The following is a 55,446-nucleotide window of genomic DNA, read 5'->3' as shown; positions in this document are numbered from 1 at the left end:
AGCGTCGATGCGGCGATCATGCTGATCGCCAATCTGCACGACCGGCACTCGATTCGCTCGCGGCTGTTGTTGCGCTCGCCGCGTCGCTTGTGGACGTGCGTCAATCATCCGCTGCTGCGCAAGGACAGCATCAAGCTCGCAGACCTGGCGAGCGAGCCCTATCTGATGTTGACCGTCGATGAGGCCGAACGTTCAGCGATGCGCTACTGGCAGCATACGGCCCACGTGCCGAACGTCATCTTCCGCACCCTGTCGGTCGAAGCGGTCCGCAGCATGGTCGCGACCGGGATGGGAATCACCGTCCTGTCGGACATGGTCTACCGTCCCTGGTCGCTCGAAGGGCACCGCATCGATCTCAAGACGCTCGATGACGACGTCCACACCATGGATGTCGGGCTGGCCTGGAAGGACAAGACCAAGCTGTCGCCGGCGGCTCGCGCGTTCTGCGAGTTCGTCGCTCATTCCTATCCCGGATCGGAGCCGGTCCAATTCGACTAGCGGCCGTCGATCGCCTTGTCAGGGCAGCGAAACCACGCGCAGATTGTTGGTCGTTCCCGCCTGCGCGAAGGGAATGCCGGCGACGACGACCAGCAGGTCCCGGCTCGACGCAAACTGCTCGGCACGCGCGAATGCAGTCGCGCGCTCCACCATCTCCTCATAGCTGCCGATATCGTCGGACAGGACGCTGTGGGCCCCCCAGAGCAGGCACAGGCGGCGCGACACTTCGCGGCTTGGGGTGATGGCGAGGATCGGGAGGCTCGGCCGCTTGCGCGCGACGCGCGCGGCGGTGGTGCCGCTCGACGTGTAAGCCACGATGGCCGCGGCGTGAATCACCGAGGCGAGGTCGGCAGCGGCCGTTGCGACGGCATGCGGCGGCGTCTGCTCTTCGCCGGGCTCGGTCGCCTCGACGATCGAGCGATACATCTTGTGCTGCTCCGTGCTGCGGATGATGCGGTCCATCATCTCGACCGCCTCGCGCGGGTAGCGGCCGGTCGCGGATTCCGCCGACAGCATCACGGCGTCCGCGCCGTCATAGATCGCGGTCGCAACGTCGGAGACTTCCGCGCGGGTCGGCGTGGGCGCGGCGACCATGGAGTCCAGCATCTGCGTGGCGACGATCACGGGCTTCACCGCAAGCCGGCAGGCCCGCACCAGCTCCTTCTGGCGCCCCGGCACGTCCTCATGCGGAATCTCGACGCCGAGATCGCCCCGCGCAACCATGATGGCGTCGCACAGCTGGATGATGTCGTCGATCCGGTCGAGCGCAGCCGGCTTCTCGATCTTGGCCATCAGGCCGGCGCGGTCCCCGACCAGGGCTCGCGCCTCGATGATGTCGGAGGGCTTCTGCACGAACGACAGGGCGACCCAATCCACGCCGAGCTTCAGGCCGAACTCCAGATCGAGGCGGTCCTTCGCGGTGAGCGGCGACAGATCGAGCACCGTTCCCGGCAGATTGACGCCCTTGTGGTTCGAGATCGTGCCGCCGATGATGACCCTGGCTTCGATGAAATCGTCACCCAGCCCGGCGACGCGAACCCGGACCCTGCCGTCGTCGATCAGGAGGTCGTGGCCGGGTGCGACGGCCGCGAAGATCTCCCGATGCGGCAGCGGAATCGCGGTTCGGTCGCCCTCCGATCCGGACAGCACGAACCGGATGGTCTCGCCGGCCACCACGGTGAACTTTCCATCGCGCAAGGTGCCGACGCGGATCTTCGGACCCTGGAGATCCATCAGAATGCCGATCGGACGGCCGACGTCCTGTTCCAGCTTGCGGATCGCGGCGTGAATGCTGGCGTGATCGCTCTGGGTTCCGTGGCTGAAGTTCAGACGGAACGTGTCGACGCCTGCCAGCAGCAGCGCCTTGAGCATCTCCGGGGAACTGCTGGCGGGGCCGACGGTTGCGACGATCTTGGCCCGTCGATGACGACGCATGGGTCACCTCATTGCTGGCTTGCCGGACGCAATTAGCACGGCGCGGATATCGTTGACATTGGTAAGCGTTGGCCCGGTGCGCACGAGGTCTCCAAGGCGGTCGAAGAAGGTGTAGCTGTCATGCGCCGCCAGATAGGCCCGCGCGTCGAGGCCCCTCGCGGCCGCGCGCTTGAGCGTGTCAGGACCGATCAAAGCGCCAGCCGCATCTTCCGTTCCATCAATTCCATCGCTGTCTCCGGCTATCGCCCAGATATCGGACGTACCTGATAGCGCTATGACAAGTCCCAGCAAAAACTCGGTATTGCGGCCGCCGCGCCCCGCCGGCCCACGTCCGATCGTCACCGTCGTTTCTCCTCCGGAGAGCAGCAGCGCGGGGGCGGGGGCCGGCTGCGCATGCCCGGCGACCGAGCGGGCGATGCCGGCCATCACGGTTCCGAGTTCCCGTGCCTCGCCTTCGATCGCATCACCGAGAATGATCGGATTGAGACCTGCATCCCGGGCCGCACCGGCTGCAGCCTCGAGCGCGAGGGACGGCGCGGCCAGGATGCGGACATCAGCGTCGATCTCGCCGGGTTTTGGGGTCTCGTCGGCTTGCTCGAGCACGAGCCGCGCGGCCTCCGGCAGGTCGATTGCAAACCGGCGCACGATCTCTCGCGCTTCGGCCTTCGTGCTGCGATCCGGTAGCGAGGGGCCGGAGCCGATCGCCGCGGGATCGTCCCCCGGGATATCCGAGATCACCAGCGTCGTGACGCGGGCGGGGCGGGCGGCCAACGCCAGCCGTCCGCCCTTGATCGCGGACAGATGCTTGCGGACCACGTTCATCTCGGCAATCGTCGCACCGCAGGCAAGCAGGGCCCGGTTGACCGCCTGCTTGTCGGCAAGCGTCATCGGGAATGCAGGCAGCGTCATCAGGGCCGAGCCGCCGCCGGACATCAGGGCGATGACGAGATCATCAGCTGATAGCCCCTCGACGGCACGCAGCATGCGCAAGGCCGCGGCCTTGCTGCTGTCGTCCGGCACCGGGTGAGACGCCTCGAGCACCTCGATGCGGCCCGCGGGAACGGCATGACCGTGACGCGTTACCACTACACCGGAAAGATCGACATCCGGCCAGGCCGCGTCGATGCCGGCCGCCATCGCTGCTGAAGCCTTGCCGGCGCCGACGACGATGCATCTCCCCTTCGGCTTTGCCGGCAAGGCGCGCGCAATGGTCAGCTTTGGATCGCAGCTGGCGACGGCCGCATCGAAGATCTTCCGGAGCGCAGTCCGAGCGCGCAGGTCGGTCCAATCAGTGTTCAATCGCCGCGCTCCGGCCGGATGCAGGCGCGATCGCGGCCTTCGCGGTCGTCTCGCTGCCGAGAATGAACGCGCGCCGCATCGGCTTGATCAGCAACAGGGCGGTCAGGGCCGCGGTGGCGTTGAGCGCAACCGCGACGATGAACACGGCCTGCCAGCCGAACTGCGTGGAGATGATGCTCGCAAGCGGCACGAGCAGCGCCGCCGTGCCCTTCGCGGTGTAGAGCATGCCATTGTTGGTGGTGGCGTATTTGGCGCCGAAGGTGTCGCCCGCGGTGGCCGGGAACAGACTGTAGATTTCGCCGAACACGCCGAAATAGACCGCCGTGGCCAGCACGAAGACGACCGGAATATGGCCGTAGGCGGACAATGTCAGCAACATCAGCGCCGCCGTCGCGAACGCGATGAACATCGTGTGCTCGCGGCCGATATTGTCGGAGACCCAGCCAAAGAACGGACGGCCGAAACCGTCGAACACACGATCCAGCGAGATCGCGAACGTCAGTGCCGCCATCTGGAAGCCCGCCAGGGTGACTGGCGTATCGGCGATCTTGAAGTCGTGGGCGATCGGCCCGATCTGCGCTGCGGTCATCAGCCCGCCGGAAGCCACCATGACGAACACCAGATACATGACCCAGAAGATCGGGGTGCGCAGCACCTGGGGCGGGGTGTAGTCGATCGCGCTCTGGGGGAGATTGTGACGCTTTTTCCTGGGGGCCTCGACGCCATGCGGTGAGCGGACGAACCAAGCCAGCAGCAGAACGATGAGGCCTTGCCCGATTCCGAAGGTCAGGAAGGTGCTCTGATAGCCGCTCGTGGCAATCATGTTAGCGATCGGCACGACGGTGAGCGCCGCGCCGGCGCCGAATCCCGCTGCGGTCGCGCCTGCTGCGAGGCCGCGCCGGTCCGGAAACCATTTCAGCGCGTTGCCGACGCAGGTGCCGTAAACCGCCCCGGCGCCGATGCCGGCGACGATAGCCGCGGCATAAAGCGTGACGAGGGAGGCGGCGTAGGAGTTCAGCACCCAGGCCAGTCCGATCATCAGCCCGCCGAACATGATGACGATGCGGGGGCCGTATTTGTCCACGAACCAGGCTTCCACCGGCACCAGCCAGGTCTCGGTCATCACGAAGATCGTGAAGGCGAGCTGGATCGCCGGACGGCCCCAGTGAAATTGCGCGTCGATCGGATCGACGAACAGCGTCCAGCCATATTGCAGGTTGGCGATCATCGCCATGCAGACGATGCCGATCGCGAGCTGAAACCAGCGGAAGCCGCCGGGCAATGATTCCCGTTTCGTGCTGGAGGTCATGTGTGCTCCCAAAGCAGTATTTGCCGTTTGGTCCGGCCGCGTCAGGCTCTCGTCTTGCGGCCGGCTACTGACGAAATTCGTTGGTCAGCTCGCCGATTCCGTCGATCGCGACAGTGACCGTGTTGACGGGCTCTTTCATCACTCCGACGCCGATCGACGTCCCGCAGCAGATCAGGTCGCCCGGCAACAGCGTCATGTCGTGTGAGATCTTGCTGACCAGCGCCTGCGCGCTGAAGATCATGTCCGCGATCGGGTAGTTCTGGCGCTCCACGCCGTTCAGGATGGTGCGCACCACAAGGCTCGCGGGATCGAGGCCCGAGGCGATCACGGGACCGAACGGGCCATACCCGTCAAAACCCTTGGCCCGCGCCCATTGCGGGAAGGTCGGATCGCGATTGAGAATGTCCGCAGCGGTGACGTCGTTGGTGCAGGTGTAGCCGAAGATGAACGCGTCGGCCTGTTCGGGCGCGACCGCCGTGCAGCTCTTGCCGATGACAATGCCGAGCTCGCCTTCGTAGGTCGTCTTGCCATCGTAGCCCAATGGGCGCGTGATGACGGCGCCGGGCGCGGTCACGCTGGTCTGCGCCTTTAACAGATATAGCGGTTCGGGCGGCTCTGGCGATTTCAGCTTCGCCGCCAGCGCGTGAAAATTGTTCCAGAGCGCGATGATCTTGCTCGGCTCGGTCGGGGCGAGCAGCTCGACATCGTCGAGTGCCAGCGTCTGTCCGGTCGGTCGCGTGTCGCCGAACATCTCGCCTGCATGCACGGCGATGCCGGACGAGGTGAGTTGCCCGAAGCCGATGTCGGCGTGGTGGCGGAAGCGGACCCAGCGTGTCACATTGGCCATCGCGATCACGCCACCGCCAGCGATTGTGCTTCGGCGGCGCCGGCCGCCCCGTCATAGAGGCCCGCCAGCCTGGTGCGCTGCGCGACCAGCGCCAGCACCGCGTCGAGCGCCGGCGTCGCGATGCCGGTCATCCGGCCCATCTCCTGCACGACGGTGATCAACGGATCGATCTCGACGGGACGTCCCCGCTCGAGGTCCTGCAGCATCGAGGTCTTGTGGGCGCCGACCTTGCGTGCGCCTTCGATACGGCGTTCGACATCGACGCGAAACTTGACGCCGAGGCTTTCCGCGATCGCCTGGGCTTCGAGCATGATCGCCCTCGACAGCGCGCGCGTGCCGGGATTGCTGCAGATCACGTCGAGGGTCGCGTGGGTGAGGGCGCTGATCGGATTGAAACAGACATTGCCCCACAGCTTGAGCCAGATCTCGTCGCGGATGCGGTCGAGCACCGGCGCCTTCATGCCCGCTGCGGCGAACAGCTCGGAAAGCCTCTGGACATCAGGTGTGATCTCGCCGGAGGGTTCGCCGAGCGGAAAGTTGTTGCCGTAGACGTGGCGGATCACGCCGGGCGCTTCGATCTCGGTGGCTGGATACACCACGCAGCCGATGGCGCGCGCGGGGTCGAGCTCGTTCCATTGCCGGCCGCCGGGATCGATGCTCTCGAGCGTCGATCCTTCGTGCCGTCCGCCGTGCTTGTAGAAGTACCAGTAGGGGATACCGTTGACGGCGGTGACGATGCGGGTCCGCTCGCCCAGCAGCGGCCGCATCGGCTCGATGACGCCGGTGATCGAATGCGCCTTGAGGCAGATGATGACGTAATCCTGCTCGCCGAGTTCGGCCGGGTTATCGGTACAGCGCGGATGCACCACGCGCTCCTCATCGCCGATCAAAAGCTTCAGGCCGTTCTGCCGCATCGCGGCGAGGTGCGCGCCCCGCGCGACCAGGCTGACATCGGCGCCAGCGCGCATAAATTCGACACCGAGATAGCCGCCGATGGCACCGGCGCCGTAGATGCAGATCTTCATGAAATCCTCGCGAGCAGGGTGGAGCACGGTACGGGCCGCAGCGGCTCGAACCGGGTTGCGTGGCAATGGCCTTGAGAAAGTCCGTCAGGCCGCGCAGGCGGCCTCCTCGAAAGCAAAGGCGATGTCCCGCATGCTCACGACGCCGACCAGCCGGCCGTTGTCGATGACGGGGATATGGCGGATCCCGTGCCGAGCCATCAGATGCTCGACATCGGTGAGCGTGTCCTGTGAATTGCAGGAAACCAGCGGCCGCGGTGCAATGAACTGGGCAACCTTCATGGCAAGACCACCAGTGCCGCGCTCGGCGATCACAGCGACGACGTCGCGCTCGCTGAACATTCCGACCACAGCGGCTTCCTTGCTGCGCGAGCCGGCCCTGACTACGAGCGCACCGACATGGCTCGCGTACATCAGGTTCGCCGCAATGCTCACGGTTTCGTTCGAGCCGATCGTCACCACGTGCGCACTGTTGGTGCGAAGGATGTCCCCGACGTACATGGCAGCGTCCTCCCGGTTGCGTGATTGGGTCATTGTGAAGCAATCGTGGTATACATTATTCCAGAAGTCAAACAAAAGAATCGAGCCATTTCACGAGATAAATGGCAAAAATACTGACCTATCGGCGATCTCTATTGTCTTGACTTGCGGTTGAATTGGTATGCCAAATGCCAATACTGACGCTCGCGGTCGCGAGCGATTTCGTTCTGAACCACAACCGGTTAGGGGCAGGTCGCGATGAAAAGAGAGCCGATCCGGCGCAAGCCGTCCGACCCCGATTTTCGCGCGCAGCCGGATCAGGACGCACGAGACGGCGGCGTTCAGTCCGTCGATCGCGCGATGCAAATCCTGGAAACACTTGCAGAGGATGATGAAGGCTATCGGTTGACCGATCTGGCGATCCGCACCGGCCTGTCGCCGTCCACCGTTCATCGGTTGCTGACCACGCTCGAGAATCGCAGGTTCGTGCAATTCGACCGCGACGAATCCAAATGGCACATCGGCGCGCAAAGTTTCGTGGTCGGTTCGACCTTCATGCGCCGCCGGAATTTTGCCGCGCAGGCGCTGCCCTATCTGCGCAAGCTGCGCGACCAGACCAGGGAAACCGCCAACCTTGCCGTGGTCGATGATGAATCCATCATCGTGGTGTCTCGCATTGAAAGCCGGGAGATCATGCGCTCGCTGACCAAGGTCGGCGGGCGCGTCGCGATGATCGCCTCGGGCGTGGGCAAGGCGGTGCTGGCGACCTATTCCGATGCCGACGTCAACGCGATCATTCGCCGCCAGGGCATGCCGCGGCTGACGGAAAAGTCGATCGTGCGGCCCGGCGAGCTCTTCAAGGAATTGGAGAACGTGCGGCGTCAGGGCTATGCGGTGGATGATGAAGAGGCGCGGCTCGGCCTGCGCTGCGTGGCCGCGGTCGTCTTCAACGACTGCAACGAGCCCTATGCCGCGATCTCGGTCTCGGGCATGGCGGATCGGCTGACCAACGAGCGCTTGCCGGAGATCGGGACGATCGTGCACCAGATCGCAGCCGAACTCACCGCCGAACTTCGCGGGAACCGGACGCCGCAAGCGCAGACGTAAGGCGCGCTGCAATTTTCGCCGGTAACGATTTCCAGTTCTTCGCCGACGCTAATCACTTGAAGACGCGCAAGAAACCATTGGCGCTGCCACAGCGTGGAAAATCCAATCGATTGCGTTGAGATCGTTGATCGCGCGCCTGATGATCCCAGTCAGGCCAATAGCGAAGCGGGATCATCAAAATGAAAATGCGAGCAATCGATGCAGCAGTGCGCATTCTCCAACGCGAAGGAATCACGTGCGTGTTCGGCGTTCCCGGCGCCGCGATCAACCCGCTTTACTCCGCGCTGAAGCGCAACGGCTCGATCCAGCACATCCTGGCGCGGCACGTCGAAGGCGCCTCGCACATGGCGGAAGGCTACACCAGGGCGAAGGCGGGCAATATCGGCGTTTGCATCGGCACGTCGGGTCCGGCCGGAACCGACATGATCACCGGCCTCTACTCGGCGATCGCGGATTCGATTCCGATCCTCTGCATCACCGGCCAGGCGCCGCGGGCGCGCCTCTACAAGGAAGATTTCCAGGCCGTCGACATCGAGTCGATCGCCAAGCCGGTGACGAAATGGGCCGTCACCGTGCGCGAGCCGGCGCTGGTGCCGCGGGTGTTCAGCCAGGCGTTCCATGTCATGCGGTCGGGGCGGCCGGGACCGGTGCTGATCGATCTTCCCCTCGACGTGCAACTGGCCGAGATCGAGTTCGACGACGAGACCTATTCCCCGCTGCCGGTCTACAAGCCGACCGCGACCCGCAAGCAGGTCGAGAAGGCGCTCGAGATGCTCAACGCCGCGGAGCGGCCGCTGATCGTGGCGGGTGGCGGCGTGATCAACGCCGATGCCTCCGAGCTGCTGGTCGCCTTCGCCGAAGCGGTCAACGTTCCCGTGGTTCCGACGCTGATGGCGTGGGGCGCGATTCCCGACGATCACGCGCTGATGGCAGGCATGGTCGGCCTGCAGACCAGCCATCGCTACGCCAACGCCACGATGCTCGAATCCGATTTCGTGCTCGGCATCGGAAATCGCTGGGCCAACCGGCATACCGGTTCGATCGAGACCTACACCAAGGGACGCAAATTCGTCCATGTCGACATCGAGCCGACCCAGATCGGACGTGTCTTCAATCCGGATCTCGGCATCGTGTCGGACGCCAAGGCCGCGCTGGAGATGTTCGTGACCGTCGCCCGGGAGTGGCGGAAGTCCGGCAAGCTGCGCGACCGGCAGGCCTGGCCCGCCGCCTGCCGCGACCGCAAGCGTTCGATGCTGCGCAAGAGCCATTTCGACAACATCCCGATCAAGCCGCAGCGCGTCTACGAGGAAATGAACAAGGCGTTCGGCCGCGACACCTGCTACGTGACCGTGATCGGGCTGTCGCAGATCGCGGGCGCCCAGTTCCTCAACGTCTACAACCCACGCAACTGGATCAATGCCGGGCAGGCCGGCCCGCTCGGCTGGACCCTGCCGGCCGCGCTCGGTGTGCGCGCAGCCGATCCCGACCGCGAGATAGTCGCGCTGTCGGGCGATTATGACTTCCAGTTCCTGATCGAGGAGCTCGCGGTCGGCGCGCAGTTCAATCTGCCCTACATCCACGTCGTCGTGAACAATTCATATCTCGGGCTGATCCGGCAGGCGCAGCGCGGCTTCGACATGGACTACCACGTCCAGCTCTCGTTCGAGAACATCAACGCGCCCGAGATCGGCGCTTACGGCGTCGACCACGTGACCGTCGCGGAAGGGTTGGGCTGCAAGGCGATCCGGGTGACGGATCCGAACGACGCGCAGGCCGCGTTCGCGACCGCGCGCGAGCTGATGGCCAAGCACCGCGTGCCCGTGGTGGTCGAGTTCATTCTCGAACGGGTCACCAACATCGCGATGGGAACGGAGATCGACAACATCGTCGAATTCGAGGAGGTGCTCGATCTTCCGCTCGACGACGTTCCGAGCGCAGCACGATCCGGCACGCTGTTGCCGGCCTGACGACATCAGCGCTCAAAGCGGAGATACGCCCGTGCCTCAATTTGCCGCCAACCTCACCATGCTGTTCAACGAGCTGCCGTTCCTCGACCGGTTCGCCGCCGCCAAGGCCGCCGGCTTCAACGCGGTCGAGTATCTGTTCCCCTACGACTACGACAAAAGCGAGCTGCGGGAGGAGTTGGCGCGATCCGAGCTGACCCAGGTGCTGCACAATCTTCCGGCCGGCAATTGGGCCGGCGGCGAGCGCGGCATTGCGATCCTGCGCGATCGGGTCGATGAATTTCGCGACGGCGTGGTGCGCGCGATCGACTACGCGAAGGCGCTGGATTGCCGGCAGCTGAACTGCCTGGTCGGCATCGCTCCGGCCGGAGCGGACGCGGCAGAGCTTAACGAAGTCCTGGTGTCCAATCTGCGCTTCGCCGCCGGCGCGCTTGCCCAGCACGGCATCAAGCTTCTGATCGAGCCGATCAACACGCTCGATATTCCCGGCTTCTTCCTGAGCGGGACCGAACAGGCGGTGCAGCTGATTTCCGACGTGCGGTCGCCCAATTTGTTCATCCAGTACGACATCTATCACATGCAGATCATGGAAGGCGACGTAGCGCGGACCCTGCAGAAGCATCTCGGCCGGATCGCGCATGTCCAGCTCGCCGACAATCCGGGCCGCAATGAGCCAGGCACCGGCGAGATCAACTATTCCTATCTGTTCAAGCATCTCGACAGCATCGGATATCGCGGCTGGATCGGATGCGAATACAAGCCGCGGACGACCACGCTCGAGAGCCTTGCCTGGCACGCCGCGCAGACTTTCGTGACCTGACAGGAGCGACGACAAATGAAAGACATAGGATTCATCGGGCTCGGCACGATGGGACGTCCGATGGCGGGCCATCTGCTGGCTGCCGGCTATCGGCTGTTCCTGCACGACGTCGCGGCGCTGCCGCCGGAACTGGTTGCAGCCGGCGGCATTTCTTGCGAGTCCGCCAAGCAGGTGGCGCAGGAAGCGGACGCCGTGATCATCATGGTGCCCGATACGCCGCATGTGGAGGCCGTGCTGTTCGGCAAGAACGGCGTCGCGGAGGGCGTCTCCAAGGGCATGATCGTGGCGGATATGAGCTCGATCTCTCCGCTGGCAACCAAGGAGTTTGCACGGAAGATCGATGCGCTCGGGGCCGACTATCTCGATGCGCCGGTTTCCGGCGGCGAGGTTGGCGCCAAGGCGGCGAACCTGACCATCATGGTTGGCGGCCGGGAGCGGGCGTTCGACGCGATGAAGCCGCTGTTTGACACGATGGGCAAGAACGTCACGCATGTCGGCGGCAATGGCGACGGCCAGACCACCAAGGTGGCGAACCAGATCATCGTGGCGCTGACGATCGAGGCGGTGAGCGAGGCGTTGCTGTTCGCATCCAAGGCGGGCGCCGATCCTGCGCTGGTGCGTCAGGCGCTGATGGGAGGCTTTGCGTCGTCCCGGATCCTGGAAGTGCACGGCGAGCGCATGCTGAAGCGCAATTTCGATCCGGGCTTTCGCATCGAGCTGCATCAGAAGGATCTCAACCTCGCGCTGGAAGGCGCGCGGGCGCTCGGGCTGTCGCTGCCCGGCACGGCCGCGGCTCAGCAGCTGTTCAATGCCTGTACCGCGCTCGGCGGCAAGGCCTGGGACCATTCCGCCATTCTGCGCGCGCTGGAAGTCATGGCGGGCCACGAGGTCGCCGCCGCCTGAGCCTTGGGGAATGAATGAATTGCGCAGGATTGGTTGGCGGGGGGAAATGACCCCCGCCGCCACAATACCCTGCGCTTGCTACATCCGGCTCAGTTCCCGTCGTTCGCCGCAAGCTTCAGAAACTGACGTTTCATCCGATTGACCTTCGCGATGTAGGCCGCGACGAGGTGGTCGCCACAATGCTGGCCCGCGGCTGGCTGGAAGCCGCGGCGCACGAAGGCACGTCCGGGGCCGGTGCCGCAGAGATGGATCAGCGCGGCGAGATCCTGCTTCTGTTGCGGACCAGCCGCGCGCTTCGCTGTGGCGGCGAGAACTCTGGCGACGTTGCGATCCAAATATATCGCGGCGAGTTGCGTGGCGTCGCTCGGTAGCGTGCGCACATTGAGGTTGTTGAACCTGCAATCCGTGGCGACGACCGCGTGCTGGCGGATGCAATAGCTGTTTGCCTCCGCAAACGCCGCGTCCGTCATCTGATACAGGCCGACGGCGCTCGACGCGGGCCTGTAGATCGCGAGGGGATTCCAGCTCAGTTGCCAGCGCCAATAGGTGCGCGCCACCGGATTGCCGGAACTCTCGGTCTGCGCCAGCGCTGCGAGCAGCTCGGGCGTAACGGCATCGGTGGCGTAGGCGCGGAAGTGTGCTCCGTATTGCCGCCACGTCTCGGGCGGCTCCTTGTCGAGCGCCGTGCCCACGAAAAACAACAGCTCCGTCGGCTTGCGGACGATCTGATAGGCGACGTTGACGAGCGGAAGGAGCAGGAGAAGCCCCACGCTGACGACTGCTATCCGCGTTGCGGTCGGCATCGCGTTCCGCTTCCGCAATAGCTTGCGCGCGCCGTGCCAGCTGCGAGCTATCCGAATGGCCGGGGTCCAGTGTTGCGGGCCGCGGCTTTTGCGCGTGATGGGCCTGGTGGCGGACAATGAGGGCACAGAGATGATCAGCCTGCTTTGTGCGCAGCGGTTGAAGGCGACCCGGAGCGAGGCGTCACGAGTTACTTCGATCTGGACGTCCCGACATTGCGGAAAGGGTGCGTCTCAAGGCGGTTGCGGCGAAAACGCCGGCACAGCAGCCGGCGCCTTTGACGAACATGTCCTTCACGTATCCATGCCTGCCGGAGAGCAGCTTTTGGATGAGTTCGAAGCCGATGACCACGGTCAGAAGCCCGAGCAGGATGGGCAGCAGGTGTTTGGGATAGGCGAGCGAAAAGACGGCGCCGACCACGAACAGAGCCGCAAAGCGATCGATGTTTGGCGATACCAACGTGTGAGGACGGAGTGCCGACACTGTATCGGTGATGATGAAGAGGCCCAGGATCAACCCCCAGGCCAAATAGCGGAATACGGTTTGTGTCATTCCTGGTGGCATCAACCCTTGGTTCCTAGCGCCCGGAGCGAGGCTGGCCACGGCCGTGTGTACTCTTCTATTCGTGTGCGCTACGTGTGCACCGAGAGGTTAAAACGAGTACAAGCGCGTGCAATTTCGGCTAATTTGGAAAGCACATATCCGTGCTCCATCCCACAAAGGTATAAGGTAAGTATTTGGAATCGCATAATTATCTATTTTCCGTGGCGCCGATGATGGACTGGACCGACCGGCATTGCCGGGTCTTCCATCGCCTGATGTCGCGGCGGGCGCGGCTTTACACGGAGATGCTGACGACGGGTGCCATCATTCATGGCGACCGGGCGCGGCTGCTCGGCTTCGACGCCAGCGAGCATCCGGTGGCGCTGCAGCTCGGTGGTTCCGATCCGCGCGATCTGGCGACCGCCGCCGAGATCGGCGAGCAGTTCGGCTATGACGAGGTCAACCTCAATGTCGGCTGTCCCTCCGACCGGGTGAAGGACGGCCGTTTCGGCGCGTGTCTGATGGCGGAGCCGGCGCTGGTCGCCGAATGCGTCGCCGCGATGAAGCGCGCGGTGAAAATTCCCGTCACGGTGAAATGCCGGATCGGCATCGACGACCAGGATCCGGAAATAGCGCTCGATGCGCTGGCCCGCGCCGTGATCGCCGCCGGCGCCGATGCACTCGTCGTGCACGCCCGCAAGGCCTGGCTCAACGGATTGTCGCCGAAGGAGAACCGCGACATTCCGCCGCTCGACTACGATCGCGTCTACCGCCTCAAGGCGGCGCTGCCGCATGTCCCCATCATCATCAATGGCGGTATCACGAGCATCGCCGAAGCCAAGCAGCATCTGGCGCATGTCGATGGCGTGATGCTGGGGCGGGCGGCCTATCAGGAGCCGTGGCGGCTGCTGTCAGTCGACTCCGAGCTGTTCGGCGAAACCCAGCCGCATGCCACGATGAAGGATGTGTTCGAAGCGATGTTGCCCTATATCGAGCGGCAACTGGCCGAGGGCACGCGGCTGCATTCGATCACGCGCCACTTCGTCGGCGCCTTCCATGGCGTCCCCGGTGCGCGTGCGTTCCGCAGGCACCTTGCGGAGAACGGCGTGCGGCCCGGCGCCGGGATCGACGTGCTGCGCGATGCGATCGCACGTGTTGACGATCGCCCGCTTGCGTCGGTCGCGGCCTGACAGCGGGTTATTGCTTGCGCTGTCGCCGGACGACGTCTTGCGCGACCTTCAGGAAATTGAAGAGGTGCGGCATCCGGTTGTCGCGCCGGTAGTTCAGCGACAGCGCGGTGCCCGGATTGTGTCCCTCATAGGCGCGATAGGCGACGCCGGGGCGCTCCGCCTGCGAGACGGATTTCGGCACCAGCGCGATGCCGACGCCAACCGACACCAGGCTGATCGCGGTCTGATAGTCCTGCGCCAGCACCTGCGATTTCGGGATGAAGCCCTCTTCGAGACAGATGTTGAGGATGTGGTCGGCGAAGCTCGGGCGCGGCTTGCGCGGATAGAGCACAAACGTCTCGGACTTGAGCGCCGACAGCCGCGTAACCTGCTGTTCCAGCAGAGGCGAGGTGTCTGACAGCGCCAGGATCAGCGGCTCCTGCAGCAGCGGCTCCGATTTCAGTTCCTCGTCGTCGAGCGAGGGCCGCGCGACAGCAATGTCGATCTCGCGCTGGATCACCGCACGCTTCTGCTCGGCGTTGTTCATTGCCGACAGCGCCAGCTCGACGTCGGGGTAGGCCGAGCGAAACGCCTTGATCACGTTGGGCAGCACGCCATAGGTCGCCGATCCGACGAAGGCGACGCGCAGGTGGCCGGAAAAGCCTTCACCGATCCGCTTGATCTCGCGATGGGTGCGGTCGAGCCGCTCCACCACGTCGCGCGCACGTTCGAGCAGCACGCTGCCGGCCTGGGTAAGGCGGATCTGGCTGCGGCTGCGGTCGATCAGCATGACGCCGAGATCGCTCTCGAGTTGCGCGATCTGCCGGCTCAGTGGCGGCTGGGCGATCGCAAGCCGCGACGCGGCGCGGCCGAAATGCAATTCCTCCGCGACGGCGACGAAATAGACCAGTCGCCTGAGGTCCATGACATCGTCGCGCTCGGTCACGGTCAGCCGAGTATTGGTTCGCGCGCTTCCAGGGAAGCTGCGGGAAAGGCCTGCCGGGTTCGATACCGCGTGATCATCGGCGCACGATTGAGTTGGTTCCAGCGCAAAGACTGGGCATGGGTCTCACGATTGTCAATTGTCCGAGGGAATGACGCCATCCGGCTAGTCCTTGCGGGCGAAGGCGCGAATCCTGTCCTCGTCGACCTCGACGCCGAGGCCGGGACCGTCGGGGACGCAGATCTCGAACTCGTCGAACCTGATCGGGTTGACCACGAGGTCCTCCACCAGGATGCGCGGGCCGAAATGTTCGGTGCCCCATTCGAGCTTGGGCAGGGTAGCGAATGCGGCGAGATGCGCGGCCGCGCCGATGCTGCTCTCCAGCAGGCAGCCGCCGTACAGCTCGAGGCCGTGCGCGCCGGCGACTGCGGCGGCTCGCTTGATCTCGAACAGGCCGCCGCTCTTGACCAGCTTCAGCGAATAGACGCTGCCGCACCCCATCGTGGCGACGCGGGCGATTTCCTCCTTGGTGAAGGCCGCTTCGTCGACCAGCAGCGGGATCGACGTGCGGGCCGCGACACGCACCATGGCTTCCAGTTGCAGCGCCGACACCGGTTGCTCGATCAGGGCAACATCCAGCTCCTCCAGCGCCGGCATGAAGCGGATGCATTCGGCCTCGGTCCAGCCCTGGTTGACATCGACGATCAGGCGCACCTCGTCGCCGAGCCCGGCGCGCAACGTCTGCAATCGCTTCAGGTCGGCCTGCGGCCGGTTGAAGCCGAACTTGATCTTGAACTGGCGGTGCTCGCGGCGCCGCAGCTTCTCCTTTGCTTCTTCCAGTTCCTGGCCACTGTCGCCCGAGGCCAGCGCCCAGATCACCTCCATGCGCTCGCGCACCGCGCCGCCGAGCAGCGCGCTGGCGGGGAGGCCGAGCGTCTTGCCGGCGGCGTCGAGCAGGGCGGATTCGATCGCGCCCTTGGCCGCGAAATTGCGGGTGGCAGCCTTGCTCATGCGCAAGGCATTGGCTTCGAAGGCGAGGGCGGGCTGCCCGAGCAGCGCCGGCGCCAGATAGTTCGTGACGGCAGCCTTGATCGATTCGACGCTCTCCTCGGCCCAGCGCGGCCCGCCGAGCGTCGAGGCTTCGCCGATACCCGTCACGCCGTTGTCGAGCTGGACGCGCACCAGCACGTAGCCCTGATGCGTGACTTCGGTGTTCGACAGCTTGTGCCGCCGCCGGGTCGGCGCCTCCACGATGGTGGCGCGGATGCTGCGGACCGCAGTGTCCCTTGTGAGACCGCGTACGTGTTCCACGGGCTCGGCGATTTCGATCACGGCACGGCTCATATGTCCTCACAGGCCAGTTCAGAATGAGCCCCGCCAGGCTGTCCGGCCTGGCGGGGCGTAACGCGTATCACTCGGCGGCGACGAGCCGCTCGACGGCTGCCTTCTTGAGCTTGAAGTCGAACTCGAGCACCAGATCGGTGTCGGCGCCGGCCGGCGCCTTGGCGAACTTGCCGATCAGGCTCTGCTTCACGGCGAATACCGAGTCGTTGTCGAGATACTTGGTCTCGGAATCGTAGATCTGCGAGATCAACGATTGATAGCCGTCCTTGGAGAGCATGAAGTGGATGTGGCCGGGACGCCAGGGATGGTGGCCCATGTACTTCAGGAGTTCGCCGCCGGCGCCGTCATAGGGGATCGGATAGGGCTCGGGGCGCAGCGCCACGAAGGCGTATTCGCCGTTGGCATCGGTCGTGAAGCGTCCGCGCAGATTGTAGGCCGGCTGCTCCGGATCTTGCAGATCATAGAGCCCGTTCGGCGCATCTTCCCAGACGTCGATGGTGACGCCCTCGATCGGCCGTCCCGCGGTGTCGACGATGCGCCCCGAAACCTTCACGGTCTGCGCGTTGTCGAAGGTCTTCTTGATGATGGAGGCGCCCTTGGGCAGCACCGGCGGGTTCTCGCGGTAGAACGGCCCGAGCACGGTCGACTCGCTCTCGCCGTCGGTGACGCGGTGGTCGAGCATGTCGACCAGCACCTCGACGCCGAGAATGTCAGCGATCAGGATGAACTCGTTGCGCTTCTCGTCCGAGATGTCGCCGGCGCGGCGCAGGAATTCGCAAGCCGCGAACCACTCGGCGAAGGTCAGGTCGACTTCCTTGCAGAAGTCGTGCATGTGGCGGATCAGGCTCGTCATGATCTGGCGGTTGCGATCCGGAATGTCGTTCGCGAGCGCGGCGATCACGTGGTCGGTGATAGTGTCCTTGTTGACGTTCAACATGGTGGTTTCCTCCTTTTCTTGCAGTTTCCTCAAACGTGCATCCCCGTTCTCGGGAATATCGGCTGGTGATCTCACCAGATGAATTCGTAAGCAGCATTCTCCAGCGTCGCCGGCGCGGGGTGCGGGTCGGCGAGGCCGCCGAAGCGGCCGCGGCAGAACAGCAGCGGCTTCTTGCCGGGTTCCAGTGCCATCTCGCGGACGTGGCCGAGGAAGATGGTGTGGTCGCCGGCAACGATCTCATCCGCGAGATCGGTCACGAAGTAGGCCGCCGCATTGGCGATGACGGGCAGCTCGTTGCGGCGCTCGAACACGTCGCAGAGATCGAGCTTCGGCTTGCCGGCGAAATGCCAGGCGAGATCCTCCATGCCTTCGGCGAGTACGCTGACCGCGAAGCGGCCGGTGTTCTGGATGTTGCACAGCATCTTCGCGCTCTTCGCGATCGAGATCGCGACCAGCGGCGGATCGAGCGAGACCGACATGAAGGCGTTGGCCGTCATGCCGTGGTCGCGGCCCTCGTAATGCGTTGTGATGATGGTGACGCCGGTGCCGAACTGGCCGCAGGCGTTGCGCAGCTCGCGCGGATCGATCGTGGTCATTGGCTGATGACCTCGAATTGGGCCAGGCCGGATCGGCTGGCCGGTGACGCGGTCACGATATCCCGCCAGTCTTCCAGCGCGGCCGCGGCCGCGGCAAGGCCGGATCGCCGAAGCGTGCGGATCCGGCTGCTGGAGACGATCTCGCCATCGCCGCAGCGCACCGGCGGCAGGATGCGGGTGTTGAAGTGCTGCCGCAGCAGCTGCGCGGTGCCGCGCTTGCAGGACCCGAAGCGGAAATCCTCCCCGACGATCACCTCGCGCGGCTGCAGGCGCCGCAACTCGGCGAGGAATTCGGCCGCGCTGCGCCGGACGTAGATCTGGTTGAAATCGGCGACGACGACATGATCGGGCGCGAATGTTGCGATGCGCGCGAGCTTTTCGCGGAGCGAGATCAGCGGCTCGGCCTGGCCGAAATACACCTTGGGCGGCGGATCGAAGGTGTAGACCACGGCCGGAACGCCGCGACGGCGTGCGGCCGCAATGGTTTGCCGGAGCAGTTCCTGATGGCCGCGATGGACGCCGTCGAACGCGCCGATGGTCACGACGCTGGCCGCGAGGGCCAATTCGCCATCGCGATGGAAAGCGACAGCAGCGCTGTCAAAACCCTTGCCCAGACCTTTGCCCATGGTTCGCTCCCTTGCCGTGCAGCTTAAGCTGCGGCTGCATCAGCGGGACGATCTTTGCCGTCCGGTCCGTGCCACCTGAGTCATAGCCCGAGCCGGGCCGGTCCGCGCGGTATGGTGTGATACCTTTCGTCCGCTCCGGATCAGCGCGTAGCTTTTCCTCCGATGTCACGCCGACCAAGAGCGTGACGGGATGGTCTCAGGCCGGCGCGGCAACCGCCGCCGGTCCAACGACACAAGCGGAGGAGAACGCCATGACTACAGCAGCAGCCCTGCGGGCCGACGTGCCTGCGTCCACCACCAGCGTCTATACCGGCGCGGAATTCCTGGACAGCATCCAGGACGGCCGGGAAATCTACATCTACGGCGAGCGCGTCAAGAACGTCACCCAGCATCCCGCCTTCCGCAATTCGGCACGGATGGTGGCGCGCTGGTACGACCGCTTTCACGAGAAGAAGGATCAGATCGGTGTGCTGACCGATACCGGCTCCGGACAGCTCACCCATCCGTTCTTCCTCGGCTCGAAGACGGCCGATGACCTGATCAAGGGCCGCGACGCGATCGCCGAGTTGCAGAAGGTCGCCTATGGCTGGATGGGCCGCTCGCCGGACTATAAGGCGGCGTTCCTCGGAACCTTGGGCGCGAATTCGGGCTTCTATGGCGAGTACGCCGGCAACGCGAAGAAATGGTATGCCCGGACCCAGGAACGGCTCGACTTCTGGAATCATGCCATCGTCAATCCGCCGATCGATCGCGACCGCGCCATCGAGGAGGTCCGTGACGTCTTCATGCATGTCGAGAAGGAGACCGATGCCGGCCTGATCGTGTCAGGCGCGAAGGTGGTCGCGACCGGCTCGGCGCTGACGCACTACAATTTCATCGCCCACTACGGCATCCCGATCAAGGACAAGTCGTTCGCGCTGATCTTCACCGCACCGATGGACGCCAAAGGCATCAAGCTGATTGCCCGCTCGTCCTACGAATTCACCGCGGCCGCGACCGGTTCGCCGTTCGACTATCCGCTGTCGAGCCGTTTCGACGAGAACGACTCGATCCTGGTGTTCGACAAGGTGCTGGTGCCCTGGGAGAACGTCTTCATCTATGGCGACGTCGACAAGATCAACCAGTTCTTCCCGGCATCCGGCTTCATCCCGCGCTTCACGCTGCACGGCGTGACGCGGCTTGCCGTCAAGCTCGACTTCATCGCCGGCCTGTTCTCGATGGCGGTGGAGGCGACCGGCTCGAAGGACTTCCGCGGCGTGCAGACGGCGGTGGGCGAGGTGATCGCCTGGCGCAATCTGTTCCACGGCATGTCGGATGCGATGGTGAAGTCGCCGATCGCCTGGCAGGGCACCGAGGGCTACAATCTGCCCAACCTGAACTACGGGCTGGCCTACCGCGTGTTCGCGCCGATGGCCTATCCGCGGATCAAGGAACTGATCGAGCGTCATGTCGCGAGCGGCCTGATCTATCTGCCGTCGAGCTCGGCCGATCTGGAGAGCGAGGCGATCCGGCCCTATCTCGACCGCTTCGTGCGCGGCTCCAATGGCTATGCTGCGATCGACCGGATCAAGCTGCTCAAGCTGCTGTGGGATGCGGTCGGCTCCGAGTTCGGCGGCCGCCACGAGCTCTATGAGCGCAATTATGCCGGCAATTACGAGAACCTGCGTGTCGAAACCCTGATGGCCGCGAGCGCCACCGGCGACCTCGGCGCCATGCAGGATTTCGTGCGCAACTGCATGAGCGACTACGACGTCTCGGGCTGGACGGCGAAAGACCTCGTCAATCCCGACGACATCAACCTCGTCAGCCGCGGCCTGGTGCAAGGCTGACGATAAGGTTGACGACAAGGCTGACGATCTGGGAGATACGGTGAGCCGCCGCGTTCGCGCGGCGGCTCCATCATTTGCGGAGAGAGTTCATCATCATGCTGTTTCACGTTGAAATGGATGTGCGAATTCCGCACGACATCGCGGCTGAAAAGGTCGACGCGCTGAAGCAGGCAGAACGCACCCGCGCAATGGAGCTACAGCGCACCGGGGCCTGGCGCCATCTGTGGCGGGTGGCCGGACGCTACGCCAATGTCAGCATCTTCGACGTCTCAGGCGCGCAGGAACTGCACGACATCCTGTCGAGCCTGCCGCTGTTTCCGTTCATGGAGATCAGCGTGACGCCGCTGTGCCGGCACCCGTCGTCGATCCACGACGACGATCGCTAAGGCATGATCCGGACAAGTGCGAAGCGGTTTTCTGAAAAGATCATGCCCAAACAAGGAGCTGAAGCGCGATGACGATTCAACCTCATCTGATCGCGCTTGGGGCCCCCTAGTCGACCGCCGTGCGCGGGCGCCGGTGGCGGCTCGAGGTGGTGATGCTGCCGGTGACGTCGGGGTAGCCGGTCAGGCTCAGCGTATCGGAGCGGACGCCCCAGCTTTCGAGCCGGTCGAGGAAGCTCATGCCGAGCAGATTGGTCTTCATTTGTCCGCGCTGCACGACCAGCGCCGGGACCGATTTCTCGACCAGCTTGCCGACAGCGAGGCGATCGAGCGTCAGCCGCGCCGCCTTGGTGTGACCGCCGGCGGTCTCGAGGTCGACATTGTATTCGAGCATGTCGGTCGGCAGCCCGATCGCCTTGGCGGTTTCCCAGGTCAGCACCACCGAGGTCGCGCCGGTGTCGATCACCATCGGTGCGCTGACGCCGTTGATCTTGGCGCGGAACGCGAACTCGCCGCCCTGGCTGCGGACAATCTGCACCGCGGGGGCAGGGACCGAGGCCGGCGCGGCGATACTGCGGCCGAAGATCTGGGTCAGGTTCTGCCTGGCGAGCGCGATCTGATCGGGATCGCCGTAGGCGACAACGACGCCGGCGGTTGCCATCAAGAGCAGGATGACAAGGAGGATGCGGGTCACGGCGCAACTCCCGCCGCGATGCCGGTCAGGCGCGCTTCGGACGCGGCTCCATGCGCTCGAGCCCGGCCTCGGTCATGCGCGCCGGCAGCCCCGCCATCACCGACAGCCGCTCCGAGCTGTCCATCTTGTGCCAGCGCGCGATCTCCGGAAGCGTGCGGCCACAGCCGAAGCAGAGCTTCGTCCTGGGGTCCATCATGCAGACTGCGATACACGGTGTCTCTGAGCTCATTCTTCAACTGTTGGACCGTTTCGGCCGCCGGTGCAAGCCGGCCAAAGCGGGATACTGCATCACGCCCCGGCTTTTTGTCGCGAGCATGGTCGTCGCGCGAACGCCCTGCATTTGTTGGCAACGAAGACCGCGTCACGTTGGTCCGCGACATGTTCTACAATCCAGTGCCGGCACTCATGATCGACTTGCGGCGCACGCTTTTCCGGTTGGCGCCCATCGTGGGTTCGGCGGGCTCCGGCTGCATCGGCGGCGATTCTTCCGCCATCGGTGCCAGCGCGCTCATCACCCGCTCCGGCGGCAAGGTCACGATCACCTCGGTGCCGATGCGCAGCTTCGATTTCAGCGTGAAGGTGCCGCCATGCATGTCGATCAGGCTTTTGGCGATCGGCAGGCCGAGGCCCGCGCCCTGTTCCGCCGACTTGATCGAGTTGGAGCCCTGGCCGAACGAGGCCAGCACGACCGGGATCTCGTCCTCGGCGATGCCGCTGCCGGTGTCCTTGACGCTCAGATATTGCCCGCCCGATGCGGTCCAGCCGACCTTCAGCCAGATCTCGCCGCCCTGCGGGGTGAACTTGATCGAGTTGGAGAGCAGATTGAGCACGACCTGGCGGATGGCGCGCTCGTCGCCCCAGATCCGGGGCATGCCGTGCTCGAACACCTCGTGGATGGTGATGCCGCGGCTCGAGGCGCGCAGTTTCAACAGATGGTGGCAGTCGGCGACGACATGCACCAGCGCCACGGCCTCTTCGTTCAGCTCGTAGCGGCCGGCCTCGATGCGCGACAGATCGAGGATCTCGTTGATGAGGTTGAGCAGGTGCACGCCGGAATTGTGAATGTCGGCGGAATATTCCTTGTAGACCGGCACCGCATGCGCGCCGAAGATCTCGCTCTTCATCACCTCGGAGAAGCCGAGGATGGCGTTGAGCGGCGTGCGCAGTTCGTGGCTCATCTGGGCCAGGAAGCGCGACTTGGCGACGTTGGCGGATTCGGCGCGGTGCCGCGCCTCGTCGGAGATCGCCTTGGCCTGCTCCAGCTCGCCGATCAGCGCATCTTTTTCGGCGCGGGCTTCCAGCGTCGCCAGCGTGGTCGAATGCAGCCGGTGCGCCAGCAGCGCGAAATAACCCTCGGCGGCCAGCGCGAGCAGCGCCAGCACGTAATTGTCGAACGCGCCGTTGAGCACGAGGTCGAGCGCGATCCCGACCGTCACCGGGACGGTCGCCGCGAGCGCTGCGATCGGCAGGCTCGCCGCCAGCATGCTGGAGACCGCGATCACCAGCAGCATCAGGAACATCATCAGCGTGTTGGAGGCGAGATCGCGCCCGGCGGGGTGGATCAGGATCGCGGTCCAGCACAGGCCGTAGAGCAGGTCGAGCAGCACGAAGCGGGTCCGCCATTTGCGGGTCACCGCGACCGAGGTCGGCTCGGCGAGGAAGCGGGCGCAGCTGCGGATGATCGCGAGATGGACGCAGAGGATGCCGATGGTCCAGGCACCGGCTATGATCGGCTTCATCCAGAGCCCGAACAGCACGCCGGTCGCGACCACGAGCAGCATCACGACGTAGGAGGCCGAGATCCGGGTCTGGGCATATTGACGAAGCAGCTCGGCGTCGAACGCCGGGCGGGTTCCACTGGTTGACGTTAACCGATCCCGCGCCTCGCGCACCCGCTGCGCGGCGACGCGCCGGCTGTTCACCGGCGCCGTCACCTGAGGTCCTGCCGGAAGCGCTACAACTTCAGGCTTTTCTGCGGGATTACTCATAAACAACACAAATCCTGCCAGCGAACCGCGCGGGCTTTTTGCATTGTCTATCTGTGACGCTAAATCATTAAGCGATGACTTAAAGAGCTAAAGAAAACCGTTAACGCGGGGTTAAATTAACTTTTGCGGCGGGCCCGGCGAACGCCGACATCGCTGCGCGTTCAATTCCGGTGACAGTGCACTTAACTCCCCGACAATGGTCATTCTTGCTCCTGTTCTGGTTCGGACGGCCTCGGTCCGCGTTTGCCTGGCTTGAGGACACGTCCGGTCAGCCGCTGCAGGCGGGCGAGAAAGCGATCGTCGCCGAGCGGCCGGCCGATGCTCTCGGCGGCGCGCAGGCGGTCGATCAGATCGGGCTCCGGCTCGCTGGCCAACAGTCCGGCGAAGTCGGGGAAGCGCTCCCTGACTGCTCTCAGCACGGTGACGCCGTCGTCCTTGCCGCTCAGATGCGCACGCGTGCTCGACCAGCGCCAGTCCTGCGCGCGCTGCACCAGCCGCGCCCGCACCGGGTTGAGCGCGACATAGCGCAGCGCGGCGGCGAGATGCGGCTCGTCCATGGCAACGGCGCCGAAGCGGCCCTGCCAGAAATGCCCGCTCTTCTTGCGCCGCGCCTGGATGATGCCGGCATAAGCGCGATGGACCCGCGCCAGCGCGCGGCGAAGCCCGTCGGGATCGGATGGCACCAGGATCAGGTGCACGTGGTTCGGCATCAGGCACCAGGCCCACACCTCGACATCGGCCGCGCGGCAATTCTCCGCGAGCAGGTCGCGATAGAGCGCATAGTCGCGGTCGCCGAAGAAGGTCCGAGCCCGGCCATTGCCGCGCTGGGTGACATGGTGGGGATGACCGGGGATGACGACACGGGCGAGGCGGGCCATGTGGTATGGTGCATCGAGAGGGGCGACAAGTCAATTTAGTGCACTGTCACCGTAATAGACGGAAGGAAACAAAAGCGGTGAACGTCTTCAGAAGCGCAATTGAGGGAAAACGATTGTCTTCCGTCGTGTTCGTTGAAGATTATGTCCAGCTAGTGTTCGACGGTGACGTCCTCACGATGTTTGTCTGGCCCGAAATCTCTGGCGGCAGCAAAATCTTTAAGCAAGGAAGCGAGGGCTATTGTGACGCACTTTCGAGGCTGATCAATAGACGTGTCGTTGAAGCTGCTGAACATCCAGGCGAACAACTCTCTATGCTATTCAGCAGTGGAGATGTCCTGTCGATGAGCCTGAGAGAGGATGATAGAACAGGAGTTGAAGCAGGCACGTTCCACGGGACGAAAGATCGCCTATCCATTGTTTGGAATTAAGCTCAAGCTGTTACCTTAGCGAGGCGCGCTGGCGAGCGTCGGCGATAACAGTGTGGCATCACTGCGGCTGTACCGCCTGCCAGCTCGTCGGTCCAGCGTACCGGGAATTGTGCTTATAACGCGATGAACCGGATTACGGTGACAGTGCACTAAACCGCCAATGAGAAGTTGAAACTTCGGAATAATGGAAGTGTGCCCCTGATTTGCCCGACATGTCAAGTCGCCAAATCGAATGCCGGCGGCCGGTCAGCTACTGTGCATGGGGTTGTTTTCGATATTTTGGCAGCGGGCACCTTCAAAGGGGAATTCTCCTTCGCGAGACGACGCTGCATGGCAGGTGACCCGCGGGCGCGGGTCACCTGGCCGTAAGCGAGCAGGCGCTAGCGCTGCAGCCGCGCCAAGAGGCTCGACGTATCCCAGCGCTTGCCGCCCATCTTCTCGACCTCGGCATAGAACTGGTCGACCAGCGCGGTGGCGGGCAGGGTGGCGCCGTTGCGGCGGGCTTCTGCCAGCGCGATCGAGAGGTCCTTGCGCATCCATTCGACCGCGAAGCCGAAATCGTACTTGCCCTCGTTCATGGTCTTGTAGCGGTTCTCCATCTGCCAGGACTGGGCCGCGCCCTTGGAGATGGTCTCGATCACCGCGGTGACGTCGAGGCCGCTCTTCTTGGCGAAGTGGATGCCCTCCGAGAGGCCCTGCACGAGGCCCGCGATGCAGATCTGGTTGACCATCTTGGTCAGCTGGCCGGCACCCGCCGGTCCGAGCAGCTTGCACATCCGCGCATAGGCGCCGGTGATAACAGGCTCGGCGCCGGCATACGCATCGGCCGCGCCGCCGCACATCACGGTCAGCACGCCGTTCTCGGCACCGGCCTGGCCGCCGGACACCGGCGCGTCGACGAACTTGAAGCCGGCCTTGGTGGCGGCGGCGTCGAGCTCACGGGCGACCTCGGCGGAGGCGGTGGTGTGATCGACGAAGGTCGCGCCCTTTCGGATGCCGGCAAAGGCGCCGTCGGGGCCGATGGTGACCGCGCGCAGGTCGTTGTCATTGCCGACGCAGCACATCACGAAATCCTGACCTTCGGCGGCGGCTTTCGGGGTGGCTGCGGTCTTGCCGCCGAACTTGTCGGCCCATTCCTTCGCCTTCGCCGCGGTCCGGTTGTACACGGTGACCTCATGGCCGCCCTTTTTCACGAGGTGTCCCGCCATCGGGAAACCCATTACGCCGAGACCGAGAAAAGCGACTTTGGCCATATCCGTTACCTTGTGTTCCGTTGCCTTGCGATTTGCCGTGGTGATCGCCCCGTGGCCCTGCCGGCAATGTCGCGGCGGGCAGGGCATTCCGTCCATGGAAGGAGCCGCACCATACCCCCTGTGCAGCGGAGGGCAACGGCCTTGGTGGGATGGCAGAAGGCTGTTTTGTGCTAGGATCGCCGCACCAAAGAACTTCACAAAAAAGGGAGTGTCTCGCATGGGCATGAGCGTCGGTGTGCTCGATCATTTCAATATCCGGACCCGCAATCTCGCCGCCACGGTGCGGTTCTACGAGGACGTTCTGGGCCTGGAAAAGGGCGCGCGGCCGAACTTCGCGTTCCCCGGTGCGTGGATGTACAGCGAGGGCAAGGCGGTCGTGCATCTGGTCGATATTTCATCGACCGACGAGGCGCAAAAGCCGGATTCCGGCGTCGTCCATCACGTCGCCTTTGCCAGCCAGGGCTTCGACGGGATGCGGCAGCGGCTGCAGTCCAAGGGCATGGAATTCGACTCGCGCCAGGTTCCCGGCGGCGACCTCTGGCAGATCTTCGTCAACGACCCCAACGGGGTCATGATCGAGCTGAACTACGAGGCCGCCAAGGAAGGCGGCGCGGCGGCGCCAGCCGAGCGGCGGGACGACGTCGGAGCGAGGTAGCCTTTTGCGCTGCAACGCTCTATGGGAGGTTTCTTGGGACATGATCCGGAAAAGTGCGAAGCGGTTTTCCGAACAAGATCATGCCCACTAAAAAGCCCAGGAGATGCGCGGTGAGCGTGACGCAGCAACAGGTTCTCGATTGCCTTGCCAAGGTGATGTCGCCGCGCGGCGTCCCCTTGACCAACGCCAATGTGCTGTCGGCGATCACGGTCACCGACGGCAAGGTGTTCTTTTCGATCAACGTCGACGCTGCCGAAGCCCGCGCCTGGGAAAGCGTGCGTGCGCAGGCCGAGAACGCCGTGCGCGCCATTCCCGGCGTCAGCGTCGCCATGATCGCGCTGACCGCGGAGCGTAAGGCGGGCGGTGCGGCGCCTCCGCCGCGGCCGGCCGGCGGCGTCCAGCCCGCGTCCGCGCACCGTCATCCGCATCCGCCCGGCGCACAATCGCCGATGGCGCGGCAAGCCGAGATCCCCGGCATCTCCGCCGTCATCGCGGTTGCCTCCGGCAAGGGCGGGGTCGGCAAGTCGACCACGGCGCTCAACCTTGCGCTTGGGCTGCGCGACCTCGGCCTGCGCGTCGGGCTGCTCGACGCCGATATTTACGGCCCGTCGGTGCCGCGGCTGACCGGCATCCGCGAGAAGCCGCAGCTCAACGACGACAAGAAGATGATCCCGCTCGTGCGCTTCGGCCTGGCGATCATGTCGATCGGCTTCCTGGTCGAGGAGGACACCGCGATGATCTGGCGCGGGCCTATGGTGATGTCGGCGATCACCCAGATGCTGCGCGACGTCGCTTGGGGCACGCTCGACGTGCTCGTCGTCGACATGCCGCCCGGCACCGGAGACGCGCAACTGACGCTGGCGCAGAACGTCCCGCTCAAGGGCGCCGTCATTGTCTCGACGCCGCAGGATCTGTCGCTGATCGACGCGCGGCGCGGACTGGCGATGTTCAAGAAGGTCAATGTGCCGGTGCTCGGCATCGTCGAGAACATGAGCTATTTCCAGTGCCCGCATTGCGGCACGCGCTCGGACATCTTCGGCCATGGCGGCGCCCGCCACGAGGCCGAGAAGCTCGGGGTGCCGTTCCTCGGCGAAGTGCCGCTGCACATCGCGATCCGCACCGCCTCCGATTCCGGTAACCCGGTGGTTGAGAGCGAGCCGGACGGCCCGCACGCGGCGATCTACCGCGCGATCGGCGGCAAGGTCCGCGAGCAGCTGCAGGGCGTCATCGCCGCGGCCTGAGCCCGCGTGGCTGTCCGGGCGGGCCGATGGGCCCGTAAAGGGCGGAGCGCGCCGGTCTTTCTTCACAGGACTGTCGCCCCGGACGATTGCTGAATCGGTTCCGGCCTGTATGTTTGTGCGGACCGGCCGAATCGTACCACTGGTCGACCAGTGGACGCGGCCGCAGGTGAAGCCGGAATTGCGGAAGGGTCGTGAGGCGACCGTCACATGGCAGCACGCGAAGCAAAGAAAGAACGCCGCAAGCATCTGACACGGGAGAAGCGCGAAGAGGCCTCCCGGCTGGCGTTCAATGTCGCGAAGAAAACCGACTCGATCGGCGAGGCTGCCGAGGCGATCGCCAAGCAGTACGGCGTCAGCAAGACGACCGCGCAAAGCTGGATCCGGCGCGGACGGCATTTGGCCGATAAAGCCAAGAAGGCGCGGGAGGCGGCGCGGCGTTGATCGCGTCAGGTCACCCGGTGGTTGAGGGTGAACCGGTCGGCCCGCACGCGGCGATTTACCGCGCGGTCGGCGCCATGGTCCCGATGCAGCCGGGACGCGCCGGCGCCGCCGCGTGAGCCTGTATTTTGCGGCTGTTTTCCTGCGTCATCAGACTTTCGTTTAATTGGCGCGGTCATGCCATTGTCGCGTTTCCGTGAGGCCGCCTTCCGTGTTAAAGGGCCGACCAGAGCGCCTCGGCAGGCGTTTGATCGTCCTGCCGGAGAACTGCTTGCGGTCACTGGGAAACGCCCCTCAAGGAGAAGCCTTACGATGAAGCGTCGTGATTTTTTGAAAGTTTCTGCGGCCGGTGCTGCCGCGACGGCGGTTGCGGCGCCGGCGATCGCGCAGTCCTCGCCTGAAATCAAGTGGCGCCTGACCTCGAGCTTCCCGAAGTCGCTGGACACCATCTATGGCGGTGCCGACCAGCTGGCGAAGTACGTCGCCGAAATGACCGACAACAAGTTCCAGATCCAGGTGTTCGCGGCGGGTGAAATCGTCCCCGGCCTGCAGGCGCTGGACGCGACTTCCAACGGCACCGTCGAGATGTGCCACACCGTGTCCTACTATTATGTCGGCAAGGACCCGACCTTTGCGATCTATGCGTCGGTGCCGTTCGGCCTCAATGCCCGCATGCAGAACTCCTGGTGGTACCAGGGCGGCGGTGAGGCACTCGGCAACGAGTTCTTCAAGAAGTTTGGTGTGATCGGCTTCCCGACCGGCAACACCGGCACCCAGATGGGCGGCTGGTTCCGCAAGGAGATCAAGACCGTCGCCGACATGTCGGGCCTCAAGATGCGCATTGGCGGCATTGCCGGTCAGGTGCTGCAGAAGGTCGGCGTGGTGCCGCAGCAACTCGCCGGCGGCGACATCTATCCGGCGCTCGAAAAGGGCACCATCGACGCCGCCGAGTGGGTCGGTCCCTATGACGACGAAAAGCTCGGCTTCCAGAAGGTCGCCAAGTACTACTACTACCCGGGCTTCTGGGAAGGCGGGCCGACCGTGCACTCCTTCATCAACCTGGAGAAGTGGAACGCGCTGCCGAAGAACTACCAGGCGATCCTGACCAACGCGACCGCCAACGCCAACAGCTGGATGGCCGCGCGCTACGACATGCAGAACCCGTCGGCCTTGAAGCGGCTGGTTGCCGGCGGCACGCAGCTGCGTCCGTTCACCAACGAAGTGCTCGAGGCCTGCCTCAAGGCGACCAACGAGCTGTGGGGTGAGATCTCGGCCAAGAACGCCGACTTCAAGAAGTCGATCGATGCCATGCAGGCGTATCGCTCCGACCAGTATCTGTGGTGGCAGGTTGCCGAATACACCTTCGACAGCTTCATGATCCGCTCGCGCACCCGCGGCTGATCGGCGTCCAGCCTTTCGGACCAGCGTTCGCGCGACGCGAACGCATTGCCCGGCCTCCGCAAGGAGGCCGGGTTTTTTGCGTCTGGCATTCGGCAGGGGGATGTTCCATGCTCGCGCCCGAAGCCTCGGCACGAAGGCGGCGTCTGATCGGTCACCGGTCATGACGGCAAAGAAAAGCGGCGCGACGATCCAAAGCAGTCGACGCTCGGACAACACAATCATACAGGGCAGGATTCACATGAAGCGTAGAGATTTCATCAAGGTCACGGGTCTCGGCGTCGCCGGTGCCACAACTGTCGCGGCGCCAGCGATCGCGCAGTCGATGCCGGAGCTGAAATGGCGTTTGACGACGAGCTGGCCGAAGACACTCGACACGCTGCACGGCGGCGCCGAGCTGATGGCGAAGGCCGTGGGCGAAGCCACCGACGGCAAATTCCAGATCCAGACTTTTGCGGCCGGCGAGATCGTGCCGGGCTTGCAGGTGCTCGACGCGGTGCAGAACGGCACCGTCGAGATGGGGCACACCGCGCCCTACTATTACTTCGGCAAGGACCCGACCTTCACTTTTGGTTCGTCGGTACCGTTCGGGCCGAACATGCGGCTGAACCAGGCCTGGTACATGATCGGCGGCGGCAAGGAGCTGCTGAACGAGTTCTACAAGAGCTACAACGTCACCTCGCTGCTCGCCGGCAATACTGGTTGTCAGATGGGCGGCTGGTTCCGCAAGGAGATCACCAGCGTCGACGACCTCAACGGCCTGAAATTCCGCATCGGCGGTTTTGCCGGAAGGGTGATGCAGAAGCTCGGCTGCGTGCCGCAACAGCTCGCCGGCGGCGACATCTATCCGGCCCTGGAGAAGGGCACGATCGACGCGGCCGAGTGGGTCGGCCCCTATGACGACGAGAAGCTCGGCTTGTTCAAGGTCGCGCCGAACTACTACTTTCCCGGCTGGTGGGAAGGCGGACCGATGCTGGTGGCGATGATCAATCTCGACAAGTGGAATGCGCTGCCGAAATACTATCGCAACGTCCTCGAGCAGGCCGGCCATTTCGCCAACAACTGGATGATGGCGCGTTACGATCAGGCCAATCCGCTGGCGCTGAAGAAGCTGCTTGCCGGCGGCACCAAGCTGCGTCCGTTCCCGCCGGCCGTAATGGAAGCCTCGTTCAAGGCGGCCAAGGAACTGCACAGCGAGGTGGCGGCGAGCAACGCCAATTTCAAGAAGGTCTACGACTCGCTGACGTCGTTCTCCAACAACGGCTATCAATGGTTCCAGGTCGCCGAGGTCGGCTACGACAATTTCATGGCGCGCCATTCGCAGGTGTGAGTGCCCACCGCATCACCGCAACGGCAAGCCCCGAAGCGATCGCTTCGGGGCTTCGCATTTGAACGCTCAGCTCTTCGACGCGACGCGGCTCTCGAACACGCAGGATCGCCAGTCGCTGGTCGCGCAATCGGTCGGCCAGCCGCCGCCCAGCGCCATGAACAGCGCCGCAGTGTCCGACAGCCGCGTCGCCTCGGCCTGGACGCGGGCGGTCGCCGCGTTGAAATAGGCTTGCTGTGCATTCAGCACGGTGACCTGGTTGATCTGCCCGAGCACGAGCTGCTGCTGCACGATGTCGAGCGTGGCCTTCGCGGTGTTCTCCGCCTTGATTGCGGCCTGCACGGCACGGGCATCGGCCTGCAGGCTGCGCAGCGCGTCGGCGACGTTCTGGAACGCGGTGATGACGGCTTGCCGGTACTGCGCCTTGGCCTGGTCGAGCGCGGCTTCGGCCGACTTCTGCTTGTGGTACAGCGTGAAGCCGTCGAACACGGTCTGCGTCGCGCTGCCGGCGACGGTGTAGAACAGCGTTCCCGGCGTGAATAGCCCGGCGAGGGTGGTGGCGCTGGTGCCCGGATTGGCGCTCAACGTGATGTTCGGCAGCCGTGCCGCGATTGCAACGCCGACCAGCGCGCTCGCCGAATGCAGATTGGCTTCGGCGGCCCGCACGTCCGGGCGCTGCGCCACCAGCGTGCTCGGCAGGCTCACCGGCAGATTGGCCGGCAGCGTGAGGCGCGCGAGGTCGAATTTCTGCAGGATCTCGTCGGCGGAGAACTGCCCGGCCAGCGCGGTGAGCAGGTCGCGCTGGATCGCGAGCTGCTTCTGCAGCGGCGGCAGCGTCTGCTCGGCCTGGGCCAACGCGGTCTCCTGGGTCAGCACGTCGACCTGCGCGGCCTGGCCGGCGTCCTGCTGGTGCTTGAGGATGCTGAGGATGTCGCGCTCGATCTTGACGATGCGTTCGGTGGCGGCGATCTGGCCGCGCAGCGAGGCCTCCTGGATCGCCGCGGTCACCACGTTGGCGGTCAATGTCAGATAGGCCGCCTCGAGCTGGAACCGGGCCTGCTCGGTGATCGCATCGAGGCTTTCGACGGTGCGGAAATTCTCGCCCCAGATATCCGGCACGAAGCTGATATTGAGCTGCGCGGTGTGCAGGGTGTAGCGCTGCTGCGACGGATCGCCGGGGCCCGCCTGCGTCGTCATGTTGGAAATCTGCTGGTCGGAGGGCGTGTAGTTGACCCCGACCTGCGGGAAGTAGAGGCCGCGCTGCGCCAGCGCGTTGTAGTTCGCGACCTTGATCGCCGCCTCGGCGGATTGCAGCGTCGGATTGTGCTCGACCGACAGGCGGATCAGCGCGTTGAGCGGCGCGGAGCGGAACGCCGCCCACCAGCGCGTCGGGATGTCGGCCCCGTTGCTGAAGCGCTGCTGTGCCAGGCGCGGACCCGCCGGATCGGTCGCGGGCGAGCGCAGCGGCTCCGGCGTGTAGCCGGCGACGGCGGGCGCCGGCGGCGAGGTGAAATTGGGGCCGACCGCACAGGCGCCGAGCATCAGCGCGCCGGTGGAAATAGCCAGCACGCGCAGGGCGGCCGTGAACGTCGGGCAGGGCATCTTGGCGCTGAGCTGGTACATCGCAGGGTGCCCCTAATGCGCGGCTTCGGGCGGGGCCGCAGCCGGCGTCTCGCTGGGCGAGGCGGCGCGCTCGCGCGACAGGAAGATCTGGCGCAGGGCGGGCGCGACGATCAACAGCAGCAGCGGACCGATGAACATGCCACCGACCACCACGGTCGCGAGCGGCCGCTGCACCTGGCTGCCGATGCCGTGCGACAGCGCCGCCGGAAACAGGCCGACGCCCGCGGACAGCGCGGTCATCAGCATCGGGCGCATGCGCTGTTCGGCGCCGTTGAACACCGCTTCCGCGATGCTCTGGCCCGCCGCGCGCAGCTCGCGGAAATAGGTGATGTTGAGGATGCCGTCCATCACTGCGACGCCGAACAGCGAGATGAAGCCGATCGCCGCCGAGATCGAGAAATCAAGCCCGGCGAAATAGAGCGCGATCAGGCCGCCGCCGACCGCGAATGGAATGCCGGCCAGTGCCAGCAGGCTGTCGCGCAGCGAGTTGAACAGGCTGTAGAGCAGCACGAAGATCAGCAGCAGTGTGACCGGCACCACGATCATCAGCCGCGCCTTGGCGGCTTCGAGATTGTCGAACTCGCCCGACCAGATCATGCGGTAGCCGGCCGGCAACGGCACCGCCTCCGCGATCTTCGCCTGTGCCTCGGCCACCGTGCTGCCGAGATCGCGGCCGCGGACGCTGAACTTGATCGGGATGTAGCGCTGGCTGCGTTCGCGATAGATGAACAGCGCGCCGGTATCGAGCGAGATGTCGGCGAGTTCGCTCAAGGGGATGTAGGCGTTGGTGCCCGACGGCGTCGCATAGGCGACCTTGATGTCGCGCACCGCGTCGATGCTCTGGCGGAATTTCGGGTCGAGCCGCACCACGACGCCGAACTGCCGGTCGCCTTCCAGCATCGTCGTGGCGTTGGCGCCGCCGAGCGCGGCCTGCACCACCGTGGTGACGTCGCCGGTGTTGAGGCCGTAGCGCGCGGTCTTTTCCCGGTTGACCCGGATGTTGAGGTTGGGCTGGCCGACCAGATGGAAGATGCCGAGATCGGCGACGCCGCGGATCTTGGCCATCTCCTGCGCGACCTTGGTCGCGAGCCCCTCGAGCACGTCGAGATTGGGGCCAACGATCTTGATCGAGTTCGCGCCCTTGACCCCCGAGAGCGCCTCTTCGATGTTGTCCTGGATGTATTGCGAGAAGTTGAAGGTGACGCCGGGCATCTCCTCGTCGAACTCCTTCTGCAATTCCTCGGTCAGCTTCTCCTTCGTCAGGCCGGGCGGCCACTGGTCGAACGGCTTGATCGGCGCGAACAGCTCGACATTGGAGAACGGCGAGGCGTCGCTGCCATTATCCGGGCGGCCGTGCTGCGACACCACGGTGATGATCTCGGGGTGCCGCAGCAGGATCTCGCGCATCTTGCGCGTCGGATCGGTGCCGGCCTCCAGTGACATGGTCGGCGGCATCGCGGCCCGGATCCAGAAATTGCCTTCCTCCAGCGCCGGCAGGAATTCGCTGCCGAGCCGGCTCGCCGCCAGCGCGCTCAGCGCCAGGAAGATGGCGCCGGCCGCGATCGCGACCTTCAGATGCGACAGCGACCAGCGCAGCAGCGGCGTGTAGGTGTTGCGCAGCCAGCGCACGATGATGGTCTCGGTTTCCTCGATGTGCCGCGGCAGCAGCAGCGACGCCAGCACCGGTGTCACGGTGAAGGTTGCCAGCAGCGCGCCGGCCAGCGCGTAGCCATAGGTGCGGGCCATCGGGCCGAAGATCTGTCCCTCGACGCCCTGCATGGTGAACAGCGGCACGAAGGCGGTCACCGTGATGGCCGCGGTGAAGAACACCGCCTTGTCGACCTGCAGTGCGCTGACGAAGATCATCCGCAGCCGGTCGGTCCAGCCCGGCGCGGGCTGGCCCTGTCGCGCGGTCGGATCGTCTCCCCAATAACCCTCGGCGAGGTTCTGCAGCACGCGCAGCCGGTTCTCGGGCGCGGACTGGAAGTTGCGGAAGATGTTCTCCATCATGATGACGGCGGAATCGACGATGATGCCGAAATCGACCGCGCCGAGCGACAGCAGGTTGGCGTCCTCGCCCTGCAGCACCAGGATGATGATGGCGAAGAACAGCGCGAACGGGATGTTGGCGCTGACGATCAGCGCGCTTCTGAGGTCGCCGAGGAAGATCCACTGGATGACGAACACCAAGAGGCAGCCGAACAGCAGATTGTGCAGCACCGTGTGGGTCGTGACGCCGACCAGCGAGCTGCGATCGTAATAGGGGACGATCTTGACGCCCGACGGCAGTGTGCCGTCGCTGTTGATCCTGGCGACCTCTTCCTCGACCTTCGGGATGATTTCATTGGTGTGCTGGGTGCGCCCCATCACGACGATCGCGGCGGCGACGTCGTCATTGCCGTCCTTTCCGGCGATCCCGAGCCGCGGCACATAACCGACCGAGACCTTGGCGACGTCCTTGATCTGGATCGGCAGGCCGTTCGACTGGGTCAGGACGATGTTCTCGATGTCCGCGACCCGATAGCCCTTGGTGACGTCGTCATCGCCGCCGGAATTGATCAGGCCGATGCCGCGGATGTTGACGGATTGCTGGCCGATCGCGATCTCGCGGCCGCCGACATTGACGTTGGCGTTGCCGAGCGCGCTGATCAGCTGCGGCACGGTGATGTTGTAGGACTCGAGCTTGGCCAGATCGCCGTCGACGTTGAATTGCTTGGTGGTGCCGCCCCAGGCGTTGATCTGCACCACGCCCGGCAGCGTCATCAGCCGGCGCGCGACGACGTAGTCCTGCAATGTCCGCAGATTGGTCAGGCCGAAATTGGGCGGGCCGACCAGCTGGTAACGGTAGATCTCGCCGACCAGGCTGGACTGCTGGATCTGCGGGATCTGGTTGCCGGGAAGCTGGACGTTTTGCGTCAGGTTGTTGGTGGCCTGCGAGAGCGCGAAATAGTAGTCGACGCCGTATTTGAAGGTGACCCGCACGAACGACAGGCCGTAGAACGAGGTCGAGCGGATGTTGACCACGCCCGGCGTCGAGTACAGCCCGACCTCCATCGGGATCGTGTAGTACTTCTCCATCTCCTCGGCGGAGAGGCCGGCGGCCTGCGCCGTGATCTCGAGGATGACCGGCGCCGGGTTCGGATAGGCCTCGATGTTCAGCCTGGTGAACGCGGCCAGTCCGGCGGCGCAGAACACCACGAGGCCGAGCACGATGACGGCGCTTCGGGTCAGACCGAATTGGAGGAGGCTCTTGATCAAGGTGCTGCACTCTTGAGCGGGCGAGGGCGCGGCTGGCGCGCGCTACCCGGTGGCCGCGTTGGCGAACTTGTTGCTGAGGAAAATCGCGCCGGTGGAGGCGACCTTCTCGCCGGCTCCGAGGCCTGAGAGCACCTGCCGCCAGCCGTCCTGCGCCATGCCCGTCGTCACCGTGCGGCGGTCGAACCTGCGGCCGTCGCTGGTGACCCACACCGTCATCGTTCCGTCGCCCTCGCGCACGATGGCGTCCAGGGGAACGCTGACCGACAGCTTTGGCGGCTCGGTTTCGATGGTGAAGCTCGCCAGCATGCCGGCGCGCAGCTTGTGCTGGGGATCGTCGATCACCGAACGCACCAGCTGACGGTGTGAGGTCGGATCGATGTTGAGGCCCAGCGTCGTCACGCGGCCGCGAAACACCTCGTTCGGATAGGCGGGCAGCTGGACCTCGACCGGTTGGCCGATCCGATAGGCCGGCGCGTCGGTCTCGATCACATTGGCGACCATCCACATCGTGGAGATGTCGGCCAGCGAATAGGGTGCCGGCGCATTGCCGGGCTGCACGTAGAGACCCGGCGCGGCATTGCGGGCGATGATGCGGCCGGAGATCGGGCTCGGCACCACCAGGATGGAATCGACCTTGCGGTCGGCGACGATGCGGTCGATCTCGGCGTCGGTCTTGCCGAAGATGCGCACCGCGTCGCGGCCGGCCTTGTAGTTGCCCTCGGCCGTCTGCTGATCGGATGTCGCCTGGTCGACGTCCTTCTGCGCGCCGCCGCCGGTCTTCAGCAGCTGCCTGACGCGCGCCAGCGTCTTGGTCTGCAGTTCGAGCACGCCGGCCGCGGCGAGCAGCGACGACTCCGCCTGCAGCAGATCGGGGCTGTCGATCGTGAACAGCCTGTCGCCCTTCGCGACCTCGTCACCGACATTGAGCGGCGTGTCGACGATCCTGCCGGGGTTCGGCGTGAAGGCCTGCACCAGCATGTTCTGGTTGAAGTCGATCGAACCGACCGCGTTCTTCAACGTCCGGAACGAGCGCTGCTCCGCGGTCATGACCTTCAACGAGGCGGCCTGCTTGTCGCTCAGCACGACGTATTGCTGCTCGACATTGACGTCTTGCGGTGCGGCTTGCGGCGCAGCCGCCTTGGCGCTGGCGAGGCCGTCGGCGTGCGTCGCGAACCAGCCGCCGGCGAGAAGCGCCGGCAGAACGGACAATGCCGCAAACCCAATATACTTCATTCGAAATGACATCGCCCGCTCGGCCAATACTGCATGAAGCTCCGCGCGAGATTCGAGGTCTTGCCGCATTGTGGCCAGCCGTCGTTGTCTCCGCGAAGACGAGGAACCTGTTATCAGGGCCAGCTGACGCCAGCCTTACACTGGCGCCGTCAACGGCGTGCTCGATGTGCGAATTTTGATTGCGGCGGGGGCGCGTTTATCTATTTTGCGTGGGACAAGCAGCGACGTCGCATAGCAAAAACATAGCGTGGTTAGCGGCAATCGCGGTGTTGTGCTTAAATGCGTGTCGTTTGCACATCGCCCTTGCCCAACGCGCGATCTGTTGCGGCGTTTGTTGCGTGGCTGGCGTATTGCGACGGGGTGTGCAAACAGAAGACCGACCGAATGAAGACAGGACTGCTGCGATGCGCCTTCTGATCGTCGAGGACAATGCCGAGCTTTCGAGGCTTCTCGCAAGCGGACTGATGGCTGCGGGATACGAGTCCGATATCGTCAACAGCGTTGCCGAGGCGCGTGATGCGCTGCGCAGCGTCAGCTATGCTGCCATGATCCTCGATCTCGGCCTGCCCGATGGCGATGGCCTGTTGGTGCTGTCGGAGCTGCGCCGCAGGAACGATCCGTTGCCGGTGCTGGTGCTGACCGCGCGCAACGGCTTGCAGGACCGGGTCAACGGCCTGCGCAGCGGCGCGGACGACTATCTGGCGAAGCCGTTCGCGCTGGAAGAGCTGGTGGCGCGGCTCGAGGCCATCCTGCGGCGGCCCGGCCAGCTGCTCGGCTCCTCGCTGAAGCTCGCCAATCTGATCTACGACACCGAGAGCAAGCAGGTGTTCGTCGACGGAGCGCCGCACGTGTTCTCCGCGCGCGAAACCTCCGTGCTGGAGATCCTGCTGAGGCGGCAGGGACGGGTGGTGCCGAAGAAGAACGTCGAGGACCACATCTTCGGTCTGTCCGGCGAGGTCGCCTCGAACGCGGTCGAGGTCTACGTGTCGCGGCTGCGCAAGCTGCTCGCCGAGCATCGCGCCAAGGTCATCATCCACACCATTCGCGGCGTCGGCTATCTGATGGCGGAGGAGAAGTAGCGGTGTTCCGCTTCAAGTCGCTGACCTCGCGGATCGTGTTTCTGCACATCGTGGCGGTCGCGGTGGCGGCGATCTTCCTGCCGCTGCTGCTGCTGTGGCTGCTGAATTCGGAGATCAATCAGCTGCATCGCGAGGCGATGCGCGATCAGGCGGCCGATCTCGGCCAGAACCTCTCGGTCGATTCTGACGGCAAGGTGCAGCTCAATTTGCCGGACAGCCTGAGGGGGCTCTATTCCGATGCCTATGGCCGTTACCGCTACGACATCTACGATGCGGACGACAACTTGCTGTTCTCGTCGCATCGCGGGGCGCCACGGCTGCCGGCCTCGGCCGACCGGATTTCTGGCGCCAGCGCCAGCAAGCTGGTCGGCGGCCAGACGCTGCGCATCCAGGTCGCCGAGGACCTGTCGCATCGCGACGTCATCATCGACGACATCGTCGCCAACTTCTTCCGGCGGGTCGGCTGGATCACCATCCCGATCCTGTTGATCCTGCTCGCGACCGACATCCTGATCTTCCGCCGCGCCGTGATTCCGCTGCTGCGGGCCTCCGAGGAAGCCAGGAGCATTGGACCGGCCAGGACCGACATTCGGCTGCCGACGGACGGGATTCCGAGCGAGATCCTGCCGCTGGTGACCGCGGTCAACCAGGCCTTCGACCGTCTCGAGGACGGCTTTCACGTGCAGCGCCAGTTCACCGCCGATGCCGCCCATCAGCTTCGCACGCCGCTCGCGATCCTGAGGACCCGGATCGAGACGCTCGATGCAGCCAAGGGGACCAGAGAGCTGCACGCCGACATCGAAAGCATGAGCCGCATCGTCAGCCAGCTCTTGGAGATCGCCGAACTCGATACGCTGGTGCTGGATCCCGCCGAGACCGCGGATCTGCGTGCGGTGTGCGCCGAGGTGGTCGGCTCGATCGCACCCTACGCGCTGGCGCAGCACAAGGACATCGCGCTGCGCGGCACCGACGGTCCGGTGCGGGTCAAGGGCAATGCCGAGATGCTGCAGCGCGCGATCTTCAATCTGGCGGAGAACGCCATCAAGTATACTGCCGACGCGACCTCGGTCGATGTCGAGGTGTACGAGAATGGTTCGGTGCAGGTGCGCGACTGCGGGCCGGGGATTGCGCCCGCCGAGCAGGGCCTGATCTTCCGGCGCTTCTGGCGCAGCGATCGTCAGCGTACCGACGGGGCAGGGCTCGGGCTCTCGATCGTGCGCGGCGTCGTCGACGATCACGATGCGACGGTCAAGGTCGAGAATCTGCCGTCGGGCGGCGCCCAGTTCACGCTGAGCTTCCGCCTCGCCAAGGCGGAGGCGACGACCGTCTGAGAGGCCTGCCCCGTGGCTGCCGTGCTGCAGACCTGCCGGCCTATTTCACCTTGCCGCCGGACAGGTCCATGATCATGCGCGTGGTCAAATACAGCCGCGGCACGATGCTGTTGATCTGCACGTATTCGGCATCGTTGGAGTGCGCGCCGAAGCCGGAGAGGCCCATGCCCTCCACCACGGCGCCCTTGGTCTTGAGGGCGGCGAATGCGGCGTCGGTGCCGCCGCCTGTGGCCCTCTCGGCCACGTTCAGCGGCATCCCGAGTTCCTGATAGATCGTCTTGCCGTGAGCCGCGATGCGACGTGAAGCGTCGTTCGCTTCGAGCGGCGGGCGGCGCACCTCGAACTTCACCTCGACCTTGGAGTCGGGCAGCAGGCGGTTCTTGATCTTGTCCTGCAGCGCCGTCTCGAGCTCGTCGAAGTCGGACACCTTGAGCGCACGCGCGTCCGCCTGGGCGGTGGCTTCGGCCGGGATCACATTGCGGTTGGTGCCGGACTTGGACACCGTCCAGTTCAGCTTCAGGCCTTGCTCGGGCTTCGACAGGTCCTTCATCTGCAGCACCTGGTGCGACAGCTCATACAGCGCATTCACGCCGCCTTCGGGCCGGGCGCCCGCATGCGACGACTTGCCGTGCACCGTGAGATAGGCCGAGCCGATGCCGCTGGTGGCGAGGCGGAGTGTGCCGCTGGCGTCGCTGCCTTCGAACGAGAACACGGCATCCTGCTCGCCGGCGACGCGGGTGATGGTGCTGCGCCAGCCGGGCGAAGAGATCTCCTCGTCGCCGTTGATCAGCACCGTGAGCGTGCCGTAGTCCTTGAAGTTCAGCTTCTGCAGCAGCGCCACGCTGTGCAGGATGGTGGCGATGCCCTGCTTGTCGTCGGCGATGCCGAGGCCGTAAGCCTTGTCGCCATCGACGCGGAAGGGTTGGTCCTTCAGCATGCCCTTGAGATACACCGTGTCCATGTGCGCGATCAGCATGATCTTCGCGCTGCCGGTGCCCTTGAAGACGGCCTGCACGGCGGGACCGATCTTCTCCGGCGTGTCGTCCAGCCGGTAGATGTCGGCGGTTTGCAGGATATCCACGGTGCCGCCGAGCTCTTTGAGCTGGCCGGCGATGCGCGCGGCGATCTGGTTCAGGCCTTCGATGTCCTTGCTGCCGGATTCGATCTGCACGAGGTCGCGCAGGGTGTCGAGCAGCGGCTGCTGCTCCTGCTGCGCCAGTGCGTGAATGTCGGCCGCCGGCGCCGCATGCGCGACAGGTGCGGCAAGCGCCAAGCCAAACGATATGATCAGCGGGCGAACGAACGAGCGGGCGGGACGCTTCTGGGGCATGGCGGCGATCTGTGCGTTGGAGGACGATCCGTACCCCGCGTCTTCACAGGCCTTGCCGCTGCCGTCAACAGCCGTGGCGCACCTCGAGCTTCGGTCCTGATGCAATCAGAACCGAAAATGCTCCAGACATGCCGAGCGCGCGGACGCCGGCTATTGCTTCGGTTGTCCGAAATCGAGCGGCGGCAGCTCGATCTGCGGCACCTCGATCTTGACCTTGTTGAGGTCGACGTCGAGCGGCTTGTCGAGCAGTCCGGTGACGACGACCGGGAACGCGATCACCAGCGCCACCATGATCGCCTGCAGTCCGATCCACGGCATCGCGCCCCAATAGATGTCGGAGCTCTTCACTTCCTTCGGCGCCACGCCGCGCAGATAGAACAGCGCGAAGCCGAACGGCGGATGCAGGAACGAGGTCTGCATGTTGACGCACAGCATCACGCCGAACCAGATCAGGGCCGCGTCGGGGCCGACCACCGGTGCCAGCACCTTCTGCGCGATCGGCGCGATCATCGGCAGGATGATGAAGGCGATCTCGAAGAAGTCGAGGAAGAACGCCAGGAAGAAGATGAACAGGTTGATGAAGATCAGGAAACCCCAGACGCCGCCGGGCAGCGACGTCAGGAGATGCTCGAGCCAGACGCCGCCGGAGACGCCGAGGAACACCACCGAGAAGCAGGTCGAGCCGATCAGGATGAAGGTGACCATGCAGGTGATGCGCATGGTGGTCTCGTAGCCCTGCTTGATCAGGTCGCGCAGGTCCGGGATTTTGACCGCCTCGATGCAGATCCAGACCACCGCCAGATAGGTGATCGCGAACGCCAGCTTGAAGATCAGGTTCTCGGTGTAGAGCATCGCGATGATGGTGCCGATGCCGCCGGCGATCACGCCTGCGATCAGCACCTTGCGGCCGGTCGCGCTGAAATCCTTGTGGTGGATCGCGGCGAGCACGATGGCGCCGACCGCGCCCATGGCGCCGGCTTCGGTCGGGGTCGCAAGGCCCATCATCATGGTGCCGAGCACGACGAAGATCAGCACCGCTGACGGAATGATGCCGAGCAGGCACTTCTTCCACAGCGCCCAGCCGGTCAGCGTGCGCGCTTCCTTCGGCACCGCGGGCAAATGGCTCGGCTTGATGATGCTGAGCAGGAAGGTGTAGCCGGCGAACAGCAGGATCTGGAACACCGACGGCCCCCAGGCGCCGAGATACATGTCGCCGACCGACTTGCCGAGCTGGTCGGCGAGCACGATCAGGACGAGAGAGGGAGGGACGAGTTGCGTGATGGTGCCGGAGGCGGCCAGCACGCCGGTGACGTAGCGAATGTTGTAGCCGTAGCGGATCATCACCGGCATCGAGATCAGCGCCATCGCGATCACCTGCGCCGCCACCGTGCCGGTGATGGCGCCGAGGATGAAGCCGACGATGATCACGGAGTAGCCGAGGCCGCCGCGGATCGGGCCGAACAACTGGCCCATCGAATCCAGCATGTCCTCGGCGAGCCCGCATCTCTCCAATATCGCGCCCATGAAGGTGAAGAACGGGATCGCAAGCAGCAGCTCGTTGGACAGCACGCTGCCGAAGATGCGGCCCGGGATCGCCTGCAGGAAGTTGAGGTCGAAGAAACCGAGATAGATCGAGAGAAACCCGAACGACAGGCCGACCGCGGCGAGCGTGAACGCCACCGGATAGCCGATCAGCATCGCAACGATCAGGCCGCCGAACATCAGTGGCGGCATCATCTCCAGCGTAATCGTCATTGCGTCGGCCTCTCGTACTTCGCGTCGATCGTCACATAGCCTTGCAGCGCGGCGATCCGCTTGATCACCTCGGAGACGCCTTGCAACGCAAGCATCACGAAGCCGGACGGGATAACGAATTTGATCGGCCAGCGCAGCAGGCCGCCGGCATTGCCGCTCATCTCGCCGACCGCGTAGGCCTGGTAGAAGAACGGCCAGGACAGATAGGCGAGCAGCAGGCAGGCCGGGATCAGGAAGAACAATGTGCCGATCATGTCGAGCCAGAGCTGGCCGCGTTCGGACAGCATCAGATAGAGGATCTCGACGCGGACATGCTCGTTGCGCTTGAAGGTGTAGGAGGCGCCGAACATCACGAGGATCGCGAACATGTACCACTGCGCCTCGAGCCAGCCGTTCGAGGAGTAGCTGAACGCGTAGCGGATCATGGCGTTGCCGGCGCTGACCAGGCAGGCGAGCAGGACGAGAAGGTTGCAGACGTAGCCGATCTTCTCGTTCAGTCGGTCGATGGCCTGACTGAGTGCCAACATTGGGCGCATCACGATCTCCGCGGTCGCGCCACGCGCGCGCCGAATATCTCAAGCATCATCTGGCCGCCGCGCGCATGCACACGGAGCCACGGCTCACCTTCAGGAGCAGTTGCAAACGTTCGTCCTCCCCCGAAATCCGCTTCCGCCGTTCTTGGCTACCGGATCGCCGGCGGGTGCCGACGGGGGGCAGCGGCCTATCCGGCCCGACTAGCGTAAAAGCTGAGGCACCAAATCAGCGCCGTGGAACGCCGTCAATCGGAAAATGGGCAAATTGACGGCGCGGCAAATCGTTGTCCCGCCTTGGTAATCGGGGGACTGAACGGCCGTCGGCGGAGGATAGGAACTAGCCGCCGGTCACGCTCATGTGGCGGCTGACGCTCGGGCGGTTGTGGCGGCGGTCGATGATGAAATCGTGCCCCTTCGGCTTCAGCCCGATGGCGCGATCGATCGCCGCCGACAGCAGCTCGTTGTCGTCGGAGGCGCGCAGCGGCCGGCGCAAGTCGGAGGCGTCCTCATGGCCGAGGCAGGTGTGCAGCGTGCCGGTGCAGGTGATCCGCACCCGGTTGCAGGACTCGCAGAAATTGTGGGTCATCGGCGTGATGAAGCCGAGCTTGCCGCCGGTCTCGGTGACCCGGACATAGCGGGCAGGGCCGCCGGTGTCGTCGGCGAGGTCGGTCAGCGTGTAGTGCTTCTCGAGCCGCGCGCGCAGCAAGGACAGCGGCACGTATTGGTCGATCCGGCCTTCGCCGATGTCGCCCATCGGCATCACCTCGATCAGGGTCAGGCCCATGCCCTTGCCATGCGCCCATTGCATCAGCGCGGGGATTTCGTCCTCGTTCATGTTCTTCAGCGCGACCGCGTTGATCTTGACCGCAAGCCCGGCCGACCGCGCCGCCTCGATGCCCGACAGCACCTTGTCGATATCGCCCCAGCGGGTGATGGCGCGGAATTTTGCGGGATCCAGCGTGTCGAGCGACACGTTGACCCGGCGCACGCCGCAATCGGCAAGTTCCTGGGCGAAGCGCGCGAGCTGCGAGCCGTTGGTGGTCAGCGTCAATTCGTCGAGCGCGCCGGTCGCAAGATGGCGCGACAGCGAACGCACCAGGCCCATCACGTTGCGGCGGACCAGCGGCTCACCGCCGGTGAGGCGGATCTTGCGCACGCCCTTGGCGACGAAGGCCGAGCAGAGGCGGTCGAGCTCTTCCAGGGTCAGGAGATCGGCCTTCGGCAGGAAGGTCATGTCTTCCGACATGCAGTAGAAGCAGCGCAGGTCGCAGCGATCGGTCACCGAGACGCGCAGGTAACGGATCGTCCGGCCGAACGGATCGGTCATCGGACGAAACAGCGTGTCGGAATGCGCTTGCGTGGATCCGTTCATTCAACCGAAGCCTTCAACCAAGCCTTCAAACCAAGGCGTTCCCATCAGGGCCAGGCCGTCACGGGCCCAGCACACGCAATCTATGCATGTTGGCACGCCGTCACAATGCGTTCCAATGGATGATCCGCAACCTGCAACGCCGGTTGCAAAGCGATAGGTGAGGCAGATCGCGCGATGCATGATCGCAATCGCCGATGTGCCTCCACAAAATACAAAAACCCGGCTTTCGGTCGGGCTCTTGTGCAGTGCAATCTCAGTCAGATGCGCGCAGCATTGCGCGTCAGCGTGTGGGCGCGGCGGCCGGCGGCGGAGCTGCAGCCGGGGCAGGGAACGCGGAGTCCGGAGCGGCGGCGGGGGCCGCAGCGGCAGCCGGCTTCGGCTTCTTCTTTTTCGGCCGCATCTGCTTGTGCGCGCGCGGCGGCGGGCCGGCCGGTTGCAACTCGGCGAACACCGGGCTCGGATCGAGCGTGGTCGTCGCCGGGCTGGTGAAGTCGCCCGGCGTGCGGGTCACCGTCACCGGCACGGTCGCCGGCTGGAACTTCGGCATGTTGAAGGTGACGGTGAAGTTGGCCTCCGGCGCCGGGACCGACACGGTGCAGGGCGTCTTGCAGCCCGGTCCGAGCGAGGTCACGGCGTCCGCACCCTGCGGCGCCGAGTCCAGCTGCACCTGCATCGGCGGCGGCGCCGACTTGAACGAATCCAATGAGAAGGAAGAGCAGCCGGCCAGGCTCAGCCCGGCGGCCGCGATTACGATGATACGACGCATGATCCACACTCTACTGCGGCAATCAGCCACAATCCCCGCGCCGACCATAAGAGCGTCGGAACAGGGGCGCAACCGGGGGAGGTCTGCTCGTTAAAGGATGGTTAATGGCAAAATCGCATGGCGAAATATTGCCAAGCGATATCAAAGTGTTGCGAAATATTTATGCCGCAATCAGGCTGGCGACGGCGTCCGGCAGATCGCGCATGTGGCTGATCAGCCGGTCCGGCTTCAGCTCGGTCATCGGGACGTCGGTATAGCCGAAATCGACACCGATCACCGGGACGCTGGCGCGCCGGGCGACGCCGACATCGGGACCGGCATCGCCGACCATGATGGCGCCGGGCAGCTTGCCGCCGGCGCGGGCGACGGTCTCGCGCAGGAACGCCGGGTCGGGCTTGGCAACGCCGAAGGTGTCCTGGCCGCAGATCGCGGCAAAGCGCGGGGTCAGGCCGAGCCGGTCGAGCAGCAGCTTCGACAGCCACTCGAGCTTGTTGGTGCAGACCGCGAAGCGATGGCCCTTGGCCGCAAGGCGGTCGAGCGCATCCTCGAGCCCGTCGAACGGGCGCGACCCGTCGGCGATGTGCTCGGCGTAATAGTCGACGAAATCCACGGTCAGGCGGTCGAGGTCGGCGACGCTGACCGCGCGTCCATCCACCTCGAGCCCGCGCTCGAGCAGCTTGCGCGCGCCGGCGCCGATCATGTTGCGGGCGGCCGACAGCGGCACCGGCCGCAGACCCTCGCGGTCGAGCACGTAATTGAGCGCGCTGATCAGGTCAGGCGCGGTGTCGACCAGCGTGCCGTCCAGATCGAATACGACGATGGGGGGAGAGGAGGCGGACATCTGTCTCTGGCTATCGGGCAGCGCGCCGCGATGCAAGAGAAGATGCTAGGGTCCCGCAAAAAAGGGAGGTGAGGGTGCGGGAACTTGTCGGAAAAGCCGCTTTTGTCACCGGTGCGGCCAGTGGAATTGGCCTCGCCATGGCAACCGCGTTCGTGCGCGAGGGCATGAAGGTGATGCTCGCCGATATCGAAGCCGGTGCGCTGGACCAGGCCATCGACGCGCTGCGCGCCGATGGCACAGACGTTCATGGCGTGGTCTGCGATGTCGCCGATCCCGCAAGCGTCGACCGCGCGGCGGAGGCCGCATTCCGCGCCTTCGGCAAGGTCCACGTCCTCTGCAACAATGCCGGGGTCGCGGCCGGCGGCGGCATCGATCAGATCTCGATCGAGAATTGGCGCTGGGTGATCGACGTCAATCTGATGGGCGTCGTGCACGGCATCAAGAGCTTCCTGCCGCATATCCGCGGGCACGGCGAGGGCGGACATATCGTCAACACCGCCTCGATGGGCGGAATGAATGCCGGTCTCGGCTTCAGTCCCTACTCGGCGAGCAAGTTCGCGGTGGTTAGCGTGTCGGAGGGGCTGGCCTGGCAACTCGCGCCTGACGGCATCGGGGTCAGCGTGCTGTGTCCGAGCTATGTGCGGACACGGATCGGCGAGAGCGGGCGCAACCGCCCCGAACGGTATGGGCCGACCCGCGCGCTCGCGCCCGGCAGCGCGGCGTCCGCGATGGTTGCGGAGATCGCGCGGCAGCTCGATGCCGGGCTCGATCCGGCCGCGGTTGCGGCGCGGGTCGTGGCCGCGATCCGCGAGCAGCGGCTCTATGTTTTCACCCATCCGGGGATGCGGGCCGAGGTTGAGGACCGTTTTGCGGCGATTTTGACCGCAATCGACGCCTTTCAGGCATGACAACCGCCCCGGAGCGGGTTTCCGAATAGGCGCTGGACAGGTCCGGATGGCGCTATTCCTGCCCGTGAATCGAGGCTAGATATGCGCCCGCCGGGCCGCCCGATGGCGCGCCCGTAACGGACAAGGGGCTATCGGCCGTGGACATGGACGCACTGAAACGCCAGGCGGCGGCGCGCGCGCTCGAAGAGGTGCGCGACGGCATGAAGCTTGGGCTCGGCACCGGGTCGACCGCCAAGCATTTCGTCGAGCTGCTCGGCGAGAAGGTCCGCGCGGGCATGAAGGTGATCGGCGTGCCGACCTCGGAGGCGACCCGCGCGGATGCGATCCGCTGCGGCGTTCCATTGACCACGCTCGACGAGATCGACCACCTCGATCTCACCATCGATGGCGCCGACGAGATCGATCCGGCGCTCAATCTGATCAAGGGCGGCGGCGGCGCGCTGCTGCGCGAGAAGATCGTGGCGGCCGCCAGTGATCGCATGATCGTGATCGCCGACGACAGCAAATGGGTCGACGTGCTCGGCCGCTTTCCGCTGCCGGTCGAGGTGATCCCGTTCGGGCTCGCCGCGACCCAGGCTGCGATGGCACGGGCGTTCGCGCAGGCCGGCGTATCCGGCGAAATGATCATCCGTCAGGGCAAGGACGGTCACGCTTTTGTCACCGATGGCGGCCACTGGATCGTCGATGCGCATCTCGGCCGGATCGGCGATCCGCCGCGTCTGGCCGGTTTGCTCAGCTCCATACCGGGCGTTGTTGAACACGGCCTGTTCATCGGGCTTGGCAGCGTCGCCGTTCTGGCCGGCGCGCAGGGAATTCGGGTTGTTGAACGGCCATGAGGCCGCAAGCAAGGAGACTTGGAATGAAGCGTTTTTCGGGACTTTTGTCGGCGGCGGTCCTGGCGGCTGGCCTCGCGCTCGCGACCGCACCGGCGATGGCGCAGCAGCCGCAGCTGCCCCCCATGCCCAAGGTCAAGCAGTCGACCCCCGCGGCGATCGCGGCCGCCAAGGAAATCCTGGCGATGAAGAACGTGGCGGTCATGTACAACGGCGCCGTTCCCGGCATCATCGAGAAGACCAAGACCGGTCTCTTGCAGCAGTACCTGAACTACCAGAAGGATCTCGACGAGGTCGCGGTGGTCGTCGCCAAGCAGTTCGGCGGCAGCGAGAAGGAGATCGGCGACGGCATGGCCCAGATCTACGCCGCCGAATTCACCGAGCAGGAGCTGAAGGACCTCGTGACGTTCTACAAGACGCCGCTCGGCCAGAAGCTTTTGACCGCCGAGCCCACGGCAATCAACGGATCGCTGCAATATATGCAGCAGTGGGCGCAGCAGTTTGGCGTGATCGTCGCCGGTCAGTTCAAGACCGAGATGAAGAAGCGCGGCAAGGATATCTGAAAACGATATCTATATGCGTGTGACCTCGCCCCGCTTGCGGGGCGAGGAGAAGAAACAGAGGTACTGCCATGGCCGAGTTTGACGTCGACCTGTTTGTCATCGGTGGTGGTTCGGGCGGCGTCCGTGCCGCCCGCATCGCCGCCAACTATGGCGCCAAGGTCATGGTCGCCGAAGAGTACCGGATGGGCGGCACCTGCGTGATCCGCGGCTGCGTGCCGAAGAAGCTGTTCGTGATCGGCAGCCATGTCCACCAGGAGATCGAGGATGCCGCCGGCTTCGGCTGGAGCATCGGCCAGGTCTCGTTCGACTGGGCGACGCTCGTCGCCAACAAGGACAAGGAGATCGCCCGGCTCGAGCGCGCCTACACCACCAATGTCGAGAAATCAGGCGCCACGATCGTCAAGACCCGCGCGGTGCTGGAGGACGCCCACACGCTCCGCCTCGCCACCGGCGAGAAGGTGACGGCGAAATACATCCTGATCGCGACCGGCGGCGCGCCCAATCACGGGCCGGCCGTGCCCGGCATCGAGCACGTGATCTCCTCCAACGAGGCGTTTCACCTCAAGGAGCTGCCGAAGCGGATCGTGATCCAGGGAGGCGGCTACATCGCGCTGGAATTCGCCGGCATCTTCGCCGGCTACGGCTCCGACGTCACCGTGGTCTATCGCGGCGACAACATCCTGCGCGGCTTCGACGAGGACGTACGCAAACATGTCCGCACCGAAATGGAGAAGCACGGCATCACCATCATCACCGGCTGCACGGTGGCGAAGGTCGACAAGCACGGCCATGATTTCACCGCGCATCTGTCTGGCGGGTCGAGCATCGCCGCCGACCAGGTGATGTTCGCGATCGGCCGGCATCCCAACGTCGCCAATCTCGGACTGGAGACCGCCGGCGTCGCGATCAATCCCGCCAATGGCGGCATCCAGGTCGACGGCTGGTCAAAGACTTCGGTCGACAACATCTACGCGGTCGGCGACGTCACCCATCGCACCAACCTGACCCCGGTCGCGATCCGCGAGGGCCATGCCTTCGCCGACACCGTGTTCGGCAAGCGCCCGGTGCAGGTCGACCACGCCACGATTCCGACCGCGGTATTCTCGCAGCCGGAGGTCGGCACCGTCGGTCTGACGGAGGAAGAGGCGCGGGCGCAGTACAGCCACGTCGACATCTACAAGACCGATTTCCGTCCGATCAAGGCGACGATGTCCGGGCGCGACACCCGCGTGCTGATGAAGCTCGTGGTCGACGCGTCGAGCGATCGCGTGCTCGGCTGCCATATCGTCGGCGACTGCGCCGCCGAGATCACCCAGGCGGTCGCGATCGCGGTGAAAATGAAGGCGACCAAGGCCGATTTCGACGCCACCGTCGCGCTGCATCCGACCGCGTCCGAAGAGCTGGTGACGATGCGGACACCGACCGCGCGCCACGTCCGCCAGGCCGCGGAGTAGGGCCGGCCGACGCGCCGCGACGATACGGCGCGTCGATCGAGAAACGTCTGGACACATTTGGCCGGAGCGCCGCCCGCAACGGGCCAGCGCGACCGCTGTCTTGCCTGCACCGGCAGGCCGCTTGCCCTGTTGATATCCGGGGACAATCGTTCCGATACGCGGAACCCGGTGCGCTCGTTCTGATTGTTAGGCTGTATCGGCCACACCAGAAGGAGATGTCGTCATGTCTGAACTGGGTTTGATGACGCGCAAGTCGGTCGCCGCCATCATCGCGGAAGCGGGGGAGCACACGCTGGGCAAGACGCTCGGCGCGCTCAGCATCACCGCGCTCGGGATCGGCTGCATCATCGGTGCGGGCATCTTCGTGCTGACCGGCACCGCCGCGGCGCACTATGCCGGCCCGGCCATCATGCTCTCCTTCATCGTCGGCGGCATCGCCTGTGCCTTCGTCGGCCTGTGCTACGCCGAGCTCGCGGCGCTGCTGCCGGTCTCCGGAAGCACCTACACCTATACTTACGCGACCCTGGGCGAGCTGTTCGCCTGGATCATCGGCTGGGACCTGATCCTCGAATATGCGATGGGCGCCTCCACCGTCGCGGTCGGCTGGTCTGGCTACATCGCCTCGCTGCTGCGCAACTTCGGCATCAATATCCCGCCGCAATATGCCGCGGCGCCCTGGACCGAGGCCAAGCTCGCGGACGGCTCGACGGTTGCCGGTATCGTCAATCTGCCGGCGGCGCTCATCGTGCTGCTGCTCACCGCGATGCTGATCGGCGGCACCAAGGAATCGGCCCGACTCAACAACATCATGGTCGGCATCAAGCTTTGCGTCGTGCTCGCCTTCATCCTGTTCGGCGTTGGATACGTAACACCAGCGAACTGGCATCCCTTCATTCCCGACAACACCGGCACGTTCGGTCAATTCGGCTGGACCGGCGTGATGCGCGGCGCCTCGGTGGTGTTCTTCGCCTTCATCGGCTTCGACGCGGTGTCGACCGCGGCGCAGGAAGCCAAGCACCCGCAGACCGACATGCCGATCGGCATCCTCGGCTCGCTGTTGATCTGCACGATCCTGTATGTTGCGGTCGCCGGCGTGCTGACCGGCCTGGTGCCTTACACCGAGCTCGGCGTCGCCGATCCGATCGCCAGGGGGGTCGACGTCATCGGCCAGACCTGGTTCTCGGTGCTGATCAAGATCGGCGCGCTGTCCGGCCTCACCACGGTGATCCTGGTGCTGCTGTACGGCCAGAGCCGCATCTTCTTCCAGATCGCCAAGGACGGCCTGCTGCCGAAACTGTTCTCCGACGTGCATCCTTCGCTCGGCACGCCCTGGAAGAGCCAGCTCCTGATCGGCATCATCGTGGCTATCGTCGCGGCGCTGACCCCGATCGATATCCTCGGCGAGATGGTTTCGATCGGCACGCTGTTCGCCTTCGTGCTGGTCTGCGGCGCGGTGATCTATCTGCGCAAGAGCGATGCGGAAATCGCACGCCCGTTCCGCACCCCCGGCGTGCCTGTCGTCCCGGTGCTCGGCATCGCCTTCTCGGTGCTGCTGATGGTGTTCCTGCCGTGGGAGACCTGGCTGCGTCTCGTCGTGTGGCTGGCGATCGGCCTGGTGCTCTATTTCGCCTATGGCCGGCGTCACTCGGTCCTGCTCAACGGTGCGCCGCCGCGCTAGAGCATGATCCGGAAAAGTGCGAAGCGGTTTTCCGAAAAGATCATGCTCAAACAACAAGCGCGATGACGATTCAACCCAATCTCATCGCGCTTTGGCATGCGATGGCGACGATCGGCCCTGCCTGACAGTCCAACGCCGCCCGCTTAAAATACCTGCGGACGGCGCTGTCTCTAGCCCCAGGAAGGTCGTGGCAAAATCCTGATATTCTTAGGTCTGCGGAAGCGCGCAAAGGTTTCATACCTCTGAAGGGGTAGGTGCTTCTGCAGGATCGGCGCACCGCCGGGCGGCCGCCGTCGATACCGGGCATTAGGGCACCGTTGCTGACTTGGATATCCACTGGGGACTGTTCCTCAGGGCTGCCCATCTCGCGCGCGTTGGAACCTTGCGCTATGCTGGCAGTTCCACTCTCAAACAGTTTGATGTCTCAAATTGAGGGAGCCGCCGATGAGAGGTCCAACCGAGCAGGAGATCCGGACCCGCGCCTACGAATTGTGGAAGGACGCCGGCGAACCGCCCGGCCAGATGGATCAGCTCTGGTACAAGGCCGAACGAGAGCTGTTGGAGCGCAAGGCCGCCAATGGCGAGTCGCATTGCGACATCAACGGCCATCACAAGGCGGCGACGTATCAGTAGGGCGCCGATCGAGATTGATGCAATCAACGGCATGCGAACGCCGCGTCCCGAGGGCGCGGCGTTCGCGTCTGTATTGTCACCAAAGCTTTGAGATCGCCTTGAAACTTGCGACGTGCAACCGGCCGCGCTTCGGAACATCTCACTCCTGCGGACATTGACATCCGTGTTCCGAACGACGGAGGAGAAGAAAATGATCCGACCGATTGCAGTTGCCCTTTCAGTTCTCATCGCCTCGACGTCTCTCGCTCTGGCTCAAGCCAGCTCGAGTTCGAGCGGCAGTGCGAGCTCGAGCGCGAGCTCAAGCATGAGTTCGAGCGCTTCCGGCAGCGCCCAGGGCTCGTCCGCCACGACGGGACAGGGGCAGGGCCAGAAGCCGCCGAGCACGACGGGCAAATGATCAGGGAGGCCGCCCACGTAGCGGCCTCTTTCATTTGTGGCTTTCGGCGCCATCTATCGATGTCAGGCTCGCAGGCCCGGAGGCATCCATGAGCGATGCGATCGATCTTTCGCAAAAACTGTCGACATTCAGCGATCACTGGTCGCCGCGCACCGTGGCGCAATTCAACGCCTGCGACATCATGGTCGTGAAGGTTCACGGTGAGTTCGTCTGGCACAAGCACGACGACACCGACGACTTCTTCCTGGTGCTGAAAGGCGTGCTCGACATCGAGCTGCGCGACCGCACCGTCACGCTGCATCCCGGCCAGCTGTACATCGTGCCGAAGGGCGTCGAGCACCGGCCGGTCGCGCGGGAAGAGGTGCATCTGCTGCTGATCGAGCCGACGGGAACGCCGAACACCGGCGATGCGGCGACGGCGGCGCCGCGGAAGGTGGTGTGAGACTGGCAGGATGGGTGGAGCGAAGCGATACCCATCATTTCGACGGCGGATACGGGTGATGGGTTTCGCTTCGCTCTACCCGTCCTACGGCTCTGCGCCGTACGCGGCGACCAACCGCAAGACCTAGGCGCGACGATTATTTCGTTTTTTCGGAATTTTCTCTTGACGCGCTACCCAACTCAGATGTTCAATTGGCCCGTCTCACCCGATTGAGGGGCGCTTCGCGATCGTCACGAGTGTTGCGGTGAGATGCGGTGGACGCCGGACATGCGAGAGACGACATGCATGCGAGGCGGACGGCGAAATCGTGTGGTCCTGACGCCCTCACGGCAGGTGTCCTCGTGCAAGACGCGTTGCGTCATGCGCGGGCGGTGACAAGCAAGCCCAGTCTCACCGGGGAGAGCACGTATAAGCCGTAACCCATCGCGCAGGGAAAGCCGGGATGTTTCCGGTTACACCTGTGGTCCGACCTCCGGTGCTTTTTATTTGCACCGGACCCATGGGTGCGATCGGCACCCGGCTTTCCCTGCGCCCTCTGTTTCGAGAGAGCGCGAAACCAAGAGCAAAGCTCGGACAAATCGTGTCGCGAGAATGCGGAGCTGTATCCCATCCTCAACTGTCATCGCCCGGCTCGACCGGGCGATCCAGTATTCCAGAGACAGTCGTTGTTGAGCCGAGAAGCCGCGGCGTACTGGATCGCCCGGTCAAGCCGGGCGATGACACCGAGATGAGGTGATGACACCGGAGATGGAGCGCAATGACGGCGCGTTGGATCGCGCGAGAACCGTCCGCATCGTCGTCCTGGCGAAAGCCAGGACCCATTACCCCAAATCTCAGTCGTCGCGCGGCGCCGCGGCTGCGGTCCCGTTCACAAGCAAATTCGGTGGTTATGGGTCCTGGCTTTCGCCAGGACGACGGCGGTGAGAGTTCGATGCTATCCCTCCGCCTCCAGCCATTCCGCGGCGCCGCGCCACAGCGTGTCGCGGTGGTCGCTGCGGAAGAAGCCGAAATGGCCGATCTTGCTGACGCCGGCGTCCGCAGGGCGGATCGAGATGATCTCCGGGCTGATCGCGGTGAAGGCGGAGCACAGCAGTTCGATCGCGGGCCGCGTCGCCCAGGTGTCGTCGGTTACGCTGAAGGCGCGGAGCCTGCCCTTGAAGTTTGGAAAATTCTCGCGCGCGGCAAGTGTCGTGTCGTCGAGCAGATAGCGCTCGCGCATCACCCAGCCGCGCCATTGCTCGAACACGCCGCGCGGCAGGTCCATGCCGAGGCCGGCCCAACCTGGCACATAGCCGAGCGTGCGCGCCAGCGGCAGGCCGATGCCGTTCATGAAGGCGACGACGCGGTAGCGCTCGGGCGAAGCCATCAATTTCCAATAGGCGGCCTGCGAGGCGATCAGCAGCGCGCGCGGGATCTCGGCGTTGTTGGCGAGCAGGCCGAGCGCCTGGCCGCCGAAGGAGTGGCCGACATAGGCGAAGGGCAGGCCGCGGTAGCGCTCGCGCATCCAGCTCACGGCGGCGGTGGTGTCGAGCGCGGCCCAGTCGGCCATCGTGGCCTTGAAGCCGGCGAGCGATTTCGGCTTGTTGAGGCCGACCGCCGCCATCGGCCGGCTGTCGCCGGTGCCGCGGTAGTCGTAGGTCAACACCGCCGCGCCACGGCGGGCGAGGTAGCCGGCAAAGCCGCGATAGACCTTGCGGGGCACGGCGGTCGCCGAATTGATCAGGATGGCGTGGCGCTTCCTGCCGCGCGGCAGGAACAGCGTCGCGGCGAGCGGATAGCCGTCCGCGGCCGGCACGACGATGTCGTCGCTAAAAACGTCGTCCAGCGCGGCCTCGGCCACGGCGATTTCCCTGGCATTCATGCTATGCTCTACCAAATGCGAATTCGGATTTCCCTGCAAGGGGTTGACCAAACAGCGGGAATCCTTCTAGCGGGAGCGCGGCGCCCTGTGTATAAGCCGGGCTTTCGCTATGCCCGCGATTAAGTCGCGGTTTTTGCTCAGGAGTTGACCTCATGTCCGAGCGGTGGACACCCGATAGCTGGCGCGCCAAGAAGGTGCTGCAGGTGCCCGATTATCCCGATGCCAAGGCATTGGCCGATGTCGAGGCCCAGCTCGCGACCTTTCCACCGCTGGTGTTCGCGGGCGAGGCGCGCAGCCTGAAGAAGGCGCTGGGGCGGGTCGCCGACGGCGAGGCGTTCCTGCTGCAGGGCGGCGACTGCGCCGAGAGCTTCGCCGAGCACGGCGCCAACAACATCCGCGACT

53 protein-coding genes (2 of these 53 running past the window's edge) are annotated in these 55,446 nt (G+C 64.7%); 24 read left to right on the top strand and 29 right to left on the bottom strand.

The window, feature by feature from the left end; genetic code table 11:
* Positions 1 to 498: the 3' portion of a LysR substrate-binding domain-containing protein gene (locus BRSPCE3_RS02480; protein WP_244064055.1), read on the top strand. It extends 423 nt beyond the left edge of the window; 498 of the gene's 921 nt are visible here — the last part of the coding sequence; its start codon lies beyond the left edge, outside the window; the stop codon is at positions 496 to 498.
* Between the two features lie 18 nt (positions 499 to 516).
* On the opposite strand, the gene pyk is transcribed toward BRSPCE3_RS02480, so the two are convergent.
* The 6 genes from pyk to BRSPCE3_RS02450 all read right to left on the bottom strand — a co-directional run bounded on the left by pyk (position 517) and on the right by BRSPCE3_RS02450 (position 6,910).
* Positions 517 to 1,932, bottom strand: coding sequence for a pyruvate kinase (pyk, locus tag BRSPCE3_RS02475; protein ID WP_244064054.1), 1,416 nt, complete (start codon positions 1,930 to 1,932; stop codon positions 517 to 519).
* Between the two features lie 3 nt (positions 1,933 to 1,935).
* Positions 1,936 to 3,231 (bottom strand): glycerate kinase, encoded by a 1,296-nt coding sequence (locus tag BRSPCE3_RS02470; RefSeq protein ID WP_244064053.1) that lies wholly within the window; start codon positions 3,229 to 3,231, stop codon positions 1,936 to 1,938.
* The gene (gene oxlT / locus BRSPCE3_RS02465; protein ID WP_244064052.1) at positions 3,221 to 4,540 is read right to left on the bottom strand and encodes an oxalate/formate MFS antiporter; all 1,320 of its coding nucleotides are present in this window, start codon (positions 4,538 to 4,540) and stop codon (positions 3,221 to 3,223) included. Before oxlT ends, BRSPCE3_RS02470 begins: the two co-directional genes overlap by 11 nt.
* A gap of 64 nt (positions 4,541 to 4,604) precedes the next feature.
* On the bottom strand, positions 4,605 to 5,387 hold the full coding sequence (locus BRSPCE3_RS02460) for a fumarylacetoacetate hydrolase family protein (RefSeq protein ID WP_244064051.1): 783 nt from the start codon (positions 5,385 to 5,387) through the stop codon (positions 4,605 to 4,607).
* Between the two features lie 5 nt (positions 5,388 to 5,392).
* Positions 5,393 to 6,412 carry a 2-dehydropantoate 2-reductase gene (locus tag BRSPCE3_RS02455; RefSeq protein WP_244064050.1) on the bottom strand — a complete coding sequence of 340 codons (1,020 nt, stop codon included), beginning with the start codon at positions 6,410 to 6,412 and terminating at the stop codon, positions 5,393 to 5,395.
* Positions 6,413 to 6,496: 84 nt separating this feature from the next.
* The gene (locus tag BRSPCE3_RS02450) at positions 6,497 to 6,910 is read right to left on the bottom strand and encodes a CBS domain-containing protein (protein WP_244064940.1); all 414 of its coding nucleotides are present in this window, start codon (positions 6,908 to 6,910) and stop codon (positions 6,497 to 6,499) included.
* Between the two features lie 237 nt (positions 6,911 to 7,147).
* Between BRSPCE3_RS02450 and BRSPCE3_RS02445 the strand changes: the two genes are divergently transcribed.
* The 4 genes from BRSPCE3_RS02445 (at position 7,148) to BRSPCE3_RS02430 (ending at position 11,683) form a co-directional block, all read left to right on the top strand.
* Positions 7,148 to 7,996 (top strand): IclR family transcriptional regulator, encoded by an 849-nt coding sequence (locus tag BRSPCE3_RS02445; RefSeq protein WP_244064049.1) that lies wholly within the window; start codon positions 7,148 to 7,150, stop codon positions 7,994 to 7,996.
* A gap of 179 nt (positions 7,997 to 8,175) precedes the next feature.
* Positions 8,176 to 9,963 carry a glyoxylate carboligase gene (gene gcl / locus BRSPCE3_RS02440; protein WP_244064047.1) on the top strand — a complete coding sequence of 596 codons (1,788 nt, stop codon included), beginning with the start codon at positions 8,176 to 8,178 and terminating at the stop codon, positions 9,961 to 9,963.
* 31 nt (positions 9,964 to 9,994) lie between these two features.
* Positions 9,995 to 10,780 carry a hydroxypyruvate isomerase gene (hyi, locus tag BRSPCE3_RS02435; RefSeq protein WP_244064046.1) on the top strand — a complete coding sequence of 262 codons (786 nt, stop codon included), beginning with the start codon at positions 9,995 to 9,997 and terminating at the stop codon, positions 10,778 to 10,780.
* 15 nt (positions 10,781 to 10,795) lie between these two features.
* Entirely contained in the window at positions 10,796 to 11,683 is an 888-nt protein-coding gene (locus BRSPCE3_RS02430) for a 2-hydroxy-3-oxopropionate reductase (protein ID WP_244064044.1), read from the top strand.
* Between the two features lie 89 nt (positions 11,684 to 11,772).
* On the opposite strand, the gene BRSPCE3_RS02425 is transcribed toward BRSPCE3_RS02430, so the two are convergent.
* Positions 11,773 to 12,486 carry a transglycosylase SLT domain-containing protein gene (locus tag BRSPCE3_RS02425; RefSeq protein WP_244064042.1) on the bottom strand — a complete coding sequence of 238 codons (714 nt, stop codon included), beginning with the start codon at positions 12,484 to 12,486 and terminating at the stop codon, positions 11,773 to 11,775.
* A 181-nt stretch (positions 12,487 to 12,667) separates the two neighbouring features.
* A complete protein-coding gene (locus BRSPCE3_RS02420) occupies positions 12,668 to 13,036 on the bottom strand; it encodes a hypothetical protein (RefSeq protein WP_244064040.1) in 369 nt (122 codons plus the stop codon).
* A gap of 185 nt (positions 13,037 to 13,221) precedes the next feature.
* Here BRSPCE3_RS02420 and dusA point away from each other — a divergent pair, with 185 nt between their 5' ends.
* Positions 13,222 to 14,217, top strand: a complete 996-nt coding sequence (gene dusA / locus BRSPCE3_RS02415; protein ID WP_283843070.1) for a tRNA dihydrouridine(20/20a) synthase DusA — start codon at positions 13,222 to 13,224, stop codon at positions 14,215 to 14,217.
* A gap of 7 nt (positions 14,218 to 14,224) precedes the next feature.
* On the opposite strand, the gene BRSPCE3_RS02410 is transcribed toward dusA, so the two are convergent.
* The 5 genes from BRSPCE3_RS02410 to BRSPCE3_RS02390 all read right to left on the bottom strand — a co-directional run bounded on the left by BRSPCE3_RS02410 (position 14,225) and on the right by BRSPCE3_RS02390 (position 18,642).
* Entirely contained in the window at positions 14,225 to 15,121 is an 897-nt protein-coding gene (locus tag BRSPCE3_RS02410; protein ID WP_244064036.1) for a LysR family transcriptional regulator, read from the bottom strand.
* A 183-nt stretch (positions 15,122 to 15,304) separates the two neighbouring features.
* Positions 15,305 to 16,483, bottom strand: a complete 1,179-nt coding sequence (locus tag BRSPCE3_RS02405; protein ID WP_244064034.1) for a muconate/chloromuconate family cycloisomerase — start codon at positions 16,481 to 16,483, stop codon at positions 15,305 to 15,307.
* A 67-nt stretch (positions 16,484 to 16,550) separates the two neighbouring features.
* The gene (locus tag BRSPCE3_RS02400; RefSeq protein WP_244064032.1) at positions 16,551 to 17,420 is read right to left on the bottom strand and encodes an intradiol ring-cleavage dioxygenase; all 870 of its coding nucleotides are present in this window, start codon (positions 17,418 to 17,420) and stop codon (positions 16,551 to 16,553) included.
* A 71-nt stretch (positions 17,421 to 17,491) separates the two neighbouring features.
* A complete protein-coding gene (locus BRSPCE3_RS02395; protein ID WP_244064030.1) occupies positions 17,492 to 18,016 on the bottom strand; it encodes a flavin reductase family protein in 525 nt (174 codons plus the stop codon).
* Positions 18,013 to 18,642: an FAD synthetase gene (locus tag BRSPCE3_RS02390; protein ID WP_244064028.1), complete on the bottom strand. Its 630-nt coding sequence runs from the start codon at positions 18,640 to 18,642 to the stop codon at positions 18,013 to 18,015. Before BRSPCE3_RS02390 ends, BRSPCE3_RS02395 begins: the two co-directional genes overlap by 4 nt.
* A gap of 251 nt (positions 18,643 to 18,893) precedes the next feature.
* Here BRSPCE3_RS02390 and BRSPCE3_RS02385 point away from each other — a divergent pair, with 251 nt between their 5' ends.
* Entirely contained in the window at positions 18,894 to 20,471 is a 1,578-nt protein-coding gene (locus tag BRSPCE3_RS02385) for a 4-hydroxyphenylacetate 3-hydroxylase family protein (protein ID WP_244064027.1), read from the top strand.
* Positions 20,472 to 20,566: 95 nt separating this feature from the next.
* Complete coding sequence (catC, locus tag BRSPCE3_RS02380; RefSeq protein ID WP_244064025.1) at positions 20,567 to 20,857, top strand: muconolactone Delta-isomerase; 291 nt, start codon at positions 20,567 to 20,569, stop codon at positions 20,855 to 20,857.
* A gap of 106 nt (positions 20,858 to 20,963) precedes the next feature.
* On the opposite strand, the gene BRSPCE3_RS02375 is transcribed toward catC, so the two are convergent.
* From BRSPCE3_RS02375 to BRSPCE3_RS02360, 4 genes are all read right to left on the bottom strand, one after another.
* The gene (locus BRSPCE3_RS02375; RefSeq protein ID WP_244064023.1) at positions 20,964 to 21,548 is read right to left on the bottom strand and encodes a TIGR02281 family clan AA aspartic protease; all 585 of its coding nucleotides are present in this window, start codon (positions 21,546 to 21,548) and stop codon (positions 20,964 to 20,966) included.
* Between the two features lie 25 nt (positions 21,549 to 21,573).
* Positions 21,574 to 21,777 (bottom strand): DUF1289 domain-containing protein, encoded by a 204-nt coding sequence (locus BRSPCE3_RS02370; protein ID WP_244064021.1) that lies wholly within the window; start codon positions 21,775 to 21,777, stop codon positions 21,574 to 21,576.
* 154 nt (positions 21,778 to 21,931) lie between these two features.
* Complete coding sequence (locus BRSPCE3_RS02365; protein ID WP_244064019.1) at positions 21,932 to 23,536, bottom strand: HAMP domain-containing sensor histidine kinase; 1,605 nt, start codon at positions 23,534 to 23,536, stop codon at positions 21,932 to 21,934.
* Positions 23,537 to 23,736: 200 nt separating this feature from the next.
* A complete protein-coding gene (locus BRSPCE3_RS02360) occupies positions 23,737 to 24,414 on the bottom strand; it encodes a transposase (protein WP_244064017.1) in 678 nt (225 codons plus the stop codon).
* 77 nt (positions 24,415 to 24,491) lie between these two features.
* Here BRSPCE3_RS02360 and BRSPCE3_RS02355 point away from each other — a divergent pair, with 77 nt between their 5' ends.
* Positions 24,492 to 24,842, top strand: coding sequence for a hypothetical protein (locus BRSPCE3_RS02355; RefSeq protein WP_244064015.1), 351 nt, complete (start codon positions 24,492 to 24,494; stop codon positions 24,840 to 24,842).
* 380 nt (positions 24,843 to 25,222) lie between these two features.
* On the opposite strand, the gene BRSPCE3_RS02350 is transcribed toward BRSPCE3_RS02355, so the two are convergent.
* The gene (locus tag BRSPCE3_RS02350; protein WP_244064014.1) at positions 25,223 to 26,095 is read right to left on the bottom strand and encodes an NAD(P)-dependent oxidoreductase; all 873 of its coding nucleotides are present in this window, start codon (positions 26,093 to 26,095) and stop codon (positions 25,223 to 25,225) included.
* Positions 26,096 to 26,312: 217 nt separating this feature from the next.
* On the opposite strand from BRSPCE3_RS02350, the gene BRSPCE3_RS02345 reads away from it, so the two are divergent.
* From BRSPCE3_RS02345 to BRSPCE3_RS02325, 5 genes are all read left to right on the top strand, one after another.
* Entirely contained in the window at positions 26,313 to 26,750 is a 438-nt protein-coding gene (locus BRSPCE3_RS02345) for a VOC family protein (RefSeq protein WP_244064012.1), read from the top strand.
* Between the two features lie 110 nt (positions 26,751 to 26,860).
* The gene (locus BRSPCE3_RS02340; RefSeq protein WP_244064010.1) at positions 26,861 to 27,991 is read left to right on the top strand and encodes an Mrp/NBP35 family ATP-binding protein; all 1,131 of its coding nucleotides are present in this window, start codon (positions 26,861 to 26,863) and stop codon (positions 27,989 to 27,991) included.
* A 207-nt stretch (positions 27,992 to 28,198) separates the two neighbouring features.
* A complete protein-coding gene (locus tag BRSPCE3_RS02335; protein ID WP_244064008.1) occupies positions 28,199 to 28,432 on the top strand; it encodes a hypothetical protein in 234 nt (77 codons plus the stop codon).
* Positions 28,433 to 28,741: 309 nt separating this feature from the next.
* On the top strand, positions 28,742 to 29,830 hold the full coding sequence (locus tag BRSPCE3_RS02330; RefSeq protein WP_244064006.1) for a TRAP transporter substrate-binding protein: 1,089 nt from the start codon (positions 28,742 to 28,744) through the stop codon (positions 29,828 to 29,830).
* 238 nt (positions 29,831 to 30,068) lie between these two features.
* The gene (locus BRSPCE3_RS02325; RefSeq protein ID WP_244064004.1) at positions 30,069 to 31,157 is read left to right on the top strand and encodes a TRAP transporter substrate-binding protein; all 1,089 of its coding nucleotides are present in this window, start codon (positions 30,069 to 30,071) and stop codon (positions 31,155 to 31,157) included.
* A 66-nt stretch (positions 31,158 to 31,223) separates the two neighbouring features.
* Here the strand turns inward: BRSPCE3_RS02325 and BRSPCE3_RS02320 are convergent, their stop codons facing one another.
* The 3 genes from BRSPCE3_RS02320 to BRSPCE3_RS02310 are packed head-to-tail and all read right to left on the bottom strand — an operon-like array spanning position 31,224 to position 37,268.
* Positions 31,224 to 32,777, bottom strand: coding sequence for an efflux transporter outer membrane subunit (locus tag BRSPCE3_RS02320; RefSeq protein WP_375709852.1), 1,554 nt, complete (start codon positions 32,775 to 32,777; stop codon positions 31,224 to 31,226).
* 12 nt (positions 32,778 to 32,789) lie between these two features.
* Positions 32,790 to 36,035, bottom strand: coding sequence for an efflux RND transporter permease subunit (locus BRSPCE3_RS02315; RefSeq protein WP_244064002.1), 3,246 nt, complete (start codon positions 36,033 to 36,035; stop codon positions 32,790 to 32,792).
* Positions 36,036 to 36,077: 42 nt separating this feature from the next.
* Positions 36,078 to 37,268 carry an efflux RND transporter periplasmic adaptor subunit gene (locus BRSPCE3_RS02310; protein WP_244064000.1) on the bottom strand — a complete coding sequence of 397 codons (1,191 nt, stop codon included), beginning with the start codon at positions 37,266 to 37,268 and terminating at the stop codon, positions 36,078 to 36,080.
* Positions 37,269 to 37,672: 404 nt separating this feature from the next.
* On the opposite strand from BRSPCE3_RS02310, the gene BRSPCE3_RS02305 reads away from it, so the two are divergent.
* On the top strand, positions 37,673 to 38,347 hold the full coding sequence (locus tag BRSPCE3_RS02305) for a response regulator transcription factor (RefSeq protein WP_244063997.1): 675 nt from the start codon (positions 37,673 to 37,675) through the stop codon (positions 38,345 to 38,347).
* A 2-nt stretch (positions 38,348 to 38,349) separates the two neighbouring features.
* Complete coding sequence (locus BRSPCE3_RS02300; RefSeq protein WP_244063995.1) at positions 38,350 to 39,678, top strand: HAMP domain-containing sensor histidine kinase; 1,329 nt, start codon at positions 38,350 to 38,352, stop codon at positions 39,676 to 39,678.
* Between the two features lie 40 nt (positions 39,679 to 39,718).
* On the opposite strand, the gene BRSPCE3_RS02295 is transcribed toward BRSPCE3_RS02300, so the two are convergent.
* The 6 genes from BRSPCE3_RS02295 to BRSPCE3_RS02270 all read right to left on the bottom strand — a co-directional run bounded on the left by BRSPCE3_RS02295 (position 39,719) and on the right by BRSPCE3_RS02270 (position 46,275).
* Positions 39,719 to 41,008 (bottom strand): M20/M25/M40 family metallo-hydrolase, encoded by a 1,290-nt coding sequence (locus tag BRSPCE3_RS02295; RefSeq protein WP_244063994.1) that lies wholly within the window; start codon positions 41,006 to 41,008, stop codon positions 39,719 to 39,721.
* A 150-nt stretch (positions 41,009 to 41,158) separates the two neighbouring features.
* Positions 41,159 to 42,763: a TRAP transporter large permease subunit gene (locus BRSPCE3_RS02290; RefSeq protein WP_244063992.1), complete on the bottom strand. Its 1,605-nt coding sequence runs from the start codon at positions 42,761 to 42,763 to the stop codon at positions 41,159 to 41,161.
* Positions 42,760 to 43,299, bottom strand: coding sequence for a TRAP transporter small permease subunit (locus BRSPCE3_RS02285; RefSeq protein ID WP_244063990.1), 540 nt, complete (start codon positions 43,297 to 43,299; stop codon positions 42,760 to 42,762). Before BRSPCE3_RS02285 ends, BRSPCE3_RS02290 begins: the two co-directional genes overlap by 4 nt.
* A 334-nt stretch (positions 43,300 to 43,633) precedes the next feature.
* Positions 43,634 to 44,668 carry a GTP 3',8-cyclase MoaA gene (gene moaA / locus BRSPCE3_RS02280; RefSeq protein ID WP_244063988.1) on the bottom strand — a complete coding sequence of 345 codons (1,035 nt, stop codon included), beginning with the start codon at positions 44,666 to 44,668 and terminating at the stop codon, positions 43,634 to 43,636.
* Positions 44,669 to 44,948: 280 nt separating this feature from the next.
* Positions 44,949 to 45,434, bottom strand: a complete 486-nt coding sequence (locus BRSPCE3_RS02275) for a hypothetical protein (protein ID WP_244063986.1) — start codon at positions 45,432 to 45,434, stop codon at positions 44,949 to 44,951.
* A gap of 160 nt (positions 45,435 to 45,594) precedes the next feature.
* Entirely contained in the window at positions 45,595 to 46,275 is a 681-nt protein-coding gene (locus tag BRSPCE3_RS02270; RefSeq protein WP_244063984.1) for an HAD hydrolase-like protein, read from the bottom strand.
* Positions 46,276 to 46,343: 68 nt separating this feature from the next.
* On the opposite strand from BRSPCE3_RS02270, the gene BRSPCE3_RS02265 reads away from it, so the two are divergent.
* From BRSPCE3_RS02265 to BRSPCE3_RS02240, 6 genes are all read left to right on the top strand, one after another.
* Positions 46,344 to 47,183 (top strand): SDR family NAD(P)-dependent oxidoreductase, encoded by an 840-nt coding sequence (locus tag BRSPCE3_RS02265; RefSeq protein WP_309296287.1) that lies wholly within the window; start codon positions 46,344 to 46,346, stop codon positions 47,181 to 47,183.
* A gap of 143 nt (positions 47,184 to 47,326) precedes the next feature.
* Positions 47,327 to 48,019 carry a ribose-5-phosphate isomerase RpiA gene (rpiA, locus tag BRSPCE3_RS02260; RefSeq protein WP_244063980.1) on the top strand — a complete coding sequence of 231 codons (693 nt, stop codon included), beginning with the start codon at positions 47,327 to 47,329 and terminating at the stop codon, positions 48,017 to 48,019.
* 23 nt (positions 48,020 to 48,042) lie between these two features.
* Positions 48,043 to 48,579, top strand: coding sequence for a DUF2059 domain-containing protein (locus tag BRSPCE3_RS02255; RefSeq protein ID WP_244063978.1), 537 nt, complete (start codon positions 48,043 to 48,045; stop codon positions 48,577 to 48,579).
* A gap of 68 nt (positions 48,580 to 48,647) precedes the next feature.
* A complete protein-coding gene (gor, locus tag BRSPCE3_RS02250; protein WP_244063976.1) occupies positions 48,648 to 50,033 on the top strand; it encodes a glutathione-disulfide reductase in 1,386 nt (461 codons plus the stop codon).
* 223 nt (positions 50,034 to 50,256) lie between these two features.
* Complete coding sequence (locus tag BRSPCE3_RS02245) at positions 50,257 to 51,711, top strand: amino acid permease (protein WP_244063974.1); 1,455 nt, start codon at positions 50,257 to 50,259, stop codon at positions 51,709 to 51,711.
* A gap of 444 nt (positions 51,712 to 52,155) precedes the next feature.
* Positions 52,156 to 52,344, top strand: a complete 189-nt coding sequence (locus BRSPCE3_RS02240; protein ID WP_244063972.1) for a DUF2934 domain-containing protein — start codon at positions 52,156 to 52,158, stop codon at positions 52,342 to 52,344.
* Between the two features lie 252 nt (positions 52,345 to 52,596).
* On the opposite strand, the gene BRSPCE3_RS02235 is transcribed toward BRSPCE3_RS02240, so the two are convergent.
* Positions 52,597 to 52,794 carry a hypothetical protein gene (locus tag BRSPCE3_RS02235; RefSeq protein WP_244063970.1) on the bottom strand — a complete coding sequence of 66 codons (198 nt, stop codon included), beginning with the start codon at positions 52,792 to 52,794 and terminating at the stop codon, positions 52,597 to 52,599.
* A 35-nt stretch (positions 52,795 to 52,829) separates the two neighbouring features.
* Between BRSPCE3_RS02235 and BRSPCE3_RS02230 the strand changes: the two genes are divergently transcribed.
* Positions 52,830 to 53,183, top strand: coding sequence for a cupin domain-containing protein (locus BRSPCE3_RS02230; RefSeq protein WP_244063968.1), 354 nt, complete (start codon positions 52,830 to 52,832; stop codon positions 53,181 to 53,183).
* Between the two features lie 934 nt (positions 53,184 to 54,117).
* On the opposite strand, the gene BRSPCE3_RS02225 is transcribed toward BRSPCE3_RS02230, so the two are convergent.
* Positions 54,118 to 55,044: an alpha/beta fold hydrolase gene (locus BRSPCE3_RS02225; protein ID WP_244063966.1), complete on the bottom strand. Its 927-nt coding sequence runs from the start codon at positions 55,042 to 55,044 to the stop codon at positions 54,118 to 54,120.
* A gap of 152 nt (positions 55,045 to 55,196) precedes the next feature.
* Here BRSPCE3_RS02225 and BRSPCE3_RS02220 point away from each other — a divergent pair, with 152 nt between their 5' ends.
* Positions 55,197 to 55,446 carry the 5' portion of a class II 3-deoxy-7-phosphoheptulonate synthase gene (locus BRSPCE3_RS02220; RefSeq protein ID WP_244063965.1) on the top strand. Its footprint extends 1,139 nt past the window's final position, so the window shows 250 of its 1,389 coding nt (coding positions 1-250); its start codon is at positions 55,197 to 55,199; its stop codon lies off the right edge, out of view.

Source organism: Bradyrhizobium sp. Ce-3 (genome assembly GCF_022835695.1).
Lineage (GTDB): Bacteria > Pseudomonadota > Alphaproteobacteria > Rhizobiales > Xanthobacteraceae > Bradyrhizobium.
This window is presented reverse-complemented; position numbering and strand designations above follow the sequence as displayed.

What these genes read in the sequence shown, in the direction of transcription:
- BRSPCE3_RS02395 (WP_244064030.1), bottom strand. Translation starts at nt 18,016, where the DNA reads ATGACCACGATCGATCCGCGCGAGCTGCGCAACGCCTGCGGCCAGTTC.
- BRSPCE3_RS02460 (WP_244064051.1), bottom strand. Translation starts at nt 5,387, where the DNA reads ATGGCCAATGTGACACGCTGGGTCCGCTTCCGCCACCACGCCGACATC.
- BRSPCE3_RS02310 (WP_244064000.1), bottom strand. Translation starts at nt 37,268, where the DNA reads ATGAAGTATATTGGGTTTGCGGCATTGTCCGTTCTGCCGGCGCTTCTC.
- BRSPCE3_RS02305 (WP_244063997.1), top strand. Translation starts at nt 37,673, where the DNA reads ATGCGCCTTCTGATCGTCGAGGACAATGCCGAGCTTTCGAGGCTTCTC.
- oxlT (WP_244064052.1), bottom strand. Translation starts at nt 4,540, where the DNA reads ATGACCTCCAGCACGAAACGGGAATCATTGCCCGGCGGCTTCCGCTGG.
- BRSPCE3_RS02270 (WP_244063984.1), bottom strand. Translation starts at nt 46,275, where the DNA reads ATGTCCGCCTCCTCTCCCCCCATCGTCGTATTCGATCTGGACGGCACG.
- BRSPCE3_RS02370 (WP_244064021.1), bottom strand. Translation starts at nt 21,777, where the DNA reads ATGAGCTCAGAGACACCGTGTATCGCAGTCTGCATGATGGACCCCAGG.
- BRSPCE3_RS02225 (WP_244063966.1), bottom strand. Translation starts at nt 55,044, where the DNA reads ATGAATGCCAGGGAAATCGCCGTGGCCGAGGCCGCGCTGGACGACGTT.
- BRSPCE3_RS02285 (WP_244063990.1), bottom strand. Translation starts at nt 43,299, where the DNA reads ATGCGCCCAATGTTGGCACTCAGTCAGGCCATCGACCGACTGAACGAG.
- BRSPCE3_RS02275 (WP_244063986.1), bottom strand. Translation starts at nt 45,434, where the DNA reads ATGCGTCGTATCATCGTAATCGCGGCCGCCGGGCTGAGCCTGGCCGGC.
- BRSPCE3_RS02230 (WP_244063968.1), top strand. Translation starts at nt 52,830, where the DNA reads ATGAGCGATGCGATCGATCTTTCGCAAAAACTGTCGACATTCAGCGAT.
- BRSPCE3_RS02245 (WP_244063974.1), top strand. Translation starts at nt 50,257, where the DNA reads ATGTCTGAACTGGGTTTGATGACGCGCAAGTCGGTCGCCGCCATCATC.
- BRSPCE3_RS02420 (WP_244064040.1), bottom strand. Translation starts at nt 13,036, where the DNA reads ATGACACAAACCGTATTCCGCTATTTGGCCTGGGGGTTGATCCTGGGC.
- BRSPCE3_RS02240 (WP_244063972.1), top strand. Translation starts at nt 52,156, where the DNA reads ATGAGAGGTCCAACCGAGCAGGAGATCCGGACCCGCGCCTACGAATTG.
- BRSPCE3_RS02320 (WP_375709852.1), bottom strand. Translation starts at nt 32,777, where the DNA reads ATGTACCAGCTCAGCGCCAAGATGCCCTGCCCGACGTTCACGGCCGCC.
- BRSPCE3_RS02445 (WP_244064049.1), top strand. Translation starts at nt 7,148, where the DNA reads ATGAAAAGAGAGCCGATCCGGCGCAAGCCGTCCGACCCCGATTTTCGC.
- BRSPCE3_RS02410 (WP_244064036.1), bottom strand. Translation starts at nt 15,121, where the DNA reads ATGGACCTCAGGCGACTGGTCTATTTCGTCGCCGTCGCGGAGGAATTG.
- BRSPCE3_RS02425 (WP_244064042.1), bottom strand. Translation starts at nt 12,486, where the DNA reads ATGCCGACCGCAACGCGGATAGCAGTCGTCAGCGTGGGGCTTCTCCTG.
- BRSPCE3_RS02365 (WP_244064019.1), bottom strand. Translation starts at nt 23,536, where the DNA reads ATGAGTAATCCCGCAGAAAAGCCTGAAGTTGTAGCGCTTCCGGCAGGA.
- BRSPCE3_RS02325 (WP_244064004.1), top strand. Translation starts at nt 30,069, where the DNA reads ATGAAGCGTAGAGATTTCATCAAGGTCACGGGTCTCGGCGTCGCCGGT.
- BRSPCE3_RS02255 (WP_244063978.1), top strand. Translation starts at nt 48,043, where the DNA reads ATGAAGCGTTTTTCGGGACTTTTGTCGGCGGCGGTCCTGGCGGCTGGC.
- BRSPCE3_RS02360 (WP_244064017.1), bottom strand. Translation starts at nt 24,414, where the DNA reads ATGGCCCGCCTCGCCCGTGTCGTCATCCCCGGTCATCCCCACCATGTC.
- gor (WP_244063976.1), top strand. Translation starts at nt 48,648, where the DNA reads ATGGCCGAGTTTGACGTCGACCTGTTTGTCATCGGTGGTGGTTCGGGC.
- BRSPCE3_RS02450 (WP_244064940.1), bottom strand. Translation starts at nt 6,910, where the DNA reads ATGTACGTCGGGGACATCCTTCGCACCAACAGTGCGCACGTGGTGACG.
- BRSPCE3_RS02335 (WP_244064008.1), top strand. Translation starts at nt 28,199, where the DNA reads ATGGCAGCACGCGAAGCAAAGAAAGAACGCCGCAAGCATCTGACACGG.
- BRSPCE3_RS02345 (WP_244064012.1), top strand. Translation starts at nt 26,313, where the DNA reads ATGGGCATGAGCGTCGGTGTGCTCGATCATTTCAATATCCGGACCCGC.
- catC (WP_244064025.1), top strand. Translation starts at nt 20,567, where the DNA reads ATGCTGTTTCACGTTGAAATGGATGTGCGAATTCCGCACGACATCGCG.
- rpiA (WP_244063980.1), top strand. Translation starts at nt 47,327, where the DNA reads ATGGACGCACTGAAACGCCAGGCGGCGGCGCGCGCGCTCGAAGAGGTG.
- BRSPCE3_RS02295 (WP_244063994.1), bottom strand. Translation starts at nt 41,008, where the DNA reads ATGCCCCAGAAGCGTCCCGCCCGCTCGTTCGTTCGCCCGCTGATCATA.
- BRSPCE3_RS02390 (WP_244064028.1), bottom strand. Translation starts at nt 18,642, where the DNA reads ATGGGCAAAGGTCTGGGCAAGGGTTTTGACAGCGCTGCTGTCGCTTTC.
- BRSPCE3_RS02455 (WP_244064050.1), bottom strand. Translation starts at nt 6,412, where the DNA reads ATGAAGATCTGCATCTACGGCGCCGGTGCCATCGGCGGCTATCTCGGT.
- BRSPCE3_RS02330 (WP_244064006.1), top strand. Translation starts at nt 28,742, where the DNA reads ATGAAGCGTCGTGATTTTTTGAAAGTTTCTGCGGCCGGTGCTGCCGCG.
- BRSPCE3_RS02235 (WP_244063970.1), bottom strand. Translation starts at nt 52,794, where the DNA reads ATGGCGCCGAAAGCCACAAATGAAAGAGGCCGCTACGTGGGCGGCCTC.
- BRSPCE3_RS02400 (WP_244064032.1), bottom strand. Translation starts at nt 17,420, where the DNA reads ATGTTGAACGTCAACAAGGACACTATCACCGACCACGTGATCGCCGCG.
- BRSPCE3_RS02290 (WP_244063992.1), bottom strand. Translation starts at nt 42,763, where the DNA reads ATGACGATTACGCTGGAGATGATGCCGCCACTGATGTTCGGCGGCCTG.
- BRSPCE3_RS02430 (WP_244064044.1), top strand. Translation starts at nt 10,796, where the DNA reads ATGAAAGACATAGGATTCATCGGGCTCGGCACGATGGGACGTCCGATG.
- BRSPCE3_RS02350 (WP_244064014.1), bottom strand. Translation starts at nt 26,095, where the DNA reads ATGGCCAAAGTCGCTTTTCTCGGTCTCGGCGTAATGGGTTTCCCGATG.
- BRSPCE3_RS02385 (WP_244064027.1), top strand. Translation starts at nt 18,894, where the DNA reads ATGACTACAGCAGCAGCCCTGCGGGCCGACGTGCCTGCGTCCACCACC.
- pyk (WP_244064054.1), bottom strand. Translation starts at nt 1,932, where the DNA reads ATGCGTCGTCATCGACGGGCCAAGATCGTCGCAACCGTCGGCCCCGCC.
- moaA (WP_244063988.1), bottom strand. Translation starts at nt 44,668, where the DNA reads ATGAACGGATCCACGCAAGCGCATTCCGACACGCTGTTTCGTCCGATG.
- BRSPCE3_RS02405 (WP_244064034.1), bottom strand. Translation starts at nt 16,483, where the DNA reads ATGAGCCGTGCCGTGATCGAAATCGCCGAGCCCGTGGAACACGTACGC.
- gcl (WP_244064047.1), top strand. Translation starts at nt 8,176, where the DNA reads ATGAAAATGCGAGCAATCGATGCAGCAGTGCGCATTCTCCAACGCGAA.